The organism is Novosphingobium aeonii (genome assembly GCF_052279045.1).
Taxonomy (GTDB): Bacteria; Pseudomonadota; Alphaproteobacteria; order Sphingomonadales; family Sphingomonadaceae; genus Novosphingobium.
Map to the genome: position 1 here is coordinate 3,241,258 of NZ_CP176832.1, position 41,243 is coordinate 3,282,500.

General features: G+C 66.4%; 34 protein-coding genes. 19 read left to right on the forward strand and 15 right to left on the reverse strand.

From position 1 onward, the window contains the following. Nucleotides 1–28 precede the first annotated feature (28 nt). Nucleotides 29–1,531: a UxaA family hydrolase gene (locus tag ACLIMP_RS15425; protein WP_324696589.1), complete on the reverse strand. Its 1,503-nt coding sequence runs from the start codon at nt 1,529–1,531 to the stop codon at nt 29–31. Between the two features lie 138 nt (nt 1,532–1,669). Here ACLIMP_RS15425 and ACLIMP_RS15430 point away from each other — a divergent pair, with 138 nt between their 5' ends. From ACLIMP_RS15430 to ACLIMP_RS15450, 5 genes are all read left to right on the forward strand, one after another. Continuing rightward, complete coding sequence (locus tag ACLIMP_RS15430) at nt 1,670–2,704, forward strand: LacI family DNA-binding transcriptional regulator (RefSeq protein ID WP_054439188.1); 1,035 nt, start codon at nt 1,670–1,672, stop codon at nt 2,702–2,704. A gap of 138 nt (nt 2,705–2,842) precedes the next feature. After that, nucleotides 2,843–3,679: a 5-dehydro-4-deoxy-D-glucuronate isomerase gene (gene kduI, locus ACLIMP_RS15435; RefSeq protein ID WP_054439186.1), complete on the forward strand. Its 837-nt coding sequence runs from the start codon at nt 2,843–2,845 to the stop codon at nt 3,677–3,679. 155 nt (nt 3,680–3,834) lie between these two features. Further along, on the forward strand, nt 3,835–4,605 hold the full coding sequence (kduD, locus tag ACLIMP_RS15440; RefSeq protein WP_054439183.1) for a 2-dehydro-3-deoxy-D-gluconate 5-dehydrogenase KduD: 771 nt from the start codon (nt 3,835–3,837) through the stop codon (nt 4,603–4,605). Between the two features lie 14 nt (nt 4,606–4,619). Beyond that, nucleotides 4,620–5,630 (forward strand): sugar kinase, encoded by a 1,011-nt coding sequence (locus ACLIMP_RS15445; RefSeq protein ID WP_324696593.1) that lies wholly within the window; start codon nt 4,620–4,622, stop codon nt 5,628–5,630. A 68-nt stretch (nt 5,631–5,698) separates the two neighbouring features. Continuing rightward, nucleotides 5,699–7,261: a carboxylesterase/lipase family protein gene (locus tag ACLIMP_RS15450; RefSeq protein WP_324696595.1), complete on the forward strand. Its 1,563-nt coding sequence runs from the start codon at nt 5,699–5,701 to the stop codon at nt 7,259–7,261. A gap of 49 nt (nt 7,262–7,310) precedes the next feature. Here the strand turns inward: ACLIMP_RS15450 and ACLIMP_RS15455 are convergent, their stop codons facing one another. Next, nucleotides 7,311–7,703 (reverse strand): cupin domain-containing protein, encoded by a 393-nt coding sequence (locus ACLIMP_RS15455; RefSeq protein WP_221937061.1) that lies wholly within the window; start codon nt 7,701–7,703, stop codon nt 7,311–7,313. 17 nt (nt 7,704–7,720) lie between these two features. Next, nucleotides 7,721–9,064 carry a pectate lyase family protein gene (locus ACLIMP_RS15460; RefSeq protein WP_324696598.1) on the reverse strand — a complete coding sequence of 448 codons (1,344 nt, stop codon included), beginning with the start codon at nt 9,062–9,064 and terminating at the stop codon, nt 7,721–7,723. A gap of 309 nt (nt 9,065–9,373) precedes the next feature. Between ACLIMP_RS15460 and ACLIMP_RS15465 the strand changes: the two genes are divergently transcribed. The 5 genes from ACLIMP_RS15465 to ACLIMP_RS15485 are packed head-to-tail and all read left to right on the forward strand — an operon-like array spanning nt 9,374 to nt 17,794. Continuing rightward, nucleotides 9,374–12,262: a TonB-dependent receptor gene (locus tag ACLIMP_RS15465; RefSeq protein ID WP_324696600.1), complete on the forward strand. Its 2,889-nt coding sequence runs from the start codon at nt 9,374–9,376 to the stop codon at nt 12,260–12,262. A gap of 59 nt (nt 12,263–12,321) precedes the next feature. Continuing rightward, nucleotides 12,322–13,335, forward strand: a complete 1,014-nt coding sequence (locus tag ACLIMP_RS15470) for an alpha/beta hydrolase (protein ID WP_324696601.1) — start codon at nt 12,322–12,324, stop codon at nt 13,333–13,335. A 12-nt stretch (nt 13,336–13,347) separates the two neighbouring features. After that, on the forward strand, nt 13,348–14,991 hold the full coding sequence (locus tag ACLIMP_RS15475; RefSeq protein ID WP_324696603.1) for a family 43 glycosylhydrolase: 1,644 nt from the start codon (nt 13,348–13,350) through the stop codon (nt 14,989–14,991). Then, nucleotides 14,991–16,406 (forward strand): glucuronate isomerase, encoded by a 1,416-nt coding sequence (uxaC, locus tag ACLIMP_RS15480; protein WP_054439175.1) that lies wholly within the window; start codon nt 14,991–14,993, stop codon nt 16,404–16,406. The genes ACLIMP_RS15475 and uxaC overlap by 1 nt, the downstream gene beginning before the upstream one ends. Continuing rightward, the gene (locus ACLIMP_RS15485) at nt 16,403–17,794 is read left to right on the forward strand and encodes a mannitol dehydrogenase family protein (protein WP_324696606.1); all 1,392 of its coding nucleotides are present in this window, start codon (nt 16,403–16,405) and stop codon (nt 17,792–17,794) included. The genes uxaC and ACLIMP_RS15485 overlap by 4 nt, the downstream gene beginning before the upstream one ends. Before the next feature lie 215 nt (nt 17,795–18,009). Here the strand turns inward: ACLIMP_RS15485 and ACLIMP_RS15490 are convergent, their stop codons facing one another. The 6 genes from ACLIMP_RS15490 to ykgO form a co-directional block, all read right to left on the reverse strand. After that, entirely contained in the window at nt 18,010–18,771 is a 762-nt protein-coding gene (locus ACLIMP_RS15490; RefSeq protein WP_054439171.1) for a proteasome-type protease, read from the reverse strand. Between the two features lie 58 nt (nt 18,772–18,829). Then, nucleotides 18,830–19,693 (reverse strand): transglutaminase family protein, encoded by an 864-nt coding sequence (locus ACLIMP_RS15495; protein WP_185996776.1) that lies wholly within the window; start codon nt 19,691–19,693, stop codon nt 18,830–18,832. Nucleotides 19,694–19,707: 14 nt separating this feature from the next. After that, on the reverse strand, nt 19,708–20,655 hold the full coding sequence (locus tag ACLIMP_RS15500; RefSeq protein ID WP_185996775.1) for an alpha-E domain-containing protein: 948 nt from the start codon (nt 20,653–20,655) through the stop codon (nt 19,708–19,710). A 28-nt stretch (nt 20,656–20,683) separates the two neighbouring features. Then, a complete protein-coding gene (locus ACLIMP_RS15505) occupies nt 20,684–22,120 on the reverse strand; it encodes a circularly permuted type 2 ATP-grasp protein (RefSeq protein ID WP_132469255.1) in 1,437 nt (478 codons plus the stop codon). A 217-nt stretch (nt 22,121–22,337) separates the two neighbouring features. Beyond that, nucleotides 22,338–22,982, reverse strand: a complete 645-nt coding sequence (locus ACLIMP_RS15510) for an HAD-IA family hydrolase (protein WP_324696613.1) — start codon at nt 22,980–22,982, stop codon at nt 22,338–22,340. A 96-nt stretch (nt 22,983–23,078) separates the two neighbouring features. Further along, complete coding sequence (gene ykgO / locus ACLIMP_RS15515) at nt 23,079–23,204, reverse strand: type B 50S ribosomal protein L36 (RefSeq protein ID WP_004210176.1); 126 nt, start codon at nt 23,202–23,204, stop codon at nt 23,079–23,081. Between the two features lie 233 nt (nt 23,205–23,437). Here ykgO and ACLIMP_RS15520 point away from each other — a divergent pair, with 233 nt between their 5' ends. The 3 genes from ACLIMP_RS15520 (at nt 23,438) to ACLIMP_RS15530 (ending at nt 26,024) form a co-directional block, all read left to right on the forward strand. After that, the gene (locus ACLIMP_RS15520; RefSeq protein WP_054439161.1) at nt 23,438–24,184 is read left to right on the forward strand and encodes a DUF4136 domain-containing protein; all 747 of its coding nucleotides are present in this window, start codon (nt 23,438–23,440) and stop codon (nt 24,182–24,184) included. A gap of 71 nt (nt 24,185–24,255) precedes the next feature. Continuing rightward, complete coding sequence (locus tag ACLIMP_RS15525; RefSeq protein ID WP_185996772.1) at nt 24,256–24,870, forward strand: DUF4136 domain-containing protein; 615 nt, start codon at nt 24,256–24,258, stop codon at nt 24,868–24,870. After that, complete coding sequence (locus tag ACLIMP_RS15530; RefSeq protein ID WP_132469254.1) at nt 24,867–26,024, forward strand: M14 family metallopeptidase; 1,158 nt, start codon at nt 24,867–24,869, stop codon at nt 26,022–26,024. Before ACLIMP_RS15525 ends, ACLIMP_RS15530 begins: the two co-directional genes overlap by 4 nt. Nucleotides 26,025–26,097: 73 nt before the next feature. Here ACLIMP_RS15530 and ACLIMP_RS15535 read toward each other — a convergent pair whose 3' ends face one another. The 4 genes from ACLIMP_RS15535 to ACLIMP_RS15550 form a co-directional block, all read right to left on the reverse strand. Beyond that, nucleotides 26,098–26,730 (reverse strand): RBBP9/YdeN family alpha/beta hydrolase, encoded by a 633-nt coding sequence (locus ACLIMP_RS15535; RefSeq protein ID WP_324696636.1) that lies wholly within the window; start codon nt 26,728–26,730, stop codon nt 26,098–26,100. Nucleotides 26,731–26,911: 181 nt separating this feature from the next. Next, nucleotides 26,912–27,379 carry a cytidine deaminase gene (locus tag ACLIMP_RS15540; RefSeq protein ID WP_132469253.1) on the reverse strand — a complete coding sequence of 156 codons (468 nt, stop codon included), beginning with the start codon at nt 27,377–27,379 and terminating at the stop codon, nt 26,912–26,914. Then, nucleotides 27,376–28,095, reverse strand: coding sequence for a glycoside hydrolase family 25 protein (locus ACLIMP_RS15545; protein ID WP_185996770.1), 720 nt, complete (start codon nt 28,093–28,095; stop codon nt 27,376–27,378). The genes ACLIMP_RS15540 and ACLIMP_RS15545 overlap by 4 nt, the downstream gene beginning before the upstream one ends. Before the next feature lie 10 nt (nt 28,096–28,105). Then, the gene (locus tag ACLIMP_RS15550; protein ID WP_185996769.1) at nt 28,106–28,588 is read right to left on the reverse strand and encodes a UPF0262 family protein; all 483 of its coding nucleotides are present in this window, start codon (nt 28,586–28,588) and stop codon (nt 28,106–28,108) included. A gap of 132 nt (nt 28,589–28,720) precedes the next feature. Between ACLIMP_RS15550 and ACLIMP_RS15555 the strand changes: the two genes are divergently transcribed. Continuing rightward, on the forward strand, nt 28,721–30,232 hold the full coding sequence (locus ACLIMP_RS15555; protein ID WP_054439148.1) for a replicative DNA helicase: 1,512 nt from the start codon (nt 28,721–28,723) through the stop codon (nt 30,230–30,232). 31 nt (nt 30,233–30,263) lie between these two features. Then, nucleotides 30,264–31,004, forward strand: a complete 741-nt coding sequence (locus ACLIMP_RS15560; RefSeq protein WP_185996768.1) for an SDR family NAD(P)-dependent oxidoreductase — start codon at nt 30,264–30,266, stop codon at nt 31,002–31,004. A gap of 31 nt (nt 31,005–31,035) precedes the next feature. Here the strand turns inward: ACLIMP_RS15560 and ACLIMP_RS15565 are convergent, their stop codons facing one another. Both ACLIMP_RS15565 and ACLIMP_RS15570 read right to left on the reverse strand, forming a co-directional pair. Then, nucleotides 31,036–32,544, reverse strand: a complete 1,509-nt coding sequence (locus ACLIMP_RS15565) for an NCS1 family nucleobase:cation symporter-1 (RefSeq protein ID WP_324696640.1) — start codon at nt 32,542–32,544, stop codon at nt 31,036–31,038. Between the two features lie 89 nt (nt 32,545–32,633). Then, nucleotides 32,634–33,806, reverse strand: coding sequence for an aminotransferase (locus ACLIMP_RS15570; RefSeq protein ID WP_324696642.1), 1,173 nt, complete (start codon nt 33,804–33,806; stop codon nt 32,634–32,636). A 149-nt stretch (nt 33,807–33,955) separates the two neighbouring features. Between ACLIMP_RS15570 and ACLIMP_RS15575 the strand changes: the two genes are divergently transcribed. From ACLIMP_RS15575 to ftsH, 4 genes are all read left to right on the forward strand, one after another. Further along, complete coding sequence (locus tag ACLIMP_RS15575; RefSeq protein WP_324696643.1) at nt 33,956–35,776, forward strand: hydantoinase B/oxoprolinase family protein; 1,821 nt, start codon at nt 33,956–33,958, stop codon at nt 35,774–35,776. A 57-nt stretch (nt 35,777–35,833) separates the two neighbouring features. Continuing rightward, the gene (locus ACLIMP_RS15580; RefSeq protein ID WP_324696646.1) at nt 35,834–37,912 is read left to right on the forward strand and encodes a hydantoinase/oxoprolinase family protein; all 2,079 of its coding nucleotides are present in this window, start codon (nt 35,834–35,836) and stop codon (nt 37,910–37,912) included. Nucleotides 37,913–38,069: 157 nt separating this feature from the next. Continuing rightward, nucleotides 38,070–39,143, forward strand: a complete 1,074-nt coding sequence (locus tag ACLIMP_RS15585; RefSeq protein WP_324696648.1) for a sensor histidine kinase — start codon at nt 38,070–38,072, stop codon at nt 39,141–39,143. A 157-nt stretch (nt 39,144–39,300) separates the two neighbouring features. Beyond that, nucleotides 39,301–41,232 carry an ATP-dependent zinc metalloprotease FtsH gene (gene ftsH, locus ACLIMP_RS15590; RefSeq protein WP_054439141.1) on the forward strand — a complete coding sequence of 644 codons (1,932 nt, stop codon included), beginning with the start codon at nt 39,301–39,303 and terminating at the stop codon, nt 41,230–41,232. The last annotated feature ends 11 nt before the right edge of the window (nt 41,233–41,243 follow it).

The window sequence follows — 41,243 nt, forward strand, 5'->3', positions numbered from 1 at the left end:
TTGCCCGCGCGGGTGCTGCCTCAGCCGTTCAGAGGGTTACGCCGCGCTTCCAGACCGCGATGGCGCGCTGGCCGCCGCGCTCCGAGGCCGTGGCCTCCCCGCTGGCGATCGCGCAGATCCGCTGGAGGAAAGCGGCATCGGCAGCGTCCTGCCCGAGATCGAGCGCGATCGAGGCGTCGAAATCGATCCAGTGCGGCTTGGCCTCGGACAGGCGGCGGTTGGAGGCGACCTTCACCGTCGGCACCGGGAAGCCCAGCGGCGTGCCGCGTCCGGTGGTGAACAGCACCAGGGTCGCCCCCGAAGCGGCGAGCGCGGTGGAGGACACCGCATCGTTGCCCGGCGCCTCCAGCAGGGTGACGCCCGGCACGCTGGCCTGACCGCCATAATCGATCACATCGCACAGCGGCGCGGAGCCCGCCTTCTGGACCGCGCCCAGCGATTTCTCCTCCAGCGTGGTGATCCCGCCCGCAAGGTTGCCCGGCGAGGGGTTCTCCGAAACCGGCAGGCCCTGGTCGAGATAATAGCGCTTGAAACGGTTCACGAGGCCGGCCGCCGCCTCGAACACCTCGCGCGAGGTCGCACGGTCCAGGAGGGCCTGTTCGGCGCCGAATATCTCGGGAATCTCGGTGAGGATCGCCTTGCCGCCCGCGTCCGAGATCGTTTCCGAAAGCCGCCCCAGCAGCGGATTGGCGGTGAGCCCCGAGAAGCCGTCCGAACCGCCGCACTTGAGCCCGATGGTCAGGGCCGAAAGCGGCAGTTCGACCCGGCGGGCGCCGGCCGCTTCCTCGACCAGTTCGTCCACCAGCCGGCCCGCTTCCTCGATCTCGTTCCCGGCGGACTGGCTGGAAAGCATCCGCAGCTTGGACCGCGCCCATACCGGCACCGCCGCAACCAGCGCATCGAGCTGGTTGGATTCGCAGCCAAGCCCAAGCAGCAGCACGCCCGCCGCATTGGGGCTGGCGGCAAGCCCGGCGAGCAGGGCGCGGGTGCCGTCGAGATCGTCGCCAAGCTGCGAGCAGCCGTGGGGGTGCGCGAAGGCATGCACACCGTCGATCCGGCCCGCCGCGATGAGCGCCGCATGGCGCCCCTGCGCCTCGCGGGCGACCTGTTCGGCGGTCATGCCGACACAGCCGACCGTGGGCAGTATCCAGATCTCGTTGCGGGTCGCCGCGCGGCCGTCGGCGCGCAAATAGCCCTGCCATGTCAGGTCGGTTCCCGCACGCGGGCCATGGGCCTGCGCTTCGCCGGGGTGGGGCGCGTAGGCGAGCTCGCCGGCCAGCGCGGTTTCCACATTGTGGGTGTGGACATGGCCGCCCGCCGGGATCGCCTGCGTGGCGCGGCCGATCGGCTGGCCGTACTTCACCACCGTGTCCCCTGCCGCGATATCGGCGAGGGCGAACTTGTGTCCCTGCCCCACGTCCTCGCGCAGCGCGAGGCCGTCCACCACTTCGCCAGAGGCGAGCGGGCGCAGCGCGACGGCCACGGTGTCGCGGGGGTGGATACGAATCGAGGCGGGGATTTCTGAAGGCATCGTAGGACCGGAGTTAGCGCGGAATTGAGGACTTCCAAGAAAAGGAAACCGGTGTCATCTTGCCTTTCCGCAAGCAAGAAGGCAAGCGGCTGACAACAGATCGGCGAAACCGCAAGCGGTCCGTCAAAAGGGGCGAGGATGCCGGAAGAACACAAACGCGACGCCAAGCCCACCATCAACGACGTCGCCCGGCTCTCCGGCGTGTCGAAGAAGACCGTCAGCCGCGTCATCAACAAGTCGCCCCTGCTGAACCAGGCCACGCGCGAGAAGGTCGAAGCGGTGATCGCCGAAATCGGCTATGTGCCCAACCCGCAGGCCCGCGCGCTGGCGCTGCGGCGCAACTTCCTGATCGGCCTGATCCACGACAACCCCAACGCGCAGATGGTGCTGGGCGTGCAGGAAGGCATTCTGGACGCGATCCGCGACACCGAGTTCGCGCTGGTGGTCCGCCCCGTGGATCGCCATTCCCCCACGATGCTGGAGGACATCCGCCGCTTCATCGAGCAGCAGCGCCTCTACGGCGTGCTGCTGCTGCCGCCGATCTCCGAGAACGACGGCCTCGCCGCCGTCTGCCGCGAGCTTGGCTGCACGCTGGTCCGCATGGGTTCGGCCCGTCTGGATGACGACAAGCACCTCGTCGCCTCGAACGACCGTCATGCCGTGCGCGAGGCGGTGGCATGGCTGGTGAGCCTTGGCCACAAGCGCATCGGCTTCATCGCCGGGCCGGAAGGCTTCCGCTCCGCTCACGAGCGCGAACTGGGCTTTGCCGACGGGCTTGCCGGCGCCGGCCTCGAACCGGACCCGGCCATCACCGCGCGGGGCAACTACCGCTTCGAATCGGGCCTTGCCGCGGGGGAGCGCCTGCTGTCCGCCGAACCGCGCCCCACCGCGATCTTCTCCAGCAACGACGAGATGGCCGCCGGCGTGCTTCATGCGGCGCGGGCGAAGGGCATTTCGGTGCCCGAGCAGCTTTCCATCATCGGCTTCGACGATACCGCCATCGCCGCGCATATCTGGCCGCCGCTGACCACGGTGCGCTGGCCGATCGTGCCGATGGCGACCGCCGCCGCCCGCAAGCTGATCGAGCCGGCCAGCGCCGCTTCGCAGCCATCGCTGTTCCTCTCGGACCTCGTGCGCCGCGCCTCGGTGGCGCCGCCCTCCCCGGACCGCTGAGCGCCGCGGTTCAGGCACATGGGGACAAACACGCCCCGCAGGACATTGACACCGGTTACCAAAGCCGGATAAGACTTGACCTGAAACGCAATAGCGTCCCACCATACGGAACTGAATTCCACAAGGGAGAGAGCCCCCGTGTTCTGCAAGACCTACCACGCCACCCATCCCGACATGATGGAGTGCGTCTCCAACGAGGAACTGCGCGATCGCTACCTCGTCGGCGGCATGTTCGAGGACGGCAAGGTCAACCTCAACTATTCGCACAACGAACGCTTCGTGATCGGCGGCGCGGTGCCTTCGCAGGGTCCGCTCAAGCTGCCCGCGCAGACCGTTCCCAAGAGCGCGGAAGGCAAGCCCTTCCTTGAGCGCCGCGAAGCCGGCATCACCAACATCGGCGGCCCCGGCGCGATCACGGTCGACGGCCAGCGCTTCGAGGTGGGCAACAAGGAATGCCTCTACGTGCCGATGGGCTCGGACGAGGTGATCTTCGAGGGTGAGACCGCGCGCTTCTACATCGCCTCGGTCCCCGCGCATAAGGCCTGCCCGATCAAGCTGATCACGCTGGCCGAAGCGAACCCGCTGGCCCGCGGCGATCTGGCCAATTCGAACCAGCGCACGATCTACCAGCTCGTCATCCCCGGCGTCTGCGAAAGCGCGCAGCTGCTGCTGGGCCTCACCGTGCTGGAAGAAGGTTCGGTGTGGAACACGATGCCGCCGCACCTTCATGACCGCCGCAGCGAGATCTACCTCTACTTCGAACTGCCCGAAGAGAACGACCGCATCTTCCACTACATGGGCGAGCCCGACCAGATGCGCCACATCGTGATCGCCAACGAAGAGGCCGTCATCAGCCCGCCGTGGTCGATCCACATGGGTTCGGGCACCAAGAAGTACGCGTTCATCTGGGCCATGGGCGGGGAAAACCTCGACTATACCGACATGAACGTGCTGGATATCTGCCAGCTTCAGTAGGGTATCCGTTCGGACGCGGCTCCGTCGCGCCCCTCGTCACCGGCGGGGAGCGGAGCGACGGAGCCACGCCCGCAACGACGAAGTCGATGCCGAACGCGGAGCCAACGGTGCGAAACCGCACCCGCCGGCACGATCAGATTGGGACAGGACAGACTATGGCGATTTCCTTCAGCCTCGAAGGCAAGGCCGCGCTCGTGACCGGCGCCAACACCGGGATCGGACAGGCTATTGCCGTGGCACTCGCCGAAGCCGGCGCCGACGTGGCCCTTGCCGGGCGCAGCGAACCGGCGGAAACCATTGCGCTGGTCGAAGCGACCGGCCGCAAGTGCGTGAACATCAAGGCCGACCTCTCCTCGATCGAGCCCGTGGGCCGCGTGATCGACGAAGCGGTGGCCGGGCTCGGCAAGATCGATATCCTCGTCAACAACGCCGGGATCATCCGCCGCGACGACCTGCTGCAGTTCTCCGAAGAGGACTGGGACGCGGTGATGGACACCAACCTCAAGACCCTGTTCTTCCTCAGCCAGGCAGCGGCGAAGGGCATGGTGGAGCGGGGCGCCATTGGTGGTAGCCGGGGCAAGATCGTCAACATCGCCTCTCTGCTCACCTTCCAGGGCGGCATCCGCGTGCCGAGCTATGCGGCGGCGAAGTCGGGCGTGGGCGGCGTGACCAAGGCCATGGCCAACGAACTCGCGCCGAGGGGCGTGCAGGTCAACGCCATCGCTCCGGGCTACATCTCCACCAACAACACCGCAGCCCTTCAGGGCGACGAGACGCGCAACCGCCAGATCCTGGAGCGCATTCCCACCGGCCGCTGGGGTGATCCCCGCGACATCGCCGGCGCCGCCGTGTTTCTTGCTTCCCCGGCTGCGGATTATGTTACAGGCCACGTCCTCGCCGTAGACGGCGGTTGGCTCGCGCGCTGAGGATTACCAAGACTATGACTGGCCACGTTACCTGCTTCGGCGAAGTTCTCATCCGTTTCGCCACGCATGATGCACGGCTCGTGGTCCAGTCGGATTCGCTCGACATGGTGGTGGGCGGGGCGGAAGCCAATGTCGCCTCGGGGCTCGCCTCGCTCGGCCACGAGGTCCGCCTGGTCTCGCGCCTGCCCGCCAACCCGCTGGGCGACAAGGCCCGCGCCGCGCTGGGCTCGGCGGGGATCGGCCTTTCCGGCGTCACCTCCGGGCCGGGCCGCATGGGGCTCTACTTCCTCGAAACCGGCGCCGGGCTGCGTCCTTCCGCGATCACTTACGACCGCGCCGGCAGTGCCTTCGCGCAGTCCTCGGTGGACGATTTCGACTTTGCCGCCGCGCTGGACGGCGCGCGGCTGCTGCACCTTTCCGGCATCACGCCCGCACTCGGGCCGGGCGGCGTCTCGCTCGCCAGGGCCGCGGTGCGCGCCGCGCAGGAAGCCGGCGTGCCGATCTGCTTCGATGGCAATTACCGCGCGCTGCTGTGGGAAAGCTGGGACAGCAACCCGCGCGAAGTGCTCACCGAACTGGTCAGCGCGGCCACGGTGATGATCGGCAATCACCGCGACATCTCGCTGCTGCTGGGCGGCACCTTCTCGGGCGACGGTGAAGACCGCCGCCGCGAGGCTGCCGAGGCCGCCTTCGCGGCCTTCCCGGGCCTCCAGATCATCGCCTCCACGGCGCGCCATGTCGTCAACGCCGGGCATCACCGCATCGCCGCCCGCGTGGACGGCCGCGACGGCGCGGTGCAGACGGCCGAGGCCGACGTGACCGGCATCGTCGATCGCATCGGCACCGGCGATGCCTTCGCGGCGGGCGTGCTGCACCAGTGGCTGGAAGGCGGCGACCTTTCGGCCATGGCCCATGCCGGCCTCGCCTATACGGTGCTCAAGCATTCGCTGCACGGCGACATGAGCCTGATCGGCCGGGCGGAACTGGAAGCGTTCTCGATCGCCGGGGGCGACGTGCGGCGGTGACCGGAAGCTGATGCGTTTGCGTCGCCCCGGACATGATCCGGGAAGGCGCCGGGGGAAGAGGCACTGCCATGACGGCCAGACACATCACGCGCCGCACTCTCGTAAAGTCCGCCGCGGCACTTGCCGCGATAGCCCCTGCGCCGCTTCTCGCCCGCCCCTCCGCGCGTGCCGACAGCCCGGTGGCGGGGCGCTACCTCGGCCTTGCCGAACAGGGCGTGCTCGCCTTCAAGGGCATCCGCTACGGCCGCGCGCCGCGCTTTGCCCGCGCCGTCGCCGAACCCTGGTCCGGTCCGCGCCTCGAAGCCCGGACCTTCGCGCCGATCTGCCCGCAGCGCGGCTCCGGTAGCGAGCGTCAGTCCGAAGACTGCCTTTTCCTCAACGTCTGGACACCCGAAGCGAACCCCGCCGCGAAGCGCGCGGTCATGGTCTACTTCCACGGCGGCGCCTATACCACCGGCTCGGTCACCGATCCGCTTACCCACGGCGCGAAGCTGGCGGCCGGGGGCGACGTGGTGGTCGTCACCGTCAATCACCGGCTCAACGCGCTGGGCCATGCCTGGCTGCGACCTTTCGGCGCCCGCTATGCCGACAGCGGCAACCTCGGCCAGCTCGACCTGATCCTCGCCCTGCAATGGGTGCGCGAACATATTGCGCAGTTCGGCGGAGACCCGGCACGGATCATGGTGTTCGGCCAGTCGGGCGGCGGCGCCAAGATCGCCACGCTCATGGCCATGCCGGCCGCGCAAGGGCTGTTCCACACTGCCGCCACCATGAGCGGCCAGCAGGTGCAGGCCAACGGGCCGATGCACGCCTGGGCCCGCACGCAGGCGCTCATGGCGGCGCTGAAGCTGGCGCCCGGCGATGTGGAGAGTTTGCGGACGATGCCCGTGGAACGACTGGTGGAGGGCCTTGGCGCCACCGATCCGGTCATGGGCGGCCCGGTCTATTTCGGCCCGGTGCTCGACATGACCAACCTGCCGCGCCATCCGTTCTGGCCGGACGCCGCGCCGCAGTCTCTCGGCGTGCCGATGATCCTGGGCAATACCCACGATGAAACCCGCGCCTTCCTCGACCCGCGCGGCAGCAAGCTGAAGGGGCTGGACTGGGGCAACCTGGCCGAGCGGATGAGCCGCGAGGTGAAGATCGATCTCGACCCGCAATGGGTGGTGGACCACTACCGCGCCCATGAGCCGGGCTGGAGCGTCGAACAGGTCTATTACGCCGCCACCACGGCGGGTCGCTCATGGCCGGGGCAAGTCATCGAGGCCGACGAACGCGCGAAGGCAGGTGCGCGGGAAACCTGGGTCTATCAGCTCGAACGCCCCTCTCCAGTCGATCCGCTGCGCGGCGCGGCGCATACCGATGACATTCCCTACGTCTTCGGCACGCTCGATGCGCCGGGCAGCTTTTCAGGCACGGACGCAGGCGCGCAGGCCTTGAGCAAGGCGATGATGGGGGCCTTCGCCGGGCTCGCCAGGACAGGACGGCCGGGCATCGCGGACTGGGCGGCCTACGCCCTGCCCTCCCGCCAGACCATGGTGTTCGGGGACAATGTCCGCGTGGAGAACGACCCGCGCGGCTGGCAGCGGGAATTGTGGGCCACGGCGCCCTATGTGCAGCCGGGAACCTGAAGCCGCCGCAAGAGCGCAGGGGAGCGCGATGCCCCCCCTGCGCACCCTTTCACTTCTTCCCGGCGGAACCCGGCGGATTGGGATAGGCGATCACCAGCGAAAGCGGCTCGTCGCCCTTCTGCCAGATGCCGACGACCGCGCCGTTGTAGAGATAGGCCGTCATCCCCGGCCGGAGCGCCGCGCGCTTTCCGTCCGAAACCACCTCACCCTCGCCCGAGAGCACATAGTACACCTCGTCATGCGCGATGGGATGCTCGCCGATCGCCGCCCCCTTGTGAAGCACGCGGCGGCGGAATTCCATCGTGCGCGGCGCGGGCGCGGCATCGGAGATGCGGTAGGCCGTGCTCATGCCGATGGCGCCGTGCGGAGGGGCTTCCTCGCGCACGGTGTCCTTCTCATCGATCACGGCCATCGGCGGCGCGCCCGTGGCGGATGCGGCCATCAGCAGCAGGGCCGCGATCACTTCGCGGCCCCTTCGCGCATTTCCTTGTCGCGGGCAGAGAGCTTTTCCTGCGCCCCTGCCTTCTGGCCCGGATAAATCCCCGATTTCGGCGTCATCGTCGCAAGGTTCCAGTCCTTCTCCACGAAGGCGGCGCGAGTCGGCGCCGGATGGGGATAGCCGCCGACGACCTTCTCGTCGTCGATCACCTCGCCGCGTCCTTCGGCGACGAAGAACAGCACGCGGATATCGTCAGGCGCACGGTCCCACGGGCGGGCGCCGACCGATGCCAGCAGCCCGGTCTCGAGATCGGCGGCCGGGACCACCTTGTAGCCATCGAGGCTGGCGAGCGGCTGCGGCGATTCGATCACTTTCGCCTTGGTCACGCCGTAGCGGCCCAGCATCGGCGCGGGATTGCCCCAGCGATCCACGTTGATGTTGTCCTTGCTGAACCAGGCAAGATCGCCGTCGCCGCCCAGCGTCAGGAACGGCAGACCCGGCGCAGTGGTGTTGCCCGCACGCATGACGTTGCCCACGGCCGTGATCTCGCCGGTGACATAGGGATGCCCCGCCCATTCGAGGTTCATCAGGTTGTAGTGCACCGCGCGGTGGCCGGGATCGTAGATCATGTTGTTGACCATGAGCACCTGCGCCCCGCCCTTCACCAGCGGCGAACGCTCCATGTTGTGGGCCCAGACGTTGCGGTAGAAGACGATGCCGGTGGCATTGTCGTGCACCAGCGAGCCCTTGGAATGCTCGCCCTTGGGATGGCTGGCATCGGCCAGGCCTTCGGCTGCGAGGTTTTCGCGGAACAGCACGTCATGGCTGGTCGCCGTGCGCCATTCCTTCACGGTGTTGCCGTTGAAACGCGGCCCGGAAGTCGACATGTTCTCGTCGATCGCCCAGAAGAAGCTGCAATGCTCCACCACCACGTTATGCGCGGCAACGGTGGAGAAGGCGTCCGCTTCCCAGCCGGAAAGCTTGGGCTGGCCGTCCACCCCGGTCATCACGCGAAGGTGGCTGATCTTGACGTCGTGCCCCTTGAGATCGATCCCGCCGCGAACGATGGTCACGCCCGGCGAAGGCGCGGTCTGCCCGGCGATGGTGAGGTAGGGCTCGTCGATTTCCATGACCGAGCGTTCAAGGTCGATCACCCCGCCCACTTCGAACACCACGGTGCGCTTGCCCTTCGCCTCGACCGCTTCCCTGAGCGATCCGGGGCCGTCCTTGGCCAGGGTCGTGACGCGAATGATTCGCCCGCCGTCGCCGCCCCGGGTCGGGTCTGCAGCCTGCGCCCCGGCCAGCTGCGGGACCGCCGAAATCGCCAGAATTGCGGCCGAAACCGTGAGGGTAAGACGGCTCATCTGCCTCTTTTCTTTCACTGTGCTCTCCCGTTGACCTGCTTCTCACAGGGGTTCTTGACAGGGCGCTGTCCCTGCGGCAATAACTAATGACACCGGTTACCAAGACCGGCAAGAACGAACTGACGGTCGCAATGAAACGACGATACGCGGTTCGGAAGACGTGCGCCGACAAGGCGTGGAGGATGGCGTTGCAAGACGCCGGGAGCAGGTGCCGGAGAAGGGAAGCGCCAAAGGCGCGAACACCTCTGACACCGGTATCAATTGGCCAAAACGGCCATGAAGGCCACAACGGCTACAGGGGGAGTGATCATGCGCCTGAATATTTCCAAGGTTCATGTTTCGAGGATTTCGCTACTGAAGGCAGCTCTCGTCGCGGGCAGTGCGCTGGCATTGCCGCACGCAGCCTTCGCACAGGATACCGCCGCCGCAGGCCAGACCGCGACGGAAGACGGCACCGCCGCGCAGGAAATCATCGTGACCGGTTTCCGCAAGTCGCTCGAAGCCGCGCTCAACGTGAAGCGCGAATCCGTCAGCGCCGTCGATGCCGTCGTCGCCGAGGACATGGCCAAGTTCCCTGACCAGAACCTTGCCGAATCGCTCCAGCGCATCCCCGGCATCTCGATCCAGCGTGACGGCGGCGAAGGCCGGGCGATCACCGTGCGCGGCCTTGGCGCCCAGTTCACCCGCGTCCGCGTGAACGGCCTCGAAACGATCGCGACCAGCTCCGACGGCGCTTCCGCCAACCGCGACCGCGCGTTCGACTTCAACGTCTTCGCCTCGGAACTGTTCAGCAGCCTCGTGGTCCACAAGACCGCCGAAGCCAGCCTCGACGAAGGCTCGCTGGGCGCGGTGGTCGATCTCAACACCGGCAATCCGCTGGCGGGCAAGGCCGGTCTTTCCGCCGTGCTCAACATGCAGGGTTCCTACAACGACCTGTCCAAGAACGTCGGCCCGCGCCTTGCCGGCCTGCTGTCCTGGCGCAACGATGCCGGCACTTTCGGCGTCAACCTTTCGGCGGCCTATTCGCACACCGATACGCTGGAAACCGGCAACAACACCGTCCGCTGGTCGCAGGCCTACTTCAACTCGGTGAACGGCACGCCCTGCTTCTATTCGGACGTCGGCCCGACCGGCGGCAACCCGGTGAACTCCGGCGGCGGCTACCGTCCTTCCGAAGCCTGCGACGCGGCAGCGCTCTCGTTCCACGCCCGCATCCCGCGCTACGGCAAGGTCGAGCATGATCGCCGCCGCCTCGGCCTGACCGGCTCGATCCAGTTCGAACCGACCGACCGCACCAAGCTCTCGATCGACGGCCTCTATTCCTCGTTCAAGGAAAACCGTTCGGAACAGTGGCTGGAAGTCCTCGCCCGCTCGAACGAACGCCGCTTCAACCTCGTGGACCCGGTCTACGACGACAAGGGCACGATGATCGCAGGCACTTACGACAATGCCTGGGTCCGCACCGAAAGCTACCTGCGCAAGTCGGAGACCGAATTCTACCAGTTCGGCGCGACCTGGGACCAGGACGTGACCGACACCTTCCGCTTCACGGCGCTGGGCGGTTTCTCGCAGTCGAACGCCGACATCCCGGTGGAAACCACTTTCGCCTACGACAACCGCAACGCGAACGGTTTCGACTTCGACTATTCCGACATGAAGTCGCCGGTGCTGAACTACGGTCTGGACGTGACCAATCCGGCGAATTTCCAGCTCGCCGAAATCCGCGACCGTCCGTCCTACGTTAAGAACAAGTTCAAGACCGCCCAGCTGCGCACCGAATGGGACATGGCGGACGGCTTCACCGTGAAGGCGGGCGGCGTCTGGCGTCGTTACGACTTCCGTACGCAGCTGTTCCAGCGTGACACCGCCGCCTGCGCCACCAACGGCCAGCCGGACCTGATCCTGGGCCAGGTGACCTGCTCGTCCAGCGTCTACGGCCTGCCCGTCACCTCCGACATCTCGCGCCTCATCAATCTCGGTGACGCCGGACAGCCGGGCGGCACCACCAGTTCGTGGATCGTGGCCGACATCGACAAGGCGGCGAACTACACCAATCTCTATGCCCGTACGGCCGTCGAGGATCTCGGGAACAATCGCCGCGTGCGCGAGGAAACCTCGGGCGGCTACCTCCAGTTCGACGTCAAGGGCGATATCCTGGGCCTCGAATTCGCGGGCAATGCCGGCGTTCGCTACGCCCATACCAAGCAGACCTCGACCGGCTACACCGCAGGCGTAGCCGCGACCGTTGGGCGCAGCTACGACGACTGGCTGCCGGCAATGAACATCGCGTTCTACCCGCGCCATGACGTGATCGTGCGCGGCGCGATCGCCAAGGTCATCACGCGCCCCTCGCTGGGCAACCTCAACCCCGGCGGCTCGGTCGACGGGTTCAACTACCGCGTGACCTTCGGCAATCCGTTCCTCAACCCCTACCGGGCGACCAATTTCGACGCCTCAGTGGAATGGTACTTCGCACCGCAGGCGCTGGTTTCTGTGGCGGGCTTCATCAAGAAGATCGAGAGTTTCCCGGTTGCGGGCACCTATACCGCCACGCTGCCGCAGCTCGGCCTTGGCCGCGACGTGCTGGGGCAGAGCACGCCTGCCTACATCGATTACGACCCGAACCAGGAGTACATCGTCTCCGCTCAGGTCAACGGCAAGGGCGCGACGCTCAAGGGCGTGGAACTGGCGCTGCAACTGCCCTTCACCTTCCTGCCGGGCATCCTCACCCACACCGGCTTCCAGGGCAACGCCACCTTCATCGACAGCAGCGCCGACTACCAGATCACCGGTCCGGCCGTTTCCGCCTGCACCCGCAACCCGACGACCAATGCCTGCGGCCTCTCCGGCGTCTCGGCGATCTACAACAACACTCTGCTGGGCGTGTCGAAGAAGGCCTGGAACGCCACGCTCTATTACGACGACGGCAAGTTCAGCATCCGCGGCTCGGTCAGCTATCGCGGCCCGTTCAGCGACGCCACCAGCGCGACCGGCAATATCTTCGAGGGTTACGGTTCGTACACCAGCGTCGATGCGGCGATCCGCTATCAGGCGACCGAATGGATGGAACTGTCGATCGACGGCAACAACCTGACCGACGAATATCGCTACCGCACCAACGACATCTACGCGCAGCGCAATTACGAGAACAACCACTTCGGCCGCACCATCCTGTTCGGCGCGCGCCTCAAGTATTGACCTTTGCCCGGCAGCAATGCCGAATGAAGTGAACTGAAAGCAACGAAGAGGAAGCCGCCATGACCATCGACCGCCGATCGTTCATGGCGGCTTCCCTTGCCTCGGGCCTCCTGCCGGGGCTGACGGCTGGAACCGCGCAAGCGCAGACGGCAGCACCTTTCGACAGCACCCGGTCTCCGCCGGCGGGATTGCCCGAACCCGGCGAGACCATCGACCTGTGGCCCCGCGGCGCGCCGGGAATGCCCGCCACTCCTCCTGTGGAAACCGTTACCGAACGCTCCACCAACGGGCAGGTCAACGACCGTTCCGTTACCGGGACCACCCGCCCGCGCATGGTGGTGTTCCGGCCGGACCGCCCCAATGGCGCGGCCGTGCTCATCACGCCGGGCGGCGGCTATGCCCTCGTCGTCATCGACAAGGAGGGCTACGAGATGGCCCGCTGGCTCGCCGCGCGCGGCTTCACCGCCTTCGTCCTGTTCTACCGCCTGCCGGGCGAGGGCTGGGCCGATCGGCAGGACGTGCCGCTGGCCGATGCCCAGCGCGCCATCCGCCTGATCCGCCACCGCGCCAAGGATTACGGCGTGCAGCCGGAGCGTGTTGCCGCCATGGGCTTTTCGGCCGGCGGCCATGTCTGCGCCAGCCTCTCCACCCGCTACGACGCCCAGGTCTACAAGCCGGTCGACGCGGCGGACAGGCTTTCCGCCCGCCCCTTCTGCGCAGCCCCGATCTATCCGGTGGTCTCGATGGACCCCGCCGTCGCTCACGCGGGCTCGCGCAGGCTGCTGCTCGGCTCTTCTCCCACGCCGGAAATGGAGGCCGCGCACTCACCGGACCGCACGGTTCCCAAAGGCGCGCCGCCGCACTTCCTGCTCCACGCGGAGGACGATCCCGCCGTTCCGGTGGACAACAGCCTGCGGCTGCGCGCCGCGCTCAAGGCGCAAGGCGTTCCGGTGGAAACCCACCTCTTCGCGCAGGGCGGCCACGGCTTCGGCCTGCGCGGCACGATCGGCAAGCCGGTCGAGGCATGGCCCGAACTCTGGCGCGCCTGGGCGCGCTCGGTGGGTCTTGCCTAGACCGAAGACAGGATGACCATGGACAGACGCGACGCACTCAAGACCGCTCTGCTGGGCGGTATCGGCCTTGCGGCACCCACTCTCGCGGGGAGAGAGGCTGCCGCAGGGGAGACCGGGGCGGGGATTGCTCCTCCAGCGCCCGCCCCGGCTCCCGCACGCCACTGGCGGCGCGGATTTGACGGCCAGCGCATCGCCGACCTCGGGAATGGAACGATGCTCAATCCGGTCCTCTCCGGAGACCGGCCCGACCCGGCCATCCTGAAGGATGGCGAGGATTATTACCTCACCTTCTCCAGCTTCGATTCCTACCCCGGTCTTACCATCTGGCACAGCCGCGATCTGGTGAACTGGCAGCCGAGGAAGCCCGCGCTCACCCGCAACATCGGCTCGGTCTGGGCGGTCAGCCTGGAAAAGCACAAGGGCCGCTACTTCCTCTACATCCCGGTCAAGGCGGAGCCCAACGAGATATACGTGATCTGGGCCGATCACATCGACGGCCCGTGGAGCGATCCGAAACCGCTGGGCCTGCACGATCATATCGACCCCTGCCACGCCGTGGGCGAGGACGGCTCGCGCTGGCTGTTCCTTTCGGGCGGAGACCGCGTGCGGCTGTCCGACGACGGCCTCTCGCTGGCGGGCAAGGTGGAGCATGTCTACGACCCGTGGCACTACCCGGAGGACTGGGATGTCGAGGGCTTTTCGCCCGAAGGCCCCAAGATCCACCGCCACGGGGGCTGGTTCTACATGCTCACGGCGGTGGGCGGCACGGCCGGTCCGCCGACCGGGCACATGGTGATCGCCGCCCGCGCCCGTTCGATTCACGGACCGTGGGAGCAGCATCCCGGCAATCCGCTGGTCCGCACCGAAGACCAGTCCGAGGCCTGGTGGTCGCGCGGGCATGCCTCCCTGGTGGAGGGGCCGGACCGCAAGTGGTACACGCTCTACCACGGGTTCGAGAACGGCTACTGGACGCTTGGCCGCCAGTGCCTGCTCGATACCATCGAATGGACCGAAGACGGCTGGTTCCGCATGACCGGCGGCGACCTTTCCCAGCCGCTGCCGGTGCCTAGGATCGCCAGCCCCCTGCCGCACGGCATGGCCTTGTCGGACGATTTCTCGAAGCCGCTGGCGCTGGGTTCGAAATGGTCGTTCTTCCGCCCCGCCCCCGACGAATCCAGCCGCCTGCGCGTGCAAGGCGGCGCGCTGCATTTCGCGGGCAAGGGCCTCGCCCCGTCGAGCGGCTCACCGCTGCTGCTGATCGCGGGCGATACCAGCTACCGGTTCGAATGCGATATCGAACTGGCGCCCGGCGGCACCGCCGGCCTGGTGCTGTTCTATGACGACAAGCTCTATGCCGGGCTCGGCTTCGACGAGACCCGCTTCGTCACCCACCAATACGGCAACGAGCGCGGCCGCCCCGCCAATCCGCACGGAAGCCGCATGAAGATGCGCCTCACCAATCGCCGCCACATCGTCTCGTTCCACACCTCGGGAGACGGCGGCAAGACATGGAAGCGGTTCGACCGGGGCATGGAAGTGTCCGGCTATCACCACAATGTTCGCGGCGGCTTCCTCATGCTGCGGCCGGGCCTCTATGCCGCCGGTCCGGGCGAGGCAAAGTTCCGCGATTTCCGATTCACAGCACTGGAAGACTGATGCTCCGCCCCCTCGACCTGCATCCCGACCGGCTCCTCCCGGCCGAGCCCGCCACGCGAACAATCGCCCGCGAGCTTTACCAAAGCGTCGCGAAACTGCCGATCGTCAGTCCGCACGGCCATACCGACCCGCGCTGGTTCGCCGCGAACGAGACATTCGGCAATGCCACCGAACTGCTGCTGGTGCCGGACCATTATGTGTTCCGCATGCTCTATTCGCAGGGCATCCCGATGGAATCGCTCGGCGTGCGCAATCCCGGCGTCGATCCGCGCGCGGCCTGGCGGCTGCTGGCGGAGAACTTCCACCTGTTCCGGGGCACGCCCTCCCGCATGTGGCTTGACTGGGTCTTCGCCGAAGCGTTCGGAATGGGTGTGCAGCTCTCGGCCGAAACCAGCGATCTCTATTTCGACACCATCACCGAGATGCTGGCGAGCGACAGCTTCCGCCCCCGCGCCCTGTTCGACCGTTACGGCATCGAAGTGATCGCCACGACCGAAAGCCCGCTCGACACGCTGGAACACCATGCCGCGATCCGGGCGGACAATGCGCGTGCCGGGGGCTGGAAGGGCAAGGTCGTCACCGCCTATCGCCCCGATCCGGTGGTCGATCCCGAGTTCGAGGGTTTCCGCGAAAACCTGCGCCGGTTTTCCGAACTCACCGGGGAGGACTGCCTCACCTGGAACGGATACCTTGCCGCGCATCGCCAGCGCCGCCGCTTCTTCGCGGAAATGGGCGCTACCTCGACCGATCACGGGCACCCGACCCCGAAAACCGCCGATCTCCCGCGCGCCGAGGCCGAAGCCCTGTTCGCCAAAGTCACCAGCGCGGACTTCACCGCCGAGGACGCCGAACTGTTCCGCGCCCAGATGCTCACCGAAATGGCGGCGATGAGCCTCGACGACGGCCTCGTCATGCAGATCCACCCCGGCGCCTTCCGCAACCACAATGCCCGCGTCTTCGAACGCTTCGGCCGTGATAAGGGCGCCGACATCCCCTCGCGCACCGAATATGTGGCCAATCTCAAGCCCCTGCTCGACAGGTTCGGCAACGAGCCCGGCCTCTCGATCATTCTCTTCACGCTGGACGAAAGCACTTATGCCCGCGAACTGGCGCCGCTCGCCGGGCATTATCCCTGCCTCAAGCTCGGGCCGGCATGGTGGTTCCACGACAGCCCCGAAGGCATGCGCCGGTTCCGCCGCATGACCACCGAAACCGCAGGCTTCTACAATACGGTCGGCTTCAACGACGATACACGGGCCTTCCTGTCGATCCCCGCGCGCCATGACGTTGCTCGCCGGATCGATTGCGGGTTCCTTGCGGAACTCGTCGTCGAGCACCGCATCGAGGACTGGGAAGCGGCCGAACTGGCGCAGGACCTTACCTACAATCTCGTGAAGAAGGCCTATCGTTTGTGAGACTTTCCACTGCGAGCCTGCCGCAGCTTCCCGCCGACATCGCGCGCCCCCGTTACGAGCGGGGCGCGCAGGCGGCGGGCATCGTCCACTTCGGCATCGGCGCCTTCCACCGCGCCCACCAGGCCTGGTATACGGACCGGGCGATGGCGGCCGGGGACCGGGACTGGGCGATCACCGGCGTATCGCTGCGATCCGCCAATGTGGCGCGCCAGATGAACCCGCAGGACGGCCTCTATACCCTCACCGAATGCTCGGCCGCGGGCAACGAGACAGGGGTGATCGGATCGGTCGGCCGCGTCCTTGTCGCCAGCGAGGAACCGGAAGCCGTCATCGCTGCTCTTGCCGCGCCGGAAACGCGGATCGTCACTTTCACCATCACCGAGAAGGGCTACTGCCGCGCGGCGGACGGCTCGCTCGAACCCTTCCTCGCGCACCACGGCAGCGTCTATGCCTTCCTCGAACAAGGCCTGCGCCGCCGCCGCAACGCGGACCTTCCCGGCCTGACCCTGCTCTCGTGCGACAATCTTGCCGATAACGGCCGCCAGCTTGAGCGGCTCATGGCCGAATACCTCGCGCGCCACGACCCCGAACTCGGCGCATGGGTCGCCGCGCATTGCGCCTTCCCCTGCTCCATGGTCGATCGCATCGTCCCCGCCACCACCGCTGCCGACCGCAAGACGGTCGCCGCGGCCACCGGGCTGGAGGATCAGGGCGCGGTGATGACCGAACCGTTCAGCCAGTGGGTGATCGAGGACAAGTTCGCCGGTCCCCGCCCCGCGTGGGAAGCCGTGGGCGCGCAGCTCGTCGGCGATGTCGCCCCTTACGAGGCGGCCAAGCTGCGGATGCTCAACGGCGCGCACTCGGCGCTGGCCTACCTCGGGCTGGAGCACGGCCATGCTTTCGTTCACGAAGCAGTCGCCGATCCGGCGATCCGCCCGCTGATCGAACGCCTGATGCGCGTCGAGGCCCAGCCGACCATCGCAGCCGCGCCGGGACAGGATCTGGACGCCTATGCCGAGGCCCTGCTGGCACGCTTCGCCAATCCGGCGCTCCAGCATCGGCTCATCCAGATCGCGATGGACGGCAGCCAGAAGATCCCGCAGCGCTGGCTGGAAACGCTTGCCGCCAACCAGGCCGAAGGCAGGCATTGCCCTGCGATCCTCTCGGCGCTGGCGGCATGGATGCGCCACGTTCGCGGCGACAACGCCGTGAACTGGGGCCCGGTCGATGACCCGATGGCCGTCCGTCTTGCCGATCTCTGGCGCGAGGAAGGCCCCGGCGGAATGCCGCGCGCCCTGTTCGGCGAACACGGGCTGTTCGCGGCCACCTGGCGGGCTTCGGCCGGCGACTTCGAAAGTCTGGCCGAGCATCTGGGGCAGAGAGTCTAGGTCGTAAACTCATAAACGGCGCCATCGAGGTTTGAGGCAAAATGGCTCAGCGCCAGGAGGGAAGGCGCTGGAATATGTCGATATTTCAAGACTTCCCAACGCAGCGCTGGGCCATTTTGGTCAAATGCCGAAGGGACGTCCAAATGGCTTCCAGCTCGCCTCGATGGTGCCGTTTATGAGTTTACGACCTAGGCGGCGGGGACGGGGCCCCTTCCTTAGACCGACGTGTCGAGCTTCGTTTCCATCCGGTAGTCCGGCAGCGAATCGAAGGCCTGCCGCAAGGCCTCTCCCCAGCCGGTGGAAACCGACTGGAAATAGGGATCGCCCGCGTCGATGCGCCGCTCGTGCAGCGGCGTGAAGCGGTCCTGCTCCAGCACCAGCAGGTCGAGCGGGAGGCCCACCGAGAGATTGGCTTTCAGCGTCGAATCGAACGATACGCAAAGCAGCTTCACCGCCGCCTCGAACGTCATCGAACGCTCGTAGCCCCGGATCAGGATCGGCCTGCCGTATTTGGTCTCACCGATCTGGAAGAAGGGCGTATCAAAGCTGGCTTCGATGAAATTGCCTTCGGGGTAGATCAGGAACAGGCGCGGCTCCATGCCCTTGATCTGGCCGGCGACGATCATCGAGGCGCTGAACGTGCCGGAAGCCGCGCTCTGGCCGTTATCGGCGGCGCGTTCGGAAATGATGTCCTGCAGGAGATTGCCGACGATAGTGGCCACCTGGAACATGGTCGGCGCTTCGAGCAGCGAATTGTGCCGTTCCGCCGGGGCCTTGTTGCGTTCCTCCAACTGGCTGATCACCGCCTGGGTCGTGGCGAGGTTGCCCGCCGTCATCACCGAGATCACGCGCTCGCCGGGGAGCTCCCAGTGGTACATCTTCCGGAAGGTCGAGATATTGTCGACGCCGGAGTTGGTGCGGGTGTCGCTCATCAATACGAGCCCGCGATCCAACATCATGCCCACGCAATAGGTCATGGAAGTTCTAACCCCTGAAATCCTTCGCCCCGCGCGACCGATGCGGGGGTGCGGCCGTTCAGCCGCCCTGTCTCTGTTGTTGCCCGCCGCTTGCGGACTGCTGTTGCTGCTGTCCTAGCAGGTTCTCGGCCACCGACAAATGCACGTCGAGCCGCGTTTCCCCCGCTCCCATCGCGATACCAGTAATCGGAGCGGCCTCTGCATAGTCGCAACCGCTGGTTACGCGGATGTACCGTTCGTCCGGGCAGATCGCGTTGGAAACGTCGAATCCGACCCAGCCGAGCCCCGGAATATACGCCTCGGCCCAGCCGTGCCCGGCTTCCTGCTCCACCCGGTCGTTCATGCGAAGATAACCGCCGACGTAGCGCATCGGGATATCGAGCAGGCGACCAGCGCTGATGAAGACGTGCGCATGATCCTGGCAGACGCCCTTTCCGGCGGCGAGCGCCTGTTCCGCCGTCGTCTCCGCATCGGTGGAACCGGGGAGATACTCGATCTCCTCGGCCACCGCGCTCGACAGGGCGTGGAGGAAGCCCAGCGTATCGGCGCGATCCGCATCGACAGAAGCCAGCAGCGAGCGCACCCGGCTTCCCGCGCGGGTCAGCACGGTCGGCCGCAGGAAGCACCAGAGCGGGGTGTGACCGCTGTGCGCGCCGGTGATGCCGCTGTTGTCGATCGTGCGCACCGTGCCCTTGCAGGTTACGATGACCTCGGGCGTGCCCGGCTCGATCGAGACGAGCGCGGTATGGTTCTGGTGATGGTCGTCGTACTGCGCCTCGGGCCGGGCGCCCTCGATCTCCATCTGCCAGTCGAGCACTTCCTGCCCATGCGTGGTCTTGGGTTTAAGGCGCAGGCGCTGCAGCCCGTGAGTGACCGGCCCGGCAAAGGCATAGCGAGTGGTATGCGTAACGGTCAGAAGCACGGGTGGCTGTCCTTCTATTCGATGAACCGGTAATCGGCGGCGATGGCGCCCCCGATGCGCGTGGTCTTGCCGATGAAGTCCTGCAGGAATTCGTGCAGGCCCACTTCGAAGATATTCTCGATCGTGGTCTGGTGCAGGGCGTCTCCGGCCTGCCGGACCAACGCATGGGCGGAAGTCTCGTGCCCGTATTCCTTGGCGAGCCCCGCCATGTTGCTGCGGATCTTTTCGTAGCAGAACAACAGAGAGCGCGGGAACTGGCCGTCGAGGATCAGGAAGCGCGCGATCCCCCGCGGGTCCATTGCGCCGGCATTGAGCCACGAATAGGCGCGGTTGCCCGCCACCGAGCGCAGCAGCGTATCCCACTGCACATTGTCGAGACTGGAACCGACCCACGCCGCCGAGGGCAGCAGCACGTAATACTTCACATCGAGGATGCGCGCGGTGCTGTCCGCCCGCTCGATGAAGGTGCCGATGCGCGCGAAGTTGAACACCTCGTTGCGCAGCATCGTGCCTTCGAGCGCGCCGCGCACCAGCGTTCCGGTGCGCCGGATCGTGGTGAGCACCTCGCCCAGGCTGGTTTCGCGCACGGGCCGCGAAAGCAGGTCGCGCAAGTGCATCCAGCCTTCGTTGGTGGTTTCCCACACGGCGTTTGTCAGGCTGTTGCGCACCATGCGGGCATTGGTGCGCGCATTCTCAAGCATGGCGAGCACCGAACCGGGATTGTCCTTGTCGCGCAGCATGTAGTTGAACACCTGCGTCCCGGTGATGTCCGAGTGCTTCGCCCGGTAGTCCTCGATCAGGCCGGTGGTGGTCAGGACCGACTTCCACTCCTCGTCCTGCGAGTGCTTGTTCCCGCGGGTCAGCGCGAGATGAAAGCCGACGTCGATCAACCGCGCGGTATTTTCCGCGCGTTCGAGATAGCGGCTCATCCAGTATACGCCGTTGGCGGCCCGGCCCAGCATCAGCGCGCCCTCGCTCGTTCAGGGCCCTTCATTCGTCCAGCACCCAAGAGTCCTTGGTGCCGCCGCCCTGCGAGGAATTGACCACCAGAGATCCTTTCTTGAGCGCCACGCGGGTCAACCCGCCGGGCGTGATGTCGATGCCGTCGGGCGAGACCAGCACGAACGGGCGAAGGTCCACATGGCGCGGCGCCAGCCCCTCCTTGGTGAAGATCGGCACCGTGGAAAGCGAGAGCGTGGGCTGGGCGATGTAATTGTCCGGCCGCGCCCGCAGCTTGGCCTCGAAATCGGCGAGTTCCTTCTTCGAGGAGGTCGGCCCGATCAGCATGCCGTAGCCGCCCGAACCGTGGACTTCCTTCACGACCAGTTCGGCGAGATTGTCGAGCACATAGGCCAGCGCATCCGGCTCCGAGCAGCGCCAGGTCGGCACGTTGGAGAGAATCGGCTTCTCTCCGGTATAGAACTCCACGATCTCGGGCATGTAGCTGTAGATCGCCTTGTCGTCGGCGATGCCGGTGCCCGGCGCATTTGCGATAGTGATGCCGCCCGCGCGGTAGACATCCATGATCCCCGCCACGCCCAGCACCGAATCGGGATTGAAGCTGAGCGGGTCCAGGTAATCGTCGTCCACTCGGCGATAGATGACGTCGATCGCCTTGTAGCCCGTGGTCGTGCGCATGGCGACGCGCCCGTCCACCACGCGCAGGTCGCTGCCCTCCACCAGTTCCGCGCCCATCTGGTCGGCAAGGAAGGCATGTTCGAAATAGGCCGAGTTATAGATGCCCGGCGTCAGCACCGCGACCGTCGGCCGGCCCGATCCCTTGAAGGCGGGCGGCGCGCAGGCGCGCAGGGAACGGGCAAGCCGGCGCGGATAGTCCGACACGGGGCGCACCGGAATCCTGGTGAACAGTTCCGGGAACATCGCCATCATCGTTTCGCGGTTCTCGAGCATGTACGAGACACCGGACGGCGTGCGGGCGTTGTCCTCCAGCACCATGAATTCGTCAGGCCCGGTGCGGACGAGATCGATGCCGACGATATGGGTATAGACGCCGCCCGGCGGCGTCATCCCGATCATCTGCGTGAGGAAGGCTTCATTGTCGCGCAGGGCCGAGATCGGCAGGCGGCCGGACCGGATGATCTCCTGCCGGTGATAGAGATCCTGGAGGAAGGCATTGAGCGCCCTCACCCGCTGCTCGATCCCCCGCGTCAGCTTGCGCCATTCGCGCGCGGTGATGATGCGCGGGATCATGTCGAACGGGATAAGCCGCTCTTCGGCGGCATCGTCGCCGTAGACGTTGAAGGTAATTCCGATGCGGCGGAAGAAGCGTTCGGCCTCGGCATCCTGGCGTTTCAGCCAGGTCTTGTCCTGCGAGTCGTACCAATTCCTGAAGTCTGCATAGGCAGGCCTGACCGACCCGTCCTCGTTGAGCATTTCGTCGTAATTGGTTCCGCCCGTAGCCGTCATTGTGACTCCCGTTTGTCCATGTGATGCAACATGGAAACGGACTTGCCAAGCGGTTACGCTGCAAGTGCGAAAGAAAAATTACTGCGCGAATTGGCGGAAATCGGACCGAATTGGTCGAATACCCAGCGCTCCGGGAAATGGCCGCAGCTTTGGCCTGTGCGGCAGGTGCTAAGCGGGTTGGCTAATCGATCCGTTCGAGCGCCCCGCCCTTCACAGCTCAGGCCAGCAGCCCCCGCGCGCCGAGATCCGCGCGCAAGGCAGCCGCGTTCTGGAAGTGATGCACCTGCCAGCCAAGATCGCGGGCGGCGGCGATGTTGGCGGCATTGTCGTCGATGAACAGCATCGCGCCGGGCGCATGGCCGAACCGCCGCGCGGCGAGATCGAAGATGCGCGCATCGGGCTTCGCCAGCTTCTCGTCGCCCGAGACGACGATGTCGCCGAACAGGTCGAACAGGGGCTCCGACGCGCGGTATTCCCGCCAGAACGGGCTGGCGAAGTTGGTGATGGCGAAAAGCGGCATCCCGCCGAACGCCAGTTCGCGCACGATCTCGTGACTGCCGGGCACGTTGCCGGGAATCGTTTCGAGGAAACGCGTGGCGTAAGCGTCGATCAGGGCATCGTGGCCGGGATACTCGGCCTTCCGTTCGGCAACCATCTCGGCGAGGTCGCGGCCGGCATCATGCTGGAAGTGCCACTCTTCGGTAACGACGTTCGCGCAGAACCAGTCGAGCCGTTCGGGCTCGCGAATCAGCTTGGCGAAGAGCAGGCGCATGTCCCACTCGACGAGGACGCGCCCGACATCGAAGACGACCGCCTCTACGGCGGCGCCTTGGGCAGGATCGTTTACGTAGACTGCAGACATGACAAGACCCCCGCGAATGGCGGGGGCCTCATGTCACCGACGTAGTCGCCCGTCCGCCTTATGGTCCCCGCCGCGTGGCATGGACAGGCAGCCGAATCAGCCCTGGCGGGCCTTGAAGCGACGGTTGGTCTTGTTGATGACGTAGGTACGGCCGCGACGGCGGATCACGCGGTTGTCCCGGTGACGACCCTTGAGCGACTTCAGGCTGTTGCGAATCTTCATGTCATGTCTCGTCTGCGTGGTCCGGCGGTTGTTCCAATAATGACTGGCCGCCCGAAAATTGAAGTGGCGCCGTTACGGGTGACGGCTTGCAAAGTCAAGCGCAAGAGCCCATTTCTCATGGCCTGACCCGCGCTTTTCCCGTTCATCTACGGGCAATCGCGAGGGCTCATAACTCAGGTTCGGGTGCGACCCAACTGATTCTTAGCCAATCGATTCTTCGGACCCGGAACACCATGCAGACGTTCAAAGCCGCGATTCTCGCCACCGGCATGGCCGCAGCCCTGCTGGCCGCACCCGCACTTCAGGCCCGTCCGGGCTGGGGTTCGCCGTGGGGCGGATATGGCCCCGGCTGGGGAGACGGTTGGGGCGATCCGCTGATGGGCGGTCCCATCGGTGCGCCGATCTCGTCGCGCAATCGCACGCAGGATTCGCGCGAAGGCCGCGTCGAAGTCAGCCGATTCGTCGCGCCCGGCCCCGAAGCCGCCGAATTGGGCAAGGGAATCGTCGCGGTCGAATCCGATTCGGGCGAAGGCCAATGGGTCCCCGGCCCGGAGCGCGCCGCTTACGAGGCCGCCATCGTGGAGGCGCTGGTGGGTGCCGGATACGATACCCAGCACAAGGACGAAAGCGGTGGCCAGGTCGCCGAACTCAAGATCAGCCGCCAGGTGCTGACCCCGGCCGAGGAAAAGCGCAGCCCCGTCAGCGGCACCGCCGCGATGGGCGTCAGCAACCGCGGTTCGGCTTATGGCCTTGCCGTCAACGTGGACCTCACCAAGCCGCGTTCGGCGCTGATCGGCACCCGCCTCGACACGCGCATCGTCGACAAGGCGAGCGGCAAGGTGCTCTGGGAAGGCTATGCCACGATCGCCACCCGCGAAGGTGACGACAAGTGGCCCGACTACCGAATCGCCGGAAAGCTGGCGTCCGCCCTCTTCGATGGTTTTCCCAAGGCGGACCTCGTCGACAGCCCGGCAGACTGACCGACCTTATTCATGGCTCCGGCGTGCGATAAGGGTTATCGTATAGACACTTGCCCCCGGGAGAGCCTTGCATGATCCGCACCAACCGCACCCTGACCGCAGCCTGCTTCCTCGCCGCGGCACTGACGCTTGGCGGGTGCGCCGCGCAGGTCGGCCCGGTCGAAGTGACCCGCTTCAGCGCCGCCGACGCACCCGGCCTCGGCAGCGGCGTGATTCGCGTCGATCCCGCCAACCCGCAGGACGCCTCCAGCCTCGAATTCCGCACTTATGCCGCCGCCGTCGCGCAGGAACTCGCAAAAGTCGGCTATCGGCAGGCATTGCCGGGCGAGGCCGTCGCCAATCCGCAAGTCGCCGTGCTCTCCGTCGAACGGCGCAGCTACCAGCCGGGCCGCGAGCGCAGCCCGGTTTCCGTGGGCGTGGGCGGCAGCACCGGCTCCTACGGATCGGGCCTGGGGCTCGGCCTCGGCATCAACCTTGCCGGCAAGCCGCAGGAGCAGGTCGAGACGCGGATGCAGGTCATGATCAAGGACCGCCCCGGCGGCCGCACCATCTGGGAAGGCCGCGCCGCCTTCACCGTCGGCTCCAAGGCGCCCGTCGCCCAGACATCGCTGGGCGCCGCAAAAATGGCCGAAGCGCTGTTCAAGGGGTTTCCGGGCAAGTCGGGCGAAACTATCCTGGTGAAATGACCAGCATCCAGATCTCCTCCGCTTTCGATTCCGGCAACATCGAAGTCCTCTCCACCCAGGGCACCACGGCCCGCCTGAAGATCCGGCGCGATCACGAATCGGACTTCTTCCAGTGGTTCCATTTCCGCGTCAGCGGCGCGCCCGGCCAGAGCATCGCCGGAGAGGAACTGACTCTCAAGATCACCGGCCTCAACGGCTCCGCCTACCCGATGGGCTGGCCCGGCTACCGCGCCTGCGCCTCGGAAGATCGCCAGTTCTGGGGCCGTACCGACACTTCGTGGAGCGCCAGCGAGGATGGCGGCACCCTGACCATCCGCCACACGCCCGAAGGCGAACTGGCGTGGTTCGCCTATTTCGCGCCCTATTCGATGGAGCGCCACCACGACCTCGTCTCCTCGCTCGCCGGGCTTGAGGATGTCGAATACCGCCTGCTCGGCACCACGCTCGACGGCCGTCCGCTCGATTGCCTCTCGATGGGCGAAGGTCTCTCGCAGGTCTGGCTCTATGCCCGCCAGCATCCCGGCGAATCGATGGCGGAATGGTGGATGGAAGGCGCGCTCGAAGTGCTGGCGGACCCCGCCGATTCGGTGGGCCGCGAACTGCGCAAGCGCTGCCGCTTCCACGTCGTGCCCAACATGAACCCGGACGGCTCGGCGCGCGGCCACCTGCGCACCAATGCGGCCGGCGTGAACCTCAACCGCGAGTGGGCCACGCCCAGCCCCGAAAAGTCGCCCGAAGTGCTGGCCGTGCTGGCCGCCATGGACGAAACCGGCGTGGACTTCGCCATGGACATCCACGGCGACGAGGCCATTCCCGCGGTGTTCCTTGCCGGATTCGAAGGCATTCCCTCGCTCAAGCCCGAGCAGAAGGAAGGCTACGACCGGTACGCCTCGATCCTCGAACGCCGCACGCCGGACTTCCAGACGAAGCTCGGCTACTCGCTCGCCCAGCCGGGCAAGGGCAACCTCACGATGTCGACCAACCAGCTTGCCGAACGCTTCGGCGCGGTGTCGATGACACTGGAAATGCCTTTCAAGGACCACGACGAAGCCGCCGACCCGCGCCAGGGCTGGAGCCCGGAACGCTCGGCACAGCTCGGCAAGGATTGCATGGGCGCGCTGCTGGAGTGGTTCGTCGAGCGCGAAGGGAAGTAAGGCGGCATGAGCGGACGGCAGGGGCCGCGGCCCCTGCCTCCTGTTTTTGCGCTATCTGTTCACCGCCGGATATTCAGATGCCCGCCCACTGTCGCAAGGCCTGCTTCACCGCCAGATTCTCGTCGTAGCTCCATCCCGGCGAGAACGAAGCGGCGGGAACTTCGCCCAGCACGCTCTGCAGAATCATCCAGCCGGACGCCCAGTCACCGCGTGTATCGTCGCAGACCGGGAAGGAATCCCAGTCCTTGGCGAGGCGGATCATCGAGCGTTGCTGCGCCATGGGCGCGTCGAGATCGCCGACCATGAAGGACGTGAACGGCAGCGGCTGGCGCGGACAGGCGCCGAAGCGGGACAAGCGGCGGTCGGCCCCGGGAAGGTCCATGTTCGGCGGATTGACGACGATCGCGCCGAGCACCGGGTTTTCCTTGCCCACGCTTTCGAACTCCACCCACCAGGCGAGCGCCAGCGCGGCGATATCGTCGGTCACGATCACGACCGGGCGGTCGGCACGGCGGACGGCGAGGTTGAGCTTGTTGACCCAGGTATTGCGGTGCGGTTCGTCCCAGAGGCCAAGCTCCAGCACGCGGCAATGTTCGCTCCACCGGGCCCAGCGGTTCATCCAGTGCCCTTCGGCAAGGGGAGCGCCGGGCACGAGGAGAATGAGGGGCACATGGTCCTGCTCACTGGGATAGCGATAGTTTGTCATGGTGGTGCTCCAACGCTGTTGGGGATACCGCCGGTCGACTCTGTCTACGTCCCGACTGTCTGCGCACCATAACTCAACCGATTTGGTTGACAATAAGATTCCGACGAAACGATGCCCTTCCACGTCACTCCGAAACGGACCAAGTGACGCGGCGCGGGCTGCCTGTTCGATCGGGCTTGTCTTACAGGAGGTTAGCCGGTCCGAAGGCGTGCGGCAGCAATTCCGACAAGCGCATTTCCAGCACGCCGTCCGGCCCATCGCACCAGACCAGCGGATCGGTGCCGCCGATCTGCGCGATTTCGTTCAGGACCTGGCGGCAGCGGCCGCAGGGGGTGACAGTGTCACCCTGCCCTGCCGCGCCGGGCGCGCCGCCCGTCACCGCAACCGCTTCCAGCTTGCCCCCGTTGCGAAGGAACTCGCCCGAGGAGAGAATGGCGGAAACCGCCACCGTCTCGGCACAGAGCGAGAGCCCGTAGCTGGCGTTCTCGACATTGGCGCCGGTGACGACCGAGCCATCCGCCATGAGCAGCGCGGCGCCGACGTGGAACTTCGAATAAGGCGCATAGGCGCGGCCGGCGGCCTCGCGCGCGGCCACGAGCAGGGCGTCGCGCTGTTCGGCGGCGAAAGACGGGGAAGATGCGGTGGTCATGGCTGCACCACTACCCAGCGGAGCCCGCCTTGCGCAATATCGTTCGAAAGCGAGCGGTTCGCAGTCCACAGCGACCATGGACGGCCGCCGTAATCCGGCAGGAAGCGATCGCGCGACAGCCAGAGGTTGCGATCCAGCTTGGCCGCGATCCGGTAGCGCGATTCGAACTGCTTGCTGACCTTGAGGATCACCGGCTTTCCCGCATGGGTCTCGATCTGGTTGATGAAGGTCATCAGTTCGCTCTCGACCTTGGCGTCGGAAACGTTGGCAGGGCAACCGTCCGCCACGATATCGAGATCGATCACCGGCGGCAGCAATTGCGCATCGCGCGGAACCGTGGTCACGAAGTTGGCGGACTGCATTTCGGCAGGCTGGCACGGATCGTAGCGGTGGACCGCTCCCACCTGCAGCCCGGCCGCCTTGGCCGCCACGAAATTGGCGACGAAACGCGGGTCACGGGCAAAGGCGCTGACACTGGCGCTCGCGTCGATATAGGCGAAGTTCACGCCGATCGCCTTGAGCGACTTCCAGTTCACCTCGCCGTCGGAGGCACCGATCTCGACCCCCTGCATCGGATAGAGGCCGCGATCCGGTGTCCAGTGGCGAACGTGCCACCAGCCCCATGCGCCCGCCAGCATCGCCAGAAGCAGCAGAACCGCGGCGATTCGCCATACGATGCGCGCGCGCGCCTTTGCGGCCGAGCCTTTCCTTGCCATGGGAGCCCCCTCAGCCGCGAATATGCAGGACGCAGATCAGCGTGAAAAGCCTGCGTGCGGTGGGGTGGTCCGTCTCGACCTTGCCTTCGAGGCGTTCGAGCAGAAGTTCGGCGGCGGCATTGTGAATACCGCGCCGGGCCATGTCGATGGTCTCGATCTCCTGGGCCGAAGCCTTGCGAATCGCCTGATAGTAGCTTTCGCAGACCGCGAAGTACTCCCGCACGGGGCGGCGGAAGCGGGCAAGGCCCAGCACCATGGTTTCCAGCGCGCCGCCGGCCTCGTCCGCGATTTCGAGCGAGAGGCGCCCGTCGCGCACCGAAAGCCGCAGGCGATAAGGCCCTACGTGACCGGCTTCATAGGCGCGCAGGGGCTTGAAGACGTTGTCTTCGATCAGATCGAAGATGGCGATGCGCCGTTCCTGTTCGATATCGGCGTTGCGCCACAGAATGGTCGCCTCGTCGAGTTCGATATGGGAGATGCACGGATCGGACATGATCCCTCGCCCTTTACGCGCTTGCAGCATGGGGTCGCAAGCCCAACGCTCACCATTCACACCCTGTGGAATAATATCGCTCACCTGTTCGCTTGCTGGCGCGGGGCGAGATGAGGCATTGTCGGCCCCCTCATGTCACAACCTGCCGCCATTGCGCTCGCCCCCGAGGCCGAAGCCCGTACCCTCCCCGCCAACGTCGAGGCCGAGGCCGCGTTCCTTGGCGCCGTGCTGATCGACAACCGGGTGATCGAGGAACTGCAGACGCAGCTCACCCCGATCCACTTCTTCGAGCCCGTGCACGCGCGAATCTACGAGCGTATCCTCCAGTTGCTCGATCGCAAGGCGGTGGTCACGCCGGTGACGCTGCGCCCCTATTTCGAATCGGATGAAGCGCTCAAGGCGCTGGGCGGCGTATCCTACCTTGCCCGCCTGACGGCCGACGGACAGGGCCTGCTCGCCCCGCGCGAACTGGCGGACCAGATCTACGATCTCGCCCTGCTGCGCGAACTGATCTCGGTGGGCCGCAACCTCGTCGCCGAGGCGATGGATACTTCCGAATCGGTGGAGCCGATGGAGCAGGTGGAGCGGGCCGAAGCCGCGCTCTACAAGGTGGCCGAAGGCGCCGCGACCGCGAACGAGGCGAAGAGCTTCGCCGCCGCCACCCGCACCGCGATCGGCGCGATCGAGAAGGCCTTCAATTCCGGCGGTCACATCTCCGGCAAGACCACGGGCCTCAATTCGGTCAACGGCAAGATCGGCGGCCTGCACGATTCCGACCTTATCATCCTTGCCGGCCGTCCCGGCATGGGCAAGACCTCGCTCGTCACCAACATCGCGTTCAATGCCTCCGACCGGCTCCAGCGCGACCTGGCGGACGGTATCCCGGTAGAAAAGTCGGTGGGCGCGGCAACGGCGTTCTTCAGCCTCGAAATGAGCGCGGACCAGCTGGCCACGCGTATCCTTGCCGAGCAGTCGGGCATCAGCTCCGAAGCGCTGCGCATGGGCAAGATCAGCCGCGAGGACTTCCAGCAGCTCTCCTTCGCCTCGCAGCGGCTGGCCGAACTGCCGCTCTATATCGACGATACGCCGGGCCTCACCATCGCCGGCCTGCGCACACGTGCCCGCCGCCTGAAGCGCCGCCACAACATCGGCCTCGTCATCATCGACTATCTGCAGCTGCTGCAGGGCTCCGGCCGCGCCAACGACAACCGCGTGAACGAAATCTCGGAAATCTCGCGCGGCCTCAAGACGCTCGCCAAGGAACTGCACGTTCCGGTGATCGCCCTCTCGCAGCTTTCCCGTGCGGTGGAATCGCGCGAGGACAAGCGCCCGATGCTTTCCGACCTTCGCGAATCGGGCTCGATCGAGCAGGACGCGGACATGGTCTGGTTCGTGTTCCGCGAGGATTACTACGCCAAGGGCGTCGAGCCGCGCGAGCCCGGCGACAACGATCCGCCGGACGTTCACGCCAAGTGGAACGAATGGCGCGAGCATATGGAACGGATCACCGGCCTTTCCGAACTGATCATCGCCAAGCAGCGTCACGGTGCCACCGGCAAGGTGCGCCTGCGCTTCGAAGCACGGATCACGAAGTTCTCCGACCTTGCCGACGACGACATGCGCGCGGCCTTCGAAAGCGACTGATCTTCCCGAGAGGAATGCCGAAAAGGACAAAATGAGCGACCGGAAAGTCCTGCTTCTCGCCGGGGGCAGCGGATCGATCGGCAGCGCCATCGCCCGCCAGGCGCTGGCTCATGGCTGGAAGGTCGCTCTCCACGGCCGCACGCCCGAAAAGGTCGAGGCGCTCGTGACCGGGCTGTCCTACCTCGGTTCCATCGATGGCTTCATCGCCGACGTATGGGAAGAGGATGCGGCCGAAACCCTGATCGCCGAAGTGGGCGAGCAATATGGCCGGATCGACGCGGTGATCGACTGTGTTTCGACCGGCCCGCTCGGCATCACCGGGCTGCTGCCGGAGACCGCGCCCGAAACCTTCGGGGATTTCCTCAATGTCTCGGTCGGCTGGGTGGAGCGGCTCGCGCTGGCCAGCTATGGATTTCTCGCCACGCAGGGCGGCACGTTCCTCGCCCTCGTCTCCGACGCCGGGATCTACGCCGCCGCGCGCCAGAGCCTGATCGGCGCGGCGCGGGCCGGCACCATCGGATTCATCCGCAATTTCGCAATGGAAGCCGCGCGCGACGGCATCCGCGCCCATGCGCTCTCAACCAGCTTCGTGGAAGGCAGCGAAAGCGCCATCCGCATGGGTTCGGAACGCATGGCCCGCGCCGCGCGCAAGGCCGGCCTGGGGCTGCCGACCGCGGACGACGTTGCCCCGCTCGCCCTGTTCCTCTGTTCGGACGGTGCGGCGAAGATCACCGGACAGGTCATCAGCGTGAACGGCGGACTGAACGCCTGAAACACCGCCCGCGCGCGTTCACCCGCGCGCTTCAGGCCGCCACCTGCCCGGCTTCCACACCGGCCTCGACCCCGGCCACGACCTCGCCCCCGGCGGCCCTGCCCCGCATCATCAGTGCGTAGCTCGCCAGCGCCACCGCCACCCCGACGAACCAGGCGTAAGTGTAGATTCCCGACCAGAACGCCCCCACACCGCCGAAGGTCTCCGGCGCGGCAACCTTGAGGAAGCCCGGCACATTCGGCGCGATACCCAGCACAAGGGCGATGAGAGCGCGCGGATTCCACCCGTTCCCATAGGAATAGACGCCGTTTTCGTCGTAGAGCGCCGCAACGTCCAATCGCGTGTCGCGCACCAGCCAGTAGTCGGCGATGAGGATGCCGGTGATCGGCCCGAGCAGCGCACCGTAACCGGTGAGCCAGGTGAAGATGTAGCCCTCGGTGCTGGCCATCAGCTTCCACGGCATCATGAACAGCCCGATGCACGCCGTGATGAGCGCGCCTGTCCGGTAGCTGATCCTTGACGGCTTGAGCGATGCGAAGTCGAACGCCGCGCATACGAGGTTGGCGGCAATGTTGCAGGAAACCGTGTCCACCGCGATCACCACCAGGCCCAGCAGCACGAACGGGCCGGACAGGGTTCCCGCGAGCACCACCGGGTCCCAGATCGCATGGCCGTAGATCACCACGGTTGCCGAAGTGGTGATGACGCTGATGAGCGCGATCAGGCCCATGGTCGGCGGCAGGCCCAGTGTCTGGCCGATCATCTGGTCCCGCTGGCTATGGGCGAAACGCGTGAAGTCGGGGATGTTGAGCGCCAGGGTTCCCCAGAAACCGACCATGGCGGTGAAGGCAGGAAGCCAGACTGCCCAGAACTGGCCTTCCTTCGCGCCGCCCGGCCCGAAGGCGGAAGGCGCCGAGAAGATCGGCCCGATGCCGCCCGCAGCGTCCACCGCCCACCAGACAAGGCCGATGCAGGCCAGCAGCTTGAGCGGCGCGGTCCAGGTTTCCAGCCGCCGGATGGTCAGCAGGCCCTTGCGCACGAAGAGCAGCTGCACGCCCCAGAACACCAGGAATGCAAGCAACTGGCCAATCCCGATCCCGAAGAACGGCAGCGGTGCGCCGCGCAAGTCCAGACCGAGGAAGATACCGAGCAGCGTCAGCAGCGCCTCGCCGCCGATCCAGGTCTGGATGCCGTACCAGCCGCAGGCCACCAGCGCGCGGGCCAGCGCAGGCAGCCGCGCGCCGACCGTGCCGAAGGAAGCGCGCACGAGCACCGCGAAAGGTACGCCGTAGCGGGTGCCGGAATGGCCGATCAGCAGCATCGGCACAAGGATCACGATATTGCCCAGGATAACGGTAACGGTTGCCTGAAGCGCCGACATGCCCTGTTCGATCAGGCCGGAGGCCAGCATCCAGGTCGGCACGGCAACGACCATGCCCACCCACAGCGCCGCGAAGTGCCACCAGCGCCAGCTGCGCTGCGCCTCGTCCGTGGGCGCGAGGTCCGCGTTCCAGAGCGTGTCGCCATTACCGTGACTCATCCGCGCGATCCCCCGATGCCTGAGGGGGACTACGATGCCGCAGTGCAGCAAAGTGTCAAGCGCGCGAATTCCGGCTCACCGACTGGCGATCAGCCCAGCAGGCGCTCCCTGAACCGCGCGAGGCGGAACACGGCTTCGTCCAGCACTTCGGCGGGCTTGGTGAAGCAGAAACGGACGAGGTGGCGGGGTGCCGCTTCGCCCTGGTAGAGCGCCGAGACCGGCACCGTGGCCACCCCGGCCTCGGCCACGGCACGTTCGCTGAATTCGCTGTCGCACAACGAAATGCCGGAAGCGCTGAGATCGACGTTGAGGAACCACGTCGCCGCGTTGGGCAGCACCACGAAGCCCGCCGCCGCAAGGCCGGTCCTCAGCCGTTCGCGCGCGGCATTCCATTCGGCGCGCTGGTCCGCCAGCACGGCATCCGGCAATGCCAGCCCTTCGGCCACGGCCCATTGCAGCGGGACCGCGGTGGCATAAGTCAGGAACTGGTGCGCGCGCTGAAGCGCCGTAGCCAGTTCGCCCTGCGCGATCATCCAGCCGATCTTCCACCCGGTGAGACCGAAGATCTTGCCCGCCGATCCGATCTTCACCGTGCGCTCCGCCATCCCGGGAACCGCCGCGAGCGAGCGATGGGCCACGCCGTCGAAGCGGACATCCTCCCAGACTTCGTCGCACACGGCGACAAGGTCGTGCTCCACGCAGGCGCGGGCGATCGTCTCCAGTTCGGCGTGGCTGGCGACCGTTCCTGCCGGATTGAGCGGATCGTTGAACATCAGCAGGCGCGTCGCAGGCGTGATCGCGGCGGCCAGCGCTTCGGCGGTGTAGCGAAAGTGCGGCGGGGAAAGCGGGACAGACACCGGCACGCCCCCTGCCCGGCGCACCGTGGGCGCATAGGCATCGTAGGCGGGCTGGAACAGGATCACCTCGTCGCCCGGCTGCACCAGCGCGGAAACGGCAGCGGCCAGAGCCTCGGTGGCGCCGGAAGTCACCGTCACCTGTTCGGGCGCGAGCGCCAGCCCCTGCCGCCGGGCATAGTAGGCGCAGATCGCCTCACGCAGTTCGGCAAGCCCCGCGCCCGGCGGATACTGGCTCGATTTCTCCTGCAGCGCGCGCGCCGCCGCCTCGATCAGCGCGGGCGGCGGCGGCCCGTCGGGAAAGCCCTGCCCCAGGTTGATCGCGCCATGCTCACGCGCCAGCGCCGACATGCGGTCAAACACCGTGCGTTCCATTTCGGCATAGACCGGGTGGATGCGGGACTTCATCTCGGGGCTGCTCCGATAGCGCGTCTGGGCATGGTGAGAGCGCCGGATAACGCGCGTTTTCGCAAATTGCACGGCGATACGCACACGCTGTCGAGAAGCGCCGCCCCCGCGCTTCTACCCCGGATCGGCCACAAGGGAGAGCAAGAGACGTGTCCTACGAGCTGAACCGCAAGCTCGCCGCGCGGCGCGAACCGCTGCCGACGGCGGCCCGGATCGACCCGGTAACGGCCGACATCGTTCGCGGCGCCTTCGAAACGGTCTGCTTCGAGGCTGCGACCTATCTTGGCCGCGCCGCCTCCAGCCCGATCATCAACCAGTCGAACGAGCGCAATGCCGCCATCGTCGATGCCCACGGCCGCCTTGCCATGGGCGCGGTGGGCACCCCGCACCTGACGTTCGTCAACCAGATGGAAACGCGCTGGGGGCTGATGAACCAGGACCGTTACGACTGGGGGCCCGGCGACGTCTTCCTGGGCAACGATCCCGATCACGGCGGCGGCCACCTGCCGGATTACTGCATTTACGGCCCGGTCTATGACGACAATGGCGAACTGATCTGCATCCAGACCCTGCAGGCCCACCAGGGCGACACCGGCGGCAAGGACCCGGGCGGCTTCTCGCTCGATGCCACCGACGTCTTCACCGAGGGGGTGATCTACCCCTGCCTCAAGCTGGTCCACCGGGGCGAATTGCGCCGCGACGTGTTCGACATGGTGGTGCGCAACAACCGCTTCGCCACGTTCGCGGGAGACATTGCGGCGATGATCGGCGGCGTGCAGCACGCGGTGCGGATGCTGGACGACCTGCTCGGCAAATGGGGCGGGGAGACGATCAAGGCGGCGATCAACCACTCGATCGAGCACACGACACGCCGCGTCCGCGAGGAAGTGGCGAAATGGCCCGATGGGTGCCACGAGGCGACCGTCTGGATTGACCACGACACCGCGGGAACCAAGGATATCAAGGTCCAGGTCGCCTGCACCATCGCCGGGGATCAGCTCACCGTCGATCTGGCGGGGACGGACGACCGGCAGAACCTTGTCGGCGTGTGGAACACGTTCGCCAATTCGCGCAGCTACGTGATGTGTCAGGTGGTCGCGGCGATGGACCCGACGATCGTGAAGAACGAAGGCTTCTTCAACGCGGTCGATATCCTGATCCCCGAAGGCTGCATCGCCCAGCCGCCGCCGAACAGGCCCGCCGCGCTGGGATCGTTCCACCCGGCCTGCGAGATTACCGAGGCGGTCTGCATCGCACTGTCCAATGTGGCGCCCGAACGGTCACAGCCGCAGCTCTACAAGATCGGTATGCCCAACATGGTCGTCGGCTTCGACGAGAACGGCATGATGTGGATGGACCAGGGCGTCGATTGCCGATCGATGGACGTTTCGGCGGTGGAGGGGCTGGATGGCTGGGGCTCCTGCCCCTCCGCGCTGGGCAGCCTGATCCTGTCCGAGGCGGAAGATGCGGAAAGCCGCTTCCCGATCCTCAACATCAGCCGCGAGATGACCACCGACGGCGGCGGCGCCGGACAGTGGCGCGGCTGTCCGGGCTCGCTCAACGTCAAGCAGGTGCTGCGGCCGACTTCGGCGATGGCGTGGATGGTCTCGGCCGACCACCCCTTGCGCGGGCTTCGCGGCGGGGACGATGCGATCCCCTATACCAACCGGTTCGAGGTCGGCTCCCCCAATGAGCGGGCCATTCTCCACACCGCGCAGGACCTGCTGCCGGAAGGCGCGGTGATCGCCTACCAGCACGGCGGCGGCGCGGGGTTCGGCAGGCCGCTCCAGCGCGATCCGGAGGCCGTGAAGGAGGATGTGCTCGACGAGTACGTCAGCCCGGAGGCGGCGCGGGCGAAGTACGGCGTGGTGCTGACCGGCAGCCTCGACGACTACTCGCTGGCAGTGGACCACGCCGCGACCGAGGCGCTCAGAGCCGAAATGGCGAGCATGGCCGAAGCAGCGGAATAACGAAAAAGCAGGCTCTCCCCCCTTCCCTGAAGGGGAGGGGATCGGAGAGGACGTTTCATGGATTACAGGGTCGGCATCGACATCGGCGGCACCTTCACCGACTTCGCGCTCCTGAAGGGCAGCGAGGTGGTGCTCCACAAGAACCTCTCCACCCCGGAGGACCGCTCGCTGGGCGTGATGGAAGGCCTCGGCAAGCTGGCCGAAAAGGAAGGGCTGCCGCTGGCCGAATTCCTCGGCTGCTGCGAGGCGATCGTCCACGGCACCACCGTGGCCGACAACACCCTGATCGAGATGAACGGCGCCCTCACCGGCCTCATCACCACCGAGGGTTTCCGCGACGAGATCGAATATCGCCGCGGCTACAAGGAGGATATCTGGGACGTCCGCCTCGAAGCCCCGCAGCAGATCACCCCGCGCCGCCGCCGCCTGACGGTGCCCGAACGCGTGCTGCACGACGGATCGGTCCACAAGGAACTGGACGAAGCGGCGCTGCGCGAAGCCTGCCGCAAGCTGCGGCTGCAGAACGTGGAAGCGGTGGCGATCTCGTTCCTGTTCTCCTTCGTCAACCCGGAGCATGAGCGCCGCGCCAAGGAGATCGTGCGGCAGGAAATCCAGAACGCCTACGTTTCCGCCAGCCACGAAGTGCTGCCCCGCGCGCCCGAGTACGACCGCACATCGACCACGGTGGTCAACGCCTATGTCGGCCCCCGCGTTACCGGCTATCTCGAGAAACTGGTGCAGCGGCTTGGCGAGGGTGGATACCGGAACCAGCTGATGGTCATGCAGGCTTCCGGCGGAGTGATGACCAAGGACTATATCGACGGCGCGCCGATCCGGGTGCTCGCTTCCGGCCCGGCCGGCGGCGTGGTGGGTTCCGCCCATGCGGGCCGGGCCAAGGGCTGCCCGGACCTGCTCTGCGTAGACATGGGCGGCACCAGCTACGACATGGCGCTGGTGCTGAACGGCGAAGCCCCGGCCGAGGCCGGCTGGAACATGCACCACCGCTATCTCGTCGGCGTGCCAATGGTGAAAGTGGAAACGCTGGGCGCAGGGGGCGGCTCGATCTGCCACGTCAACAAGGGCGCGCTGGAAGTCGGCCCACGCTCGGCGGGGTCGCAGCCCGGCCCGATCTGCTACGGACGCGGCGGAACCGAACCGACCGTGACCGATGCGCTCGTCATGCTGGGCATTCTCTCCACCGAGGAAGGCTTCGCCGGCGGCAGCTTCCGCCTCACCCGCGACGGCGTGGAGGAAGCCTTCCGCCGGATCGCCCACGAACTCGGCCATGATGACCCGGCACGCGCCGCTTTCGACTGCTGGCGCGTGGTCAATGCCCATATGAGTCAGGGCGTGCGCCGCACCACGGCGGGCAAGGGTATCGATCCCAAGGATCTGGTCATGCTGGCCTATGGCGGCAACGGCCCAGCCTTCGCGGCGATCCAGGCCGAGGATCTTGGGATCACCCGCGTGCTGGTGCCCAAGGCCTCGCCCACATTCTCGGCGCTGGGCACCTTGGTCGCCAACCCGACCATCGACGAGGAACGCTCCTACATCGCTTCCGCCTCGGCACTGGATGTGGCGCGCATCCGCACGCTCTGGACCGAACTGTCGGACCGCGCCGCCCGCTTCTTCACCGCCGCGCAGTTCCGCGCCGAGGATATCCGCGCCGACTACCGGCTCAACATGCGTTATCCCGGCCAGAACTTCTCGCTCTCGTTCGACTTCGCCGCCGAGACCGCACTCGGCGATCTCGGCTTCATCGACGAGACCTTTGCCGCCCGTGCCACCGAACTGTTCAATGCCCGCCACATGGCAGAATACGGCCATATCCGCGAGCATGAGGTGCCCGAAATCTCGGGCGTGCGCCTCGCGGCTCATGTCGAGACCCCTTCTCCAGCAGCCGGCGGCGGCTTCACGCCCAGCGGCGCGGTTCCGCAGCCGCATCGCCGCCGCCGCGCCAATCTCGGGCAGGGTTTTGCCGAAGTCCCGGTCTATCGCGGCCCGGACCTCGCACCCGGCATGGAAGTGCCCGCCCCCGCGATCGTGGAGGAGACCTTCACCACGATCGTCATCTACCCGGGATGGACGGCCCGGGTGGACGCGGCGGGGGACTATCAGCTCATAAAGGAGGCCTGAGGCGGGGGCGGCGCCACCGGCCGGGGAACTTGCGCGCGGATCAGGCGTCTCTTTCTCGACACTTCCGCTTGCGACAGGAAGGTCTTGCCGCCAGACCCTGACCCTGCAGCCCGGACGGATCTTCGCCGCTCCTGGCGCAGCGAGAGACTTGCCCGACGTGAACCGCCTATCCCGCTTCCAGACCGACTTCATCGAACGGTTGCCGCTGATCCCCGAACGCCCCGGAATGCGTTACGGCGTCACTGTCGCGCTGTGCCTGCTGGCCGCATGGATACGCTGGGAACTCGATGCCGCTTTCCCACCGGGCTATCCCTACCTGACCTTCTTCCCGGCCGTTATCCTCTCCTCGTTCCTGTTCGGGCCCCGCCCCGGCGTGGTGGCTGCCGTGATTTGCGGGTTCTTCGCGTGGTACCTGTTCATACCGCCGCGTTTCGGGTTCGCGTTCGACAGCAAGACGCTGGTGTCCCTGGCGTTCTACCTGGGCGTGGTAACTGTCGACATTGCCCTCGTCCACCTCATGCAAAGCGCCAACTCCCGCCTCCATGTCGCACGCGAGAACGTCCGCCTGCTCGCCGAGGAACGCGGTGTCCTGGCGGAGCGCACCGAGCTGCTGTTTCAGGAGCTCCAGCACCGCGTCGGCAACAATCTCCAGATGATCGGCGCCGTTTTGTCCCTGCAGATGCGCGGCCTCGCCGAACCGACCGCCCGCCGCGCCATCGCCAATGCCGCCGGGCGATTGCAGGTGATCGGCCGCATCCAGCGCCAGCTCTACAAGTCGGACGGAGAACTGGTGCCGCTGGACCGCTTCGTCCACGAACTGTCGGGGCAGGTCATGGATTCGAGCGGGCGGGACGACATCGCCTGCAAGGTCGTGGTGGAGCCCGGCATCGTCCTGCGGCCCGACGCCGCCGTCCCCGTGGCGCTGATCCTGTCCGAAGCCATGGCCAATGCCCTGGAACATGGATTGGCGGCGCGGGACACCGGCACGATCCACGTCCAGGTCATCCGCCGGGACGAGGGAATCGCGCTGGTCGTCGAGGACGACGGCGCCGGCCTTGCCGACGGCTTCGAGCCCGACCTTGCAGAATCGATAGGACTGCGCATCTCCCGCGTCCTCTCGCGCCAGCTCGATGCCCGCATGACACTGGAAAATGTGCCCCCTGAAACGGGACGGCGCGGCGCCCGCATGACCCTTCACCTGCCCCCTTGCCGCATCGTTCGGCAGGACTGATCCCGGCGTCAGCCGTCGCTGTCCGCGCCTCGCACATACCCCCAGCGCGTTTTCGAACGACACCGCAGGGCGAAACGATTACACTGACTGGCTCTGCTAACTTGCGATTCAGGCGCCCCACCCTACATTGGCGGGCGAAAGGACGGTTTCTCCCAAGATGAACGACGATCAGCCTAGCGGCAATCCCTGGGTCAAGAGCCTTCTCGTATGGGGCTGCATCTTTCTCGCGCTCCTCGTGGTGGTTTCCATGTTCAACACCCGCAGCGAAAGCGGGCCCGTGATCGCCTATTCCGATTTCCGCGCCAAAGTTGCCGAAGGCAGCGTTCAGAGCGTCGAAGTCGGCACGGACAGCATCGACGGGAAGATGAAGAACGGCGATGTCTTCCGCACCGTGCCCGTCCCCGGCGATACCACGCTGACCCCGCTGCTTCAGCAGAGCGGCGTGCAGTATGCCGGCAAGACGCCCGAGGAAGGCAGCCTGCTGGTCTACATCCTCGCGCAGACCCTCCCCTTCCTGCTGATCGTCGGCATCGCGTTCTTCGCGCTGCGGCAGGTCCAGAAGGGCGGCGGTTCGGGCGCGATGGGCTTCGGCAAATCGAAGGCCAAGATGCTGACCGAACGCTCGGGCCGCGTTACTTTCGACGATGTTGCGGGTATCGACGAAGCGCGTGAGGAACTGGAAGAGATCGTCGAATTCCTTCGCGATCCCACCCGCTTCTCCAAGCTCGGCGGCCAGATTCCCAAGGGCGCGCTGCTGGTCGGCTCGCCGGGTACCGGCAAGACCCTGCTCGCCCGCGCCATCGCCGGTGAGGCAGGCGTGCCTTTCTTCACGATCTCGGGCTCCGACTTTGTCGAAATGTTCGTGGGCGTCGGCGCAAGCCGCGTGCGTGACATGTTCGAGCAGGCGAAGAAGAACGCCCCCTGCATCGTCTTCATCGACGAAATCGACGCGGTCGGCCGCCATCGCGGCCATGGCCTCGGCAATTCGAACGACGAGCGCGAGCAGACGCTGAACCAGCTCCTCGTGGAGATGGACGGCTTCGAGGCGAACGAAGGCATCATCATCATCGCGGCCACCAACCGCCCCGATGTGCTCGACCCCGCGCTGCTGCGCCCGGGCCGCTTCGACCGTCAGGTCGTGGTGCCCGTGCCGGATATCGAAGGCCGCGAGAAGATCCTCGCCGTGCATATGAAGAAGGTGCCGCTGGCGCCTGACGTGAACCCCCGCGTGATCGCACGCGGCACGCCGGGCTTCTCGGGCGCCGACCTCGCCAACCTCGTGAACGAGGCCGCCCTGCTCGCCGCGCGCCGCAACAAGCGTCTCGTCGCCATGCAGGAGTTCGAGGACGCCAAGGACAAGGTCATGATGGGCGCGGAACGCCGCTCCATGGTCATGACCGACGACGAGAAGAAGATGACCGCCTACCACGAGGCCGGCCATGCCATCGTCTCGCTGCACGAGGCCGCCTCGGACCCGATCCACAAGGCCACCATCATCCCGCGCGGCCGTGCGCTGGGCATGGTGATGCGTCTGCCGGAACGGGACAGCTACTCGTATCACCGTGACAAGATGCTCGCGAACCTCTCGGTCGCGATGGGCGGCCGTGTCGCCGAGGAACTGATCTTCGGCTACGACAAGGTCTCCTCGGGCGCCTCGTCGGACATCCAGTACGCCACGAGCCTGGCCCGCAACATGGTCACCAAGTGGGGCATGTCCGACAAGCTGGGTCCGCTCCAGTACGAGGAAAGCCAGGAAGGCTACCTCGGCATGGGTGGTTCGCATCGCACCATGGCCTCGGATGAGACCAACAAGGTGATCGACAGCGAGATCCGCGGCCTGGTCGACAATGCCCACGCCCGCGCCACGCAGCTCCTCAACGAGTACAGCGAACAGCTTGAAGCGCTGGCGCAAGCCCTGCTGGAATACGAGACTCTCTCGGGCGAGGAGATCAACCAGCTCCTTGAAACCGGCAAGCTCGACCGCCCCAGCGAACCGCGAGGCCCCGGTGCTCCGCGCCCGCTGACCGGTTCCTCGATCCCCAAGGCCGGCCGCCGCCTCCCCGGCAGCGCCACGCCGCAAGGTGCCTGACGGCTTCGAAG

Bases quoted from the DNA above. Each gene is read 5' to 3' on its own strand.
- ACLIMP_RS15425 (WP_324696589.1), bottom strand. From the start codon at position 1,531: ATGCCTTCAGAAATCCCCGCCTCGATTCGTATCCACCCCCGCGACACC.
- ACLIMP_RS15430 (WP_054439188.1), top strand. From the start codon at position 1,670: ATGCCGGAAGAACACAAACGCGACGCCAAGCCCACCATCAACGACGTC.
- kduD (WP_054439183.1), top strand. From the start codon at position 3,835: ATGGCGATTTCCTTCAGCCTCGAAGGCAAGGCCGCGCTCGTGACCGGC.
- ACLIMP_RS15445 (WP_324696593.1), top strand. From the start codon at position 4,620: ATGACTGGCCACGTTACCTGCTTCGGCGAAGTTCTCATCCGTTTCGCC.
- ACLIMP_RS15450 (WP_324696595.1), top strand. From the start codon at position 5,699: ATGACGGCCAGACACATCACGCGCCGCACTCTCGTAAAGTCCGCCGCG.
- ACLIMP_RS15455 (WP_221937061.1), bottom strand. From the start codon at position 7,703: ATGGCCGCATCCGCCACGGGCGCGCCGCCGATGGCCGTGATCGATGAG.
- ACLIMP_RS15460 (WP_324696598.1), bottom strand. From the start codon at position 9,064: ATGAGCCGTCTTACCCTCACGGTTTCGGCCGCAATTCTGGCGATTTCG.
- ACLIMP_RS15465 (WP_324696600.1), top strand. From the start codon at position 9,374: ATGCGCCTGAATATTTCCAAGGTTCATGTTTCGAGGATTTCGCTACTG.
- ACLIMP_RS15470 (WP_324696601.1), top strand. From the start codon at position 12,322: ATGACCATCGACCGCCGATCGTTCATGGCGGCTTCCCTTGCCTCGGGC.
- ACLIMP_RS15475 (WP_324696603.1), top strand. From the start codon at position 13,348: ATGACCATGGACAGACGCGACGCACTCAAGACCGCTCTGCTGGGCGGT.
- uxaC (WP_054439175.1), top strand. From the start codon at position 14,991: ATGCTCCGCCCCCTCGACCTGCATCCCGACCGGCTCCTCCCGGCCGAG.
- ACLIMP_RS15490 (WP_054439171.1), bottom strand. From the start codon at position 18,771: ATGACCTATTGCGTGGGCATGATGTTGGATCGCGGGCTCGTATTGATG.
- ACLIMP_RS15500 (WP_185996775.1), bottom strand. From the start codon at position 20,655: ATGCTGGGCCGGGCCGCCAACGGCGTATACTGGATGAGCCGCTATCTC.
- ACLIMP_RS15505 (WP_132469255.1), bottom strand. From the start codon at position 22,120: ATGACGGCTACGGGCGGAACCAATTACGACGAAATGCTCAACGAGGAC.
- ACLIMP_RS15510 (WP_324696613.1), bottom strand. From the start codon at position 22,982: ATGTCTGCAGTCTACGTAAACGATCCTGCCCAAGGCGCCGCCGTAGAG.
- ykgO (WP_004210176.1), bottom strand. From the start codon at position 23,204: ATGAAGATTCGCAACAGCCTGAAGTCGCTCAAGGGTCGTCACCGGGAC.
- ACLIMP_RS15520 (WP_054439161.1), top strand. From the start codon at position 23,438: ATGCAGACGTTCAAAGCCGCGATTCTCGCCACCGGCATGGCCGCAGCC.
- ACLIMP_RS15525 (WP_185996772.1), top strand. From the start codon at position 24,256: ATGATCCGCACCAACCGCACCCTGACCGCAGCCTGCTTCCTCGCCGCG.
- ACLIMP_RS15530 (WP_132469254.1), top strand. From the start codon at position 24,867: ATGACCAGCATCCAGATCTCCTCCGCTTTCGATTCCGGCAACATCGAA.
- ACLIMP_RS15535 (WP_324696636.1), bottom strand. From the start codon at position 26,730: ATGACAAACTATCGCTATCCCAGTGAGCAGGACCATGTGCCCCTCATT.
- ACLIMP_RS15540 (WP_132469253.1), bottom strand. From the start codon at position 27,379: ATGACCACCGCATCTTCCCCGTCTTTCGCCGCCGAACAGCGCGACGCC.
- ACLIMP_RS15545 (WP_185996770.1), bottom strand. From the start codon at position 28,095: ATGGCAAGGAAAGGCTCGGCCGCAAAGGCGCGCGCGCGCATCGTATGG.
- ACLIMP_RS15550 (WP_185996769.1), bottom strand. From the start codon at position 28,588: ATGTCCGATCCGTGCATCTCCCATATCGAACTCGACGAGGCGACCATT.
- ACLIMP_RS15555 (WP_054439148.1), top strand. From the start codon at position 28,721: ATGTCACAACCTGCCGCCATTGCGCTCGCCCCCGAGGCCGAAGCCCGT.
- ACLIMP_RS15560 (WP_185996768.1), top strand. From the start codon at position 30,264: ATGAGCGACCGGAAAGTCCTGCTTCTCGCCGGGGGCAGCGGATCGATC.
- ACLIMP_RS15565 (WP_324696640.1), bottom strand. From the start codon at position 32,544: ATGAGTCACGGTAATGGCGACACGCTCTGGAACGCGGACCTCGCGCCC.
- ACLIMP_RS15570 (WP_324696642.1), bottom strand. From the start codon at position 33,806: ATGAAGTCCCGCATCCACCCGGTCTATGCCGAAATGGAACGCACGGTG.
- ACLIMP_RS15580 (WP_324696646.1), top strand. From the start codon at position 35,834: ATGGATTACAGGGTCGGCATCGACATCGGCGGCACCTTCACCGACTTC.
- ftsH (WP_054439141.1), top strand. From the start codon at position 39,301: ATGAACGACGATCAGCCTAGCGGCAATCCCTGGGTCAAGAGCCTTCTC.